This is a genomic window from Streptomyces sp. NPDC026522, assembly GCF_055567555.1.
In genome coordinates, this window is sequence record NZ_JBVHQF010000002.1 from 164,331 (window position 1) to 221,426 (window position 57,096).

The 57,096-nt window shown below is 73.3% G+C and carries 47 protein-coding genes (1 of these 47 cut by a window edge); 32 read left to right on the plus strand and 15 right to left on the minus strand.

All coding sequences use genetic code 11. The features are described from left to right. Positions 1-261: 261 nt before the first annotated feature. The 6 genes from ACZ4M3_RS05295 to ACZ4M3_RS05320 all read left to right on the plus strand — a co-directional run bounded on the left by ACZ4M3_RS05295 (position 262) and on the right by ACZ4M3_RS05320 (position 12,426). Positions 262-2,262, plus strand: coding sequence for a serine/threonine-protein kinase (locus ACZ4M3_RS05295; protein ID WP_467730300.1), 2,001 nt, complete (start codon positions 262-264; stop codon positions 2,260-2,262). A 118-nt stretch (positions 2,263-2,380) separates the two neighbouring features. Further along, positions 2,381-5,254 carry a hypothetical protein gene (locus tag ACZ4M3_RS05300; RefSeq protein ID WP_467730301.1) on the plus strand — a complete coding sequence of 958 codons (2,874 nt, stop codon included), beginning with the start codon at positions 2,381-2,383 and terminating at the stop codon, positions 5,252-5,254. Positions 5,255-5,378: 124 nt separating this feature from the next. Next, the gene (locus tag ACZ4M3_RS05305) at positions 5,379-7,031 is read left to right on the plus strand and encodes a serine/threonine-protein kinase (RefSeq protein WP_467730302.1); all 1,653 of its coding nucleotides are present in this window, start codon (positions 5,379-5,381) and stop codon (positions 7,029-7,031) included. Between the two features lie 103 nt (positions 7,032-7,134). Further along, entirely contained in the window at positions 7,135-8,766 is a 1,632-nt protein-coding gene (locus tag ACZ4M3_RS05310; RefSeq protein WP_467730303.1) for a succinic semialdehyde dehydrogenase, read from the plus strand. Between the two features lie 24 nt (positions 8,767-8,790). Next, positions 8,791-10,572: a GMC oxidoreductase gene (locus ACZ4M3_RS05315; RefSeq protein ID WP_467730304.1), complete on the plus strand. Its 1,782-nt coding sequence runs from the start codon at positions 8,791-8,793 to the stop codon at positions 10,570-10,572. Between the two features lie 189 nt (positions 10,573-10,761). After that, positions 10,762-12,426, plus strand: a complete 1,665-nt coding sequence (locus ACZ4M3_RS05320) for a peptidase (RefSeq protein ID WP_467730305.1) — start codon at positions 10,762-10,764, stop codon at positions 12,424-12,426. Positions 12,427-12,704: 278 nt separating this feature from the next. Here the strand turns inward: ACZ4M3_RS05320 and ACZ4M3_RS05325 are convergent, their stop codons facing one another. From ACZ4M3_RS05325 to ACZ4M3_RS05335, 3 genes are all read right to left on the minus strand, one after another. After that, complete coding sequence (locus ACZ4M3_RS05325) at positions 12,705-12,968, minus strand: chorismate mutase (RefSeq protein WP_467730306.1); 264 nt, start codon at positions 12,966-12,968, stop codon at positions 12,705-12,707. 180 nt (positions 12,969-13,148) lie between these two features. Next, complete coding sequence (locus tag ACZ4M3_RS05330) at positions 13,149-13,415, minus strand: DUF7848 domain-containing protein (protein ID WP_467730307.1); 267 nt, start codon at positions 13,413-13,415, stop codon at positions 13,149-13,151. 8 nt (positions 13,416-13,423) lie between these two features. Continuing rightward, a complete protein-coding gene (locus ACZ4M3_RS05335; protein ID WP_467730308.1) occupies positions 13,424-13,618 on the minus strand; it encodes a hypothetical protein in 195 nt (64 codons plus the stop codon). Positions 13,619-13,790: 172 nt separating this feature from the next. Here ACZ4M3_RS05335 and ACZ4M3_RS05340 point away from each other — a divergent pair, with 172 nt between their 5' ends. The 6 genes from ACZ4M3_RS05340 to ACZ4M3_RS05365 all read left to right on the plus strand — a co-directional run bounded on the left by ACZ4M3_RS05340 (position 13,791) and on the right by ACZ4M3_RS05365 (position 19,957). Then, a complete protein-coding gene (locus tag ACZ4M3_RS05340) occupies positions 13,791-14,537 on the plus strand; it encodes a DUF6879 family protein (RefSeq protein ID WP_467730309.1) in 747 nt (248 codons plus the stop codon). 25 nt (positions 14,538-14,562) lie between these two features. After that, positions 14,563-15,405 carry a helix-turn-helix domain-containing protein gene (locus tag ACZ4M3_RS05345; RefSeq protein ID WP_467730310.1) on the plus strand — a complete coding sequence of 281 codons (843 nt, stop codon included), beginning with the start codon at positions 14,563-14,565 and terminating at the stop codon, positions 15,403-15,405. A 118-nt stretch (positions 15,406-15,523) separates the two neighbouring features. After that, positions 15,524-17,116: a glutamine-hydrolyzing GMP synthase gene (gene guaA, locus ACZ4M3_RS05350; RefSeq protein ID WP_467730311.1), complete on the plus strand. Its 1,593-nt coding sequence runs from the start codon at positions 15,524-15,526 to the stop codon at positions 17,114-17,116. Between the two features lie 128 nt (positions 17,117-17,244). Continuing rightward, a complete protein-coding gene (locus ACZ4M3_RS05355) occupies positions 17,245-18,060 on the plus strand; it encodes a class II aldolase/adducin family protein (protein WP_467730312.1) in 816 nt (271 codons plus the stop codon). Positions 18,061-18,148: 88 nt separating this feature from the next. After that, a complete protein-coding gene (locus ACZ4M3_RS05360; RefSeq protein WP_467730313.1) occupies positions 18,149-19,420 on the plus strand; it encodes a hypothetical protein in 1,272 nt (423 codons plus the stop codon). A gap of 18 nt (positions 19,421-19,438) precedes the next feature. Further along, on the plus strand, positions 19,439-19,957 hold the full coding sequence (locus ACZ4M3_RS05365; RefSeq protein WP_467730314.1) for a DoxX family protein: 519 nt from the start codon (positions 19,439-19,441) through the stop codon (positions 19,955-19,957). On the opposite strand, the gene ACZ4M3_RS05370 is transcribed toward ACZ4M3_RS05365, so the two are convergent. After that, the gene (locus ACZ4M3_RS05370) at positions 19,903-20,127 is read right to left on the minus strand and encodes a hypothetical protein (RefSeq protein ID WP_467730315.1); all 225 of its coding nucleotides are present in this window, start codon (positions 20,125-20,127) and stop codon (positions 19,903-19,905) included. The genes ACZ4M3_RS05365 and ACZ4M3_RS05370 overlap by 55 nt on opposite strands. Next, a complete protein-coding gene (locus ACZ4M3_RS05375; RefSeq protein WP_467730316.1) occupies positions 20,114-21,430 on the minus strand; it encodes a PspC domain-containing protein in 1,317 nt (438 codons plus the stop codon). The genes ACZ4M3_RS05370 and ACZ4M3_RS05375 overlap by 14 nt, the downstream gene beginning before the upstream one ends. Before the next feature lie 131 nt (positions 21,431-21,561). Between ACZ4M3_RS05375 and ACZ4M3_RS05380 the strand changes: the two genes are divergently transcribed. From ACZ4M3_RS05380 to ACZ4M3_RS05390, 3 genes are all read left to right on the plus strand, one after another. Continuing rightward, positions 21,562-22,851: an ATP-binding protein gene (locus ACZ4M3_RS05380; RefSeq protein WP_467730317.1), complete on the plus strand. Its 1,290-nt coding sequence runs from the start codon at positions 21,562-21,564 to the stop codon at positions 22,849-22,851. Further along, positions 22,848-23,537: a LuxR C-terminal-related transcriptional regulator gene (locus ACZ4M3_RS05385; protein ID WP_453352859.1), complete on the plus strand. Its 690-nt coding sequence runs from the start codon at positions 22,848-22,850 to the stop codon at positions 23,535-23,537. The genes ACZ4M3_RS05380 and ACZ4M3_RS05385 overlap by 4 nt, the downstream gene beginning before the upstream one ends. Positions 23,538-23,623: 86 nt before the next feature. Beyond that, positions 23,624-24,727 (plus strand): alpha/beta hydrolase, encoded by a 1,104-nt coding sequence (locus ACZ4M3_RS05390; RefSeq protein ID WP_467730318.1) that lies wholly within the window; start codon positions 23,624-23,626, stop codon positions 24,725-24,727. Positions 24,728-24,751: 24 nt separating this feature from the next. On the opposite strand, the gene ACZ4M3_RS05395 is transcribed toward ACZ4M3_RS05390, so the two are convergent. The 3 genes from ACZ4M3_RS05395 to ACZ4M3_RS05405 form a co-directional block, all read right to left on the minus strand. Beyond that, entirely contained in the window at positions 24,752-25,786 is a 1,035-nt protein-coding gene (locus ACZ4M3_RS05395; RefSeq protein WP_467730319.1) for a C40 family peptidase, read from the minus strand. Positions 25,787-25,884: 98 nt separating this feature from the next. Next, positions 25,885-26,238, minus strand: coding sequence for a hypothetical protein (locus ACZ4M3_RS05400; protein WP_467730320.1), 354 nt, complete (start codon positions 26,236-26,238; stop codon positions 25,885-25,887). Positions 26,239-26,321: 83 nt separating this feature from the next. Further along, positions 26,322-27,212 carry an alpha/beta fold hydrolase gene (locus ACZ4M3_RS05405; RefSeq protein ID WP_467730321.1) on the minus strand — a complete coding sequence of 297 codons (891 nt, stop codon included), beginning with the start codon at positions 27,210-27,212 and terminating at the stop codon, positions 26,322-26,324. A gap of 122 nt (positions 27,213-27,334) precedes the next feature. Between ACZ4M3_RS05405 and ACZ4M3_RS05410 the strand changes: the two genes are divergently transcribed. Next, positions 27,335-27,634 (plus strand): ArsR/SmtB family transcription factor, encoded by a 300-nt coding sequence (locus tag ACZ4M3_RS05410; RefSeq protein WP_467730322.1) that lies wholly within the window; start codon positions 27,335-27,337, stop codon positions 27,632-27,634. A gap of 91 nt (positions 27,635-27,725) precedes the next feature. Then, positions 27,726-30,218, plus strand: coding sequence for a DNA helicase PcrA (pcrA, locus tag ACZ4M3_RS05415; protein WP_467730323.1), 2,493 nt, complete (start codon positions 27,726-27,728; stop codon positions 30,216-30,218). Positions 30,219-30,258: 40 nt separating this feature from the next. On the opposite strand, the gene ACZ4M3_RS05420 is transcribed toward pcrA, so the two are convergent. Together ACZ4M3_RS05420 and ACZ4M3_RS05425 are read right to left on the minus strand one after the other, a co-directional pair. Further along, positions 30,259-32,019: a M23 family metallopeptidase gene (locus ACZ4M3_RS05420; protein ID WP_467730802.1), complete on the minus strand. Its 1,761-nt coding sequence runs from the start codon at positions 32,017-32,019 to the stop codon at positions 30,259-30,261. A gap of 124 nt (positions 32,020-32,143) precedes the next feature. Continuing rightward, positions 32,144-32,971: an esterase/lipase family protein gene (locus tag ACZ4M3_RS05425; RefSeq protein WP_467730324.1), complete on the minus strand. Its 828-nt coding sequence runs from the start codon at positions 32,969-32,971 to the stop codon at positions 32,144-32,146. 243 nt (positions 32,972-33,214) lie between these two features. Between ACZ4M3_RS05425 and ACZ4M3_RS05430 the strand changes: the two genes are divergently transcribed. Continuing rightward, complete coding sequence (locus ACZ4M3_RS05430) at positions 33,215-33,619, plus strand: cobalamin B12-binding domain-containing protein (protein ID WP_453352868.1); 405 nt, start codon at positions 33,215-33,217, stop codon at positions 33,617-33,619. Positions 33,620-33,684: 65 nt separating this feature from the next. Here ACZ4M3_RS05430 and ACZ4M3_RS05435 read toward each other — a convergent pair whose 3' ends face one another. Together ACZ4M3_RS05435 and ACZ4M3_RS05440 are read right to left on the minus strand one after the other, a co-directional pair. Beyond that, positions 33,685-35,298 (minus strand): DUF5691 domain-containing protein, encoded by a 1,614-nt coding sequence (locus ACZ4M3_RS05435; RefSeq protein WP_467730325.1) that lies wholly within the window; start codon positions 35,296-35,298, stop codon positions 33,685-33,687. Positions 35,299-35,574: 276 nt separating this feature from the next. Then, positions 35,575-36,912, minus strand: coding sequence for an SWIM zinc finger family protein (locus ACZ4M3_RS05440; RefSeq protein ID WP_467730326.1), 1,338 nt, complete (start codon positions 36,910-36,912; stop codon positions 35,575-35,577). 134 nt (positions 36,913-37,046) lie between these two features. Here ACZ4M3_RS05440 and ACZ4M3_RS05445 point away from each other — a divergent pair, with 134 nt between their 5' ends. The 5 genes from ACZ4M3_RS05445 (at position 37,047) to sucD (ending at position 44,077) form a co-directional block, all read left to right on the plus strand. Further along, a complete protein-coding gene (locus ACZ4M3_RS05445; RefSeq protein ID WP_467730327.1) occupies positions 37,047-38,153 on the plus strand; it encodes an ATP-binding protein in 1,107 nt (368 codons plus the stop codon). Beyond that, positions 38,150-40,435, plus strand: a complete 2,286-nt coding sequence (locus tag ACZ4M3_RS05450; protein ID WP_467730328.1) for a DUF5682 family protein — start codon at positions 38,150-38,152, stop codon at positions 40,433-40,435. Before ACZ4M3_RS05445 ends, ACZ4M3_RS05450 begins: the two co-directional genes overlap by 4 nt. Before the next feature lie 106 nt (positions 40,436-40,541). Next, complete coding sequence (locus tag ACZ4M3_RS05455; protein ID WP_467730329.1) at positions 40,542-41,711, plus strand: vWA domain-containing protein; 1,170 nt, start codon at positions 40,542-40,544, stop codon at positions 41,709-41,711. Between the two features lie 275 nt (positions 41,712-41,986). Continuing rightward, positions 41,987-43,165 (plus strand): ADP-forming succinate--CoA ligase subunit beta, encoded by a 1,179-nt coding sequence (sucC, locus tag ACZ4M3_RS05460; protein WP_190183066.1) that lies wholly within the window; start codon positions 41,987-41,989, stop codon positions 43,163-43,165. Positions 43,166-43,186: 21 nt separating this feature from the next. After that, positions 43,187-44,077, plus strand: coding sequence for a succinate--CoA ligase subunit alpha (gene sucD, locus ACZ4M3_RS05465; protein ID WP_136213293.1), 891 nt, complete (start codon positions 43,187-43,189; stop codon positions 44,075-44,077). Between the two features lie 84 nt (positions 44,078-44,161). Here sucD and ACZ4M3_RS05470 read toward each other — a convergent pair whose 3' ends face one another. Next, positions 44,162-45,610: a helix-turn-helix domain-containing protein gene (locus ACZ4M3_RS05470; RefSeq protein WP_467730330.1), complete on the minus strand. Its 1,449-nt coding sequence runs from the start codon at positions 45,608-45,610 to the stop codon at positions 44,162-44,164. A 119-nt stretch (positions 45,611-45,729) separates the two neighbouring features. Between ACZ4M3_RS05470 and ACZ4M3_RS05475 the strand changes: the two genes are divergently transcribed. After that, positions 45,730-47,256, plus strand: a complete 1,527-nt coding sequence (locus tag ACZ4M3_RS05475) for a cell division protein PerM (RefSeq protein ID WP_467730331.1) — start codon at positions 45,730-45,732, stop codon at positions 47,254-47,256. A gap of 229 nt (positions 47,257-47,485) precedes the next feature. On the opposite strand, the gene ACZ4M3_RS05480 is transcribed toward ACZ4M3_RS05475, so the two are convergent. Then, a complete protein-coding gene (locus ACZ4M3_RS05480; protein ID WP_467730332.1) occupies positions 47,486-48,028 on the minus strand; it encodes a hypothetical protein in 543 nt (180 codons plus the stop codon). A 253-nt stretch (positions 48,029-48,281) separates the two neighbouring features. Between ACZ4M3_RS05480 and purN the strand changes: the two genes are divergently transcribed. Next, on the plus strand, positions 48,282-48,905 hold the full coding sequence (purN, locus tag ACZ4M3_RS05485) for a phosphoribosylglycinamide formyltransferase (RefSeq protein WP_467730333.1): 624 nt from the start codon (positions 48,282-48,284) through the stop codon (positions 48,903-48,905). Next, positions 48,902-50,497, plus strand: coding sequence for a bifunctional phosphoribosylaminoimidazolecarboxamide formyltransferase/IMP cyclohydrolase (gene purH / locus ACZ4M3_RS05490; RefSeq protein ID WP_467730334.1), 1,596 nt, complete (start codon positions 48,902-48,904; stop codon positions 50,495-50,497). Before purN ends, purH begins: the two co-directional genes overlap by 4 nt. A 117-nt stretch (positions 50,498-50,614) precedes the next feature. Here the strand turns inward: purH and ACZ4M3_RS05495 are convergent, their stop codons facing one another. Further along, the gene (locus ACZ4M3_RS05495; RefSeq protein ID WP_467730335.1) at positions 50,615-51,361 is read right to left on the minus strand and encodes an RDD family protein; all 747 of its coding nucleotides are present in this window, start codon (positions 51,359-51,361) and stop codon (positions 50,615-50,617) included. A 271-nt stretch (positions 51,362-51,632) separates the two neighbouring features. Between ACZ4M3_RS05495 and ACZ4M3_RS05500 the strand changes: the two genes are divergently transcribed. From ACZ4M3_RS05500 to ACZ4M3_RS05525, 6 genes are all read left to right on the plus strand, one after another. Further along, positions 51,633-52,493: a bifunctional methylenetetrahydrofolate dehydrogenase/methenyltetrahydrofolate cyclohydrolase gene (locus tag ACZ4M3_RS05500; RefSeq protein ID WP_453357371.1), complete on the plus strand. Its 861-nt coding sequence runs from the start codon at positions 51,633-51,635 to the stop codon at positions 52,491-52,493. Further along, entirely contained in the window at positions 52,453-52,926 is a 474-nt protein-coding gene (locus ACZ4M3_RS05505; RefSeq protein ID WP_467730336.1) for a DUF3017 domain-containing protein, read from the plus strand. Before ACZ4M3_RS05500 ends, ACZ4M3_RS05505 begins: the two co-directional genes overlap by 41 nt. Positions 52,927-53,156: 230 nt before the next feature. Continuing rightward, entirely contained in the window at positions 53,157-54,146 is a 990-nt protein-coding gene (locus ACZ4M3_RS05510; protein WP_467730337.1) for a malate dehydrogenase, read from the plus strand. Between the two features lie 152 nt (positions 54,147-54,298). After that, positions 54,299-56,029: a hypothetical protein gene (locus ACZ4M3_RS05515; protein ID WP_467730338.1), complete on the plus strand. Its 1,731-nt coding sequence runs from the start codon at positions 54,299-54,301 to the stop codon at positions 56,027-56,029. Continuing rightward, positions 56,019-56,414 (plus strand): hypothetical protein, encoded by a 396-nt coding sequence (locus tag ACZ4M3_RS05520; protein WP_467730339.1) that lies wholly within the window; start codon positions 56,019-56,021, stop codon positions 56,412-56,414. Before ACZ4M3_RS05515 ends, ACZ4M3_RS05520 begins: the two co-directional genes overlap by 11 nt. Before the next feature lie 3 nt (positions 56,415-56,417). Continuing rightward, on the plus strand, positions 56,418-57,096 hold the 5' portion of the coding sequence (locus tag ACZ4M3_RS05525) for a hypothetical protein (protein ID WP_467730340.1). It continues 296 nt past the right edge of the window; the window shows 679 of its 975 coding nt (coding positions 1-679); its start codon is at positions 56,418-56,420; its stop codon lies beyond the right edge, outside the window.

Here is a 57,096-nt window from a genome sequence, read left to right on the forward strand (position 1 = left end):
CGGGCCGGTGCGAAGGCTGTTGACGGTGGTTCGGCCGGCCCCGCGGCCGGCGGTGACGGCACGCCGCGCGATGCCGAGCCGGTGGCTGCGAAGGCGAAGGGTGCGCCAGCTTCGGCTGACGAGGCCGCCGCTGCCGAGCCGAAGGGCGCGAAGGCGGACTTGCGCAAGGCGGCGCCTGGGCGGGCCGGTGCGAAGGCTGTTGACGGTGGTTCGGCCGGCCCCGCGGCCGGCGGTGACGGCACGCCGCGCGATGCCGAGCCGGTGGCTGCGAAGGCAGACGGCCGGCCCGCGGACGCCAAGTCCGCAGCCGCGAAGCCGGCCGACGCCAAGACCCGTGGGGCCGAGACCGCGGATGGGGACGCGGCGGACCGGGGGCGGTTGCTGGCCGGGCGGTACCGGCTGGGGGCCGTGCTCGGCAAGGGCGGCATGGGCACCGTCTGGCGCGCCGGGGACGAGGTCCTCGGCCGGACGGTCGCCGTCAAGGAACTCCGCTTCGGCAACGGGGTCGACGAGGACGAGAAGCGCCGGCTCATCACCCGCACTCTCCGCGAGGCCAAGGCCATCGCACGCATCCGCAGCGGCGGCGCCGTCACCGTCTACGACGTCGTCGACGAGGACGCCCGCCCGTGGATCGTCATGGAGCTCATCGAGGGGCCTTCGCTCGCGGAGTACATCCGCGAGCACGGCGCCCTGACCCCCCGTCGGGCGGCCGAGGTCGGTCTCGCCGTGCTCGACGTACTGAGCGCCGCGCACCGCCAGGGCATCCTGCACCGCGACGTGAAGCCGTCCAACGTCCTCATAGCCGACAGCGGCCGGGTCGTCCTCACCGACTTCGGCATCGCCCAGGTCGAGGGCGACCCCTCCATCACCTCCACCGGCATGCTCGTCGGCGCCCCCTCCTACATCTCCCCGGAGCGCGCACGCGGCTACAAGCCCGGCCCGCCCGCCGACATGTGGTCGCTCGGCGGGCTGCTGTACGCCTGCGTCGAGGGAGTGCCCCCGTACGACAAGGGCTCCGCGCTCGCCACCCTCACCGCCGTGATGACCGAGCAGGTGGACCCGCCGAAGAACGCCGGGCCGCTGACCGAGGTGATCTACGGACTGCTGGCCAAGGACCCCGCCCAGCGGCTCGACGAGGCGCGGGCGCGGGCCATGCTCACCGCCGTCATCAACGCCCCCGAACCCGAGCCCGCCCCGGAGGTGTTGCCCCCGGCGGTGGAGCAGACCCGGGCCATATCCCTGGCCGACGCCCAGGCGGCGGCGGACAAGGCCGACGCCGAGAAGGCGGAGAAGGCGGCCCGAGCGGCGGAGGTCGCCGCGGCGAAGGCGGAGAAGAAGGAACGCGAGCGGCGCGAGAAGGAGCAGCGCGAGCGCGCCCGCGCCGCGCTGAAGTCCGCCCGCAAGGCCGCCGCGGCGGCAGCCGCCGCCTCGGCCGCCGAGGCCCCGCCGGCCCGGCCCGCGAAGGCCGTGGCTCCGCTCACCGACGTGATGGCGCGCCGCACCATAGTCCTGGCGATAGCCGGGGTGGTGGTCGCGCTGGCACTGGTCGGCTCCCTGATCGCCTACGCGTTCAGCGGGGACGACACGGACTCCCGCAAGAACGAGGGCAAGGGCGGCCCGCAGCCGTCCGCGTCCCGGCCCCCCAGCCCCCGCCCGTCCACGGGAGGTTCGACGGCCTCCACCCCCACCCCGACCCCGAGCGCGTCCCCGGGCGGCGCGGCCAACGGCGCGGGAGCGAGCCCCGGTCAAGGCCAGGGGCAGACGCAGGGGCAGGGAGCCACCCCCGGCTCCCCGGGCGGCACCTTTCCGGCGGGCTACGCGCAGGTGACGGACGTCCGGTTCCACTTCTCCATGGCCATGCCCGCCGGTTTCCACCAGACGGGCACGGCGGGCGACAACTCCGGCGCCATATACAGCCGCGACGGCGGGTTCCCGCGCATCCAGGTCGACTTCACCCAAAGCCCGGGCAAGGACGCCCGCGCCGCCTGGGCCGAGCTGGCCCCGGCCGTCGCGTCCAGCAGCAGCGGCTACCACCTGCTCCGGCTGGACACCGTCGACTACCGCGGCTACCCGACCGTCGCCGACTGGGAGTTCGAGCGCGAGCAGCAGGGCACCAAGGTCCGGGTGCTCAACCGGGGTTTCCGGGCCGACGCCAAACACGGCTACGCCATCATGATCAGCTGCGCCGCCGACCAGTGGGACGCCCCGGAGTGCGCCCAGCTGCGCGACACCGCGTTCCAGACCTTCCAGATCCTGGGCTGACCCCCCGGGGGTCCCCCGACTGGGGCGGGGGACTCGTCAGGCCCGGGACGCGGGCGCCCCGGGCGACGTATCGTGTCCGCGGGGACCAAAGGGGCCCGGCGCACTCGGGGGAGGCGGAGTGGAGGACTACGCGGGGCGGATCCTGGCGGACCGCTACCGTCTGCCGCTGCCGCCGTCGGACGAGTACGAGCTCGTCGAGACGCGGGCCTTCGACACGCGCAGCGGACAGGAAGTCCTCGTTCGGCAGGTGCCGTTGCCGGAGGTCGTGGACGCGGAGCTGCTGGACGGGTCGCGCGGGCCGGTGGCCGGGCGGCGCTGGGCCGGGGAACTCCCTGCGGTGCGCCGGGCGATCGCCGCGGCGCAGGCGGCGGCTTCGGTGCCGGACCATCCGCGGCTGGACCAGGTCTTCGACGTGTTCGCGGAGGACGGGTCGCTGTGGATAGTGAGCGAACTGGTCCCGGCGAGACCGCTGGCCGCGCTGATCGCCGATGAGCCGCTGAGCCCGTACCGGGCGGCGGAGGTGGCCTCCGACGTGCTGACCGCGTTGCGGGTGCTGCACGCCCACGGCTGGACGCACCGGAACATCACGGTCCGGACCGTGTTGATATGCGAGGACGGGCGGGTCGTCCTGACGGGTCTGGCGGCGGGCGCCGCCGAGGAGGCCCTGTGCGGGTACGACCCGGTGCCTGATGGTTCCGACGGCGGTGGCGGCGGGGCGGGGTGGGACACCCCCGCCCCCGGGGCCCGCGCGGACGAGCGGTACGCCCCCGGTCCCGGGGCAGAGCCGTTCCCGCCTGCGGCTGAGGCGGGGACGTACGGTTCTGGTCCCCGGGCGGAGGCGTTCGAGCGGGCCTCCGAGACGGGTTCGCGCGCTCCCGGTCCGGGCGCGGAGGCGTTCCCGCCTGCGGCCGAGGTGGAGCCGTACGCCTCCGGTCCGGGGGAGGAGGCCTTCGGAGCCGGCTCCGGGGTGGAGCCGTATGCCTCCGGCGGGGGTCCCACCTTCGAGGCGGGACCGTACGCTTCCGGTTCGGCCGGGGAGGCGTTCCCGCCTGCGGCCGAGGTGGAGCCGTACGCCTCCGGTCCGGGGGCGGAGGCCTTCGGAGCCGGCTCCGGGGTGGAGCCGTGTGCCTCCGGCGGGGGTCCCGCCTTCGAGGCGGGACCGTACGCTTCCGGTTCGGCCGGGGAGGCGTTCCCGCCTGCGGCCGAGGTGGAGCCGTACGCCTCCGGTCCGGGGGCAGAGGGCTTCGGGGCGGGCTCCGAGGCGGGGACGCACGCTTCCAATCCCGGGGCGGAGGTGCATGCCTCCGGTTCCGGCGCGCAGCCGTACGTGCCCGTGTACGCGCCGCTCGTCGCGCCCGGGTACGACACCGGGCCCCGGTACTCCGACCACGTTCGGCCCGACGCGCGCCCGGAGCCCGGGGCGCAGGACGACGGGCCCGACCGGCAGGCCGCCGCCCGCGCCGGGGCCATCGCCGCCTACCGGGCCGGGGCGCGGGCCGCGGCCGCCGGCCTGCCGGAGCCCCGGCCCGGGGGTTCGAACCTGCCGCAGGGGTACGAGTACCCCTACGGGGGCCCGGACACCGCCGGGCCCGCGCCCTGGCACGGCGCCACCCCGCGCCGCCGTCCGGACTCCGGGCCCGAGCAGCCGGCGGAGCCCCAGCCGGGGCCCGCCGAGCTGTCCCCGGGCCGGCCCGCACTGCCCGCCCAACTCGCCCTGCCCCAGGGCTACCGCCAGGCCGAAGCCCCCGGTCCCGCACCGGAGCCCGCGCCCGAGCCCGCACCCGTCCCCGCCCCCGGCCGCACCGGCGGCCCGCGCACCGGCCTCGACGCCGAGCGCGCGCGGCAGACCCGGATGGCCGTCGTCGGGGCCGTCACCGAGCGGTGGGCGCCCGAACAGGCCGGCCCCGTCCACGGCCACTGGCAGCTGGCCCCGCCCGTCGGCCCCGCCACCGACCTGTGGGCGCTCGGCGCGCTGCTGTACCGCGCCGTCCAGGGCCACGCCCCGTACCCCGAGGACAGCGTCGCCGAGCTGGTCGAGATGGTGTGCGCGGAGCCGCCCGCCTTCGCCGAGGAGTGCGGCCCGCTGCGCCCGGTCGTGGAGTCGCTGCTGCGCCAGGACCCGACCGAGCGGCCCGACTTCGAGGAGCTCCGCGGCTGGCTGCGGTCCCTGATCCGCTCCGCGCCCGAGCCGGACGCCGGTTTCGGGATGCTGCCGATGCCGGAGCCGGACCCGGCGCGGCTGCCCGTCGTGCGCAGGCGCGGTGAGGTGCACGGCCGCCACCGCAGCGCGGACACCGCCCGGGCCCCGCGTTCCCTGGGCCGGACCCTGCTGGTCGGCATCCTCGCCGTACTCGCCGCGGCGGTGGCGTACGCGGTGCTGTTCATGCCCCGGTCCGCCGACCCGGGGACGGCGAAGCCCCCGCAGTCCGCCCCGGGCGCGCCCACGACGCCCGCGCCGGGCCGGACACCGCCCACGGCGAGCGCCGGGACGCCCTCCGGGAGCCCCGAGTCCAAGCCCGCCCCGCAGACCAACGCCCCGGCGCCGCCCGGGTACACGACGCAGCAGGACCCCGAGCACTTCGAGATCGCCGTCCCCGAGGGCTGGGAGCGGCGCGGCATCAACGAGGCGGGCCAGGTCCGGTACACCGACGGTCAGTTCACGCTGACCGTCGTACCGGGCCGGGACAAGGTCGAGGGCAGCCCCGACCCTGCGACGTACCAGAAGGACAAGGAGCCGGAACTGTCCCCGTACCGCTCCTCCACCTGGGCGAGCGGCGGCGACGTGCGGACCACCAAGGTCGGCAACCAGCTGCGGGCCACCGGCCGGTACACGTGGATCGACTCCGCCGGACGGTCCGTCGTCGCGCGCAATTTCGTCGTCGCGCTCGGCGGCAGCTACCACGTGGTGCTCGTGACGGGTCCGCAGGACGAAGAGGGCAAGGTGACCGAGGTCTTCGACAAGGCCACGGCCAGTTACCGAACCGGGGGTTGACCGGCTGCTGACGGTCGGTCAGTGCGCCGATTCCGTCACAGTGCGGTCTCACCGGCCCCGCGCGGTGGGAGCATCGCCCGGGGCTCCGTAATCTGACCCGGAGTGCACAGAGTGGCGGGGTTTCGTGGAACAGCAGACAGGCGCGGGCGCGGTGCTCGCGAGCCGGTACCGGCTCGTCGAGCCGATCGGCAGCGGCGGCATGGGCAAGGTGTGGCGCGCGCACGACGAGTTGCTGCACCGGACGGTGGCCGTCAAGGAACTGACGGCGGGTCTGTACGTCGCGCAGGCGGACCGGGACGTCCTGCACGCCCGGACGCAGAAGGAGGCCCGGGCCGCCGCCCGGATCCAGCACCCCGCCGTGGTCACCGTCCACGACGTACTGGAGCACGACGACCGGCCCTGGATCGTCATGGAGTACATCGACGGCCCCTCGCTCGCCGAGGCGGCCAAGGCGGCCGGCCGGATCGAGCCGCGCGAGGCGGCCCGGATCGGTCTGCACGTGCTGGGTGCGCTGCGCGCGGCGCACGCGGTCGGCGTCCTGCACCGGGACGTGAAGCCGGGCAACGTGCTGCTCGCCAAGGACGGCCGGGTCCTGCTCACCGACTTCGGGATCGCGGCGATCGAGGGGGACACCTCGATCACCCGCACCGGCGAACTGGTCGGCTCCATCGACTACCTGGCCCCCGAGCGGGTCACGGGAGGGGCGCCCGACCCGGCCTCCGACCTGTGGTCGCTGGGCGCCACCCTGTACACCGCCGTCGAGGCCCGCTCGCCCTTCCGCCGGACGTCGCCGATCTCCAGCCTCCAGGCCGTGGTCAACGACGAGCCGCCCGCGCTGCGCCAGTCCGGCGCGCTGGGTCCCGTCATCACCGCCCTGCTGCGCAAGGACCCCGCCGAGCGGCCGTCGGCGCAGGAGGCCGAGCGGATGCTGCTGGAGGCGATGGAGGGCCGGGCGCCGAAGGCGGCGCAGGCGTACGTACCCACGCGCGCGGTGACGCCCGGTGAACTCGCCCCCGCGCGGGAGGCGCAGGCGGAGCGGGCGCCCGAGCCGCGGACGGCCCACCTCGCCGAGCAGCAGCAGCAGCAGCCGCCGCAGCCGCCGACGCGGCCCGGGCCGGAGCCGCTGCCCGGCAGCCCGGCGCCGGGCCGGATCCGGCGGGCCGCGATCGTCGCCCTGGTGGCGGCGCTGATCGGCGGCGGCGGGGTCTTCGGCGTGCTCAAGTACACGCAGGACAACAGCGACGGGGGCGGCGGCTCCGACAAGAACGCGAGCGCCCCCGACGGGCAGCAGGGCGACGGCGACAACGATGCCGTCGCCCCGCCGGCCGGCTGGAAGAAGGTCGTCGACCCGGCCGGGTTCTCGCTGTTCGTCCCGAACGACTGGGTGCGCCGGATGGACGGCGACCAGATCGACTACACGCCGGACGGCGGGAAGCACTTCATCCGGATCGCCGTCGACAAGAGCCCGGACTGGCCGAACCCGTACACGCACCTGCTCGACCTGGAGAAGCAGCTGCGCGAGCGGACCGACTACAAGCGCCACGACCTGCACGGGAACACCTTCCGGGGCACCACCCGGGCGGCCCTGTGGGACTTCAGCTGGACCGAGAAGGGTGCCCAGGCCGGACCGCGCCGGGCCGTCGAGCAGATGTACGTGACGCCGGACGAGGTCGAGTACGCGGTGTACATGTCTGGGCCGGCCGCAGACTGGGCGACGACCCGCCAGCAGTTCGACACGGTGCTCAGCGGCTGGCAGCCCGCCCCCAAGGCGGGCTGAACCGGCGCCGGCCGGTCATCCTGCCAGCAGACACTGGCGGAAATGGCAAAATCCGGTTACCCACGGGTACCCAAAGGCCCCGGGGCGGCATACGCTCACCGCCATGACGGACTCGCAGGCCCCCGCCGCCCCCCTCCGCTCCGCTCCGCAGCCCACCAACCCGGTAGCCGCCGCCCCGGCCGGCGCCCGTACCGCGGCCGACGTGGTGACCCCCGACCTGGTCGCCCGGCTGACCCGCGGAGTGATCGGCTCGGGCCGCACCGCCAACCACACGCCCTTCACCGGGGCCGAGCTGGCGGACCTGCCCGAGGCCACCCCCGAGGACGTGGCCACCGCCTTCGGGCGTGCCCGGGCGGCCCAGAGCGCCTGGGCCGCCGTTCCCGTACGGCGGCGCGCGGCCGTCCTGCTCCGCTTCCACGACCTCGTCCTGGAGCGGCAGGCCGAGGTGCTCGACCTGATCCAGCTGGAGACCGGCAAGGCCCGCCTGCACGCCCACGAAGAGGTCCAGGCCGTCGCCGTCGGCGCCCGCCACTACGGCCGCAAGGCCGCGTCCTACCTGCGGCCCAAGGGCCACACCGGGGCGATGCCCACCCTGACCAAGGTCACCGAGCTGCGCCAGCCGCGCGGCGTCGTCGGCCAGATCGCCCCGTGGAACTACCCGCTCGAACTGTCTGTCGGCGACGCGCTGCCCGCCTTCGTGGCGGGCAACGCGGTCGTCATGAAGCCCGACACGGAGACCGCGCTCACCGCTCTGTGGGCCCGTGACCTGCTGATCGAGGCGGGGCTGCCCGCCGAGGTGTTCCAGATCGTGCTGGGCGAGGGTCCCGTCATCGGCCCCGAGGTGGTCCGGCACGCCGACTACGTCTCCTTCACCGGCTCCACCCGTACCGGCCGCGAGGTCGCCCAGGGCGCGGCCGCCCGCCTGGTCGGTGTCAGCCTGGAGCTCGGCGGCAAGAACGCGATGCTCGTCCTGCACGACGCCGACGTGGAGAAGGCCGCCGCGGGCGCCGTCCGCGCCTGCTTCTCCTCCGCGGGCCAGCTGTGCATCTCCATCGAGCGGCTCTACGTCCACGCCTCGGTCGCGGACGCGTTCGTCGAGCGCTTCGCCGCCCGCACCAAGGCGATGCGGCTCGGCAACTCCCTCGCGTACGGCGCCGACATGGGCTCGCTCGTCGGCGAACGGCAGCTGGAGACCGTACGGCGGCACGTGGACGAGGCCGTCGCCAAGGGCGCCACCCTGGTCGCGGGCGGCGTCGCCCGCCCCGACATCGGCCCGCTCTTCTACGAGCCGACCATCCTCGACGGCGTCGACGCCCCTATGGCGGTGTGCGGGGAGGAGACCTTCGGCCCGGTCGTCTCGATCTACCGGTTCACCGACGAGGACGAGGCCGTCGCGCTGGCCAACGCGACCCCGTACGGGCTCAACTCCAGCGTCTGGACCAAGGACGCCCGCCGCGGCCACGCCGTCGCCGCCCGCCTGCGCACCGGCACCGTCAACATCAACGAGGGCTACGCCCCCGCCTACGGCAGCGCCCAGTCGCCGATGGGCGGCATGAAGGATTCCGGCCTCGGCCGCCGGCACGGCTCCGAGGGCATCCTCAAGTACACCGAGGCGCAGACCGTCGCCCACCAGCGGCTGCTGCCGATGGCGCCCTCGCTGGGCATGGACGACGAGAAGTACGCCGAGTTCATGACCCGCAGCCTCAAGATCATGAAGGCCCTCCGCCTGCGCTAGCACGACCGACTGGGAGGCACGGCAGTGTCGTACGACTACGACGTCATCGTCATCGGATCGGGCTTCGGGGGGTCGGTCTCGGCACTGCGGCTCACCGAGAAGGGGTACCGGGTCGGCGTCCTGGAGGCAGGACGCCGCTTCACCCGCGAGAGCCTGCCCCGCACCAGCTGGGACCTGCGCAACTACCTGTGGGCCCCGGCCCTCGGGCTGTACGGGATCCAGCGCATCCACCTGCTCGGCAACGTCATGGTGCTCGCGGGCGCCGGGGTGGGCGGCGGCTCCCTCAACTACGCCAACACCCTCTACGTGCCGCCCACCGCCTTCTTCGAAGACCGGCAGTGGGCGTCGATCACCGACTGGCGCGAGGAACTCGCCCCGTACTACGACCAGGCCAAGCGGATGCTCGGCGTACGGCTCAACCCGACGATGACCCCCTCGGACGTCCACCTCAAGGCGGTCGCCGAGAAGATGGGCGTCGGGGACTCCTTCCACATGGCCCCGGTCGGCGTCTTCTTCGGCGACGGCGACGACGCCGGCGGGCACGCCAGGGTCCGGCCGGGCGAGGAGGTGCCCGACCCGTACTTCGGCGGCGCGGGGCCCGCCCGCACGGCCTGCACCGAATGCGGCGAGTGCATGACCGGCTGCCGGCACGGGGCGAAGAACACCCTCACCGAGAACTACCTCCACCTCGCGGAACGCGCGGGCGCCGTCATCCACCCCATGACCACCGTCACCGCGCTCTCCGAACACCCCGACGGCGGCCACCGCGTACGCACGGTGCCCACCGACAACCGGCGCCGGGGCCGGGCCAAGGTGCTGCGCGCCCGGTACGTGGTCGTCGCGGCGGGCACGTACGGCACCCAGACCCTGCTGCACGCGATGAAGGACCGCGGTGAACTGCCCGGCATCTCCGACCGGCTCGGCGACCTGACCCGGACCAACTCCGAGGGCCTGGTCGGCGCCCAGACCGACGACCGCCGCTACCGCAGGCGCCACGGCGGGGCCGTCCGGGCCGACTTCACCAAGGGCGTCGCCATCACCTCGTCGGTGCACCCCAACGCGGACACCCACATCGAGCCCGTCCGCTACGGCAAGGGCTCCAACGCCATGGGGTTCATGACCATCCTCCAGGTGCCGCACCACAAGCACCGGGTACGGGCCTGGTTCACCCGGACCGCCACCCACCCCGTACAGCTGCTGCGTTCGCTGTCCAACCGCCGCTGGTCGGAGCGGACCATCATCGGCCTGGTCATGCAGTCCCTGGACAACTCCCTGACCACGTACCGCAAGCCCGGCGGCCTGGGCAAGGGCCTGCTGACGGCCCGCCAGGGCCACGGCGCCCCCAACCCGGTACAGATCGCGGAAGCCACCGAAGCCGCGACCCTGCTGGCCGAGGAGATCAACGGCTTCCCCGGCAGCAACGTCGGCGAACTGATGGGCACCCCGCTGACCGCCCACTTCCTCGGCGGCTGCCCGATCGGCGCGTCCCGCGAGGAAGGCGTCGTGGACCCCTACCACCGGCTGTACGGGCACCCGGGCATCTCGGTGGTCGACGGCGCCGCGGTCTGCGCGAACCTCGGCGTCAATCCGTCGCTGACGATCACTGCGCAGGCGGAGCGGGCGATGTCGTACTGGCCCAACAAGGGCGAGCCGGACCCGCGCCCCGCGCAGGGCGCCGGATACGTCCGGCTGGCCGCCGTGGAACCGGTCGCCCCGGCCGTTCCGAAAGAGGCGTTCGGCGCGCTGCGGCTGCCGTTCCTGGCGGTGCCGGAGATTCCCCCGAGGCAAACGGAATCCGGACGCTGACCGCACCCGGCACCGGGTACGACAACGGCGGGCACCGCGCTCCCCCTCCGAGCGCGGTGCCCGCCGTACACACATGAGTGACCGGCGGCCGCCGTAGAAGGTTGTAGCGGAATCCCCGCGACCGGGCTGTGGCGTCCATCACACAGCGGCGCGGGCAACTGCGCCTCGCGTTCGGGGGTCAAGGGGGGCATGAGAAAGCGCATCTCCTTGCTGGCCGCGTGCGGCCTGGTGGCCCTGGGCACGGCCGCCGTCCCCGCGAACGCCGCGGATCCCGTCTTTCCGCTCGTCGGCCCCTCCGCCCTGGACCTCCCGCTGCCCGTCGGCGGCGGGAGCGCCAGGGAGCAGCGGCTGAGCATCAGCCTGGACCACCCCGCCACCGGGACGCCTTTCGCCGGCCTGTTCACCGTCGACCTGCGCAAGGTCGCCGGGGTCGCCACGGTGCGGGAGCACGCGAGTGACCCGATGCACCAGTGCATCGAGAGGGAAGGTGAACTGGTCTGCGCCTACCGCGGCCTGCCGGTCAGCCTCGAACTGGACGTCGCCGCCGCCAAGGGGGCCGCGAACGGGGCGACGGGCGAGATCACGGTGACGGGCAAGGTACCCGGAGCCAGCGTCACCCCCGTCACCACCAAGGTCAGCGTCGGTGGCCCCGACCTGGTGATGCGGGAGATGAAGCTCAAGAAGGAGCTCAAGCCGGGCGAGAGCCAGGCCATGCCGCTGGTGTTCGCCAACGAGGGCACGCAGGCGGCGAAGGGCGTGGTCCTGGAGCTGGGCACCACGCGCGGCATGGAGCTCGTGGAGACGTACGACAACTGCCGCTCCCGTACCGCGGGCGACCTGGCCACCGTGCTCTGCACCGTCGAGGGCGACTTCGTCCCCGGCGCGTCCTACGAGCTGGCCGGCGACAGCCCGCTGCACGTCAAAGCCACCGCGCACGCCTACGACGACACCCTGGTCTACGGCATCCACCCGGCCGGCGACGAGCCGAAGGCCGCGTCGTGGAGCAGCAAGGCGGCGACCGGCCGGAAGCTGACCGCGACCCCCGTGAAGGGCACCCCGGCCGCGCCCGCGCTGCGCGCCGCGGACCTGAACCCGGGGGACAACCGCCGCGAGTTCACCTTCCGCACCGAGAACACCGCCGACTTCGCGACGAACCCGGTGTCCCTCAAGGGCAAGGCGGGCGACACCCTGAAGACGGCGTTCGTGTTCGAGAACAAGGGCCCGGCCTGGATCCGTGCCGCGCGCCCGGCGGACTCGCTGGCCCGCACGGTCGTCGTGGTCCCCGAGGGCGCGAAGGTCACCCGCAAGCCGGAGGAGTGCCTGGCCGTGGACGCGGACGGCACCAAGCGCGCCGAGCAGCTCGGCGCGCCGCGCTACGAGTGCGCGCTCGGAAACCGGGTGGGCGAGAGCGAGAAGGTGGTCTACCCCTTCGACCTGAAGCTGGAGAAGGTGGTGGAGGACGCGAAGGGCTCCGTCACCGTCGGCGACTGGGGCACGGCCGCCCCGCGGCCGCACGCGTTCGACCCGAAAGCGGCGGACAACACCGCCACCGTCGTCATCAACGCCAAGGACGGTTCGGGCACCGGCCCGACCCCGGGCCCGTCGACGAGCGGCAGCCCGTCCCCGTCCCCGTCGCCGTCCACGTCCGCGAGCGCGAGCGCGTCGGCGAGCGCCTCGCCCACGGTCAAGGTGTCCGGCGCCGGTACGGGAACCACCGCGCAGGGCGGCAACCTGGCCTCCACCGGCAGCACGGCCGGGCCGCTCGCGGTCGGCGCCGCGGCGCTGGTCGCGGCGGGCGGCGCGCTGTACGTGGCCGTCCGCCGGCGGGGTGCGCCCGGCCGGCGCGGCCAGTAGCGCGGGACGGGAACGGCCGGCCCGGGGCGTCCCCCCGGCCGGCCGTCCCTTAGGGGTGACCGGGCTGCTGTCCCCTGCCGTCCGGTCACGCGCGGGAGCGAGGTCCCACGACGCACACCCGTCGGGCGGTACGTCTCACGCTCCCGTGGAGCCACGCGTGGTGGTGCCGACCCGCGCCTGGCTGGCGCGGACACCGGCATCAACGAGGGCTTGCGGGGCCGGTCACGCTCCGGACGGGTGACGAACAGCCGCCCGTCGGCGCCGGTGTCGCCGCGGCCTCAGACGCGACCGCGGCACAGCTCCAGCAGGGTCATGGCGAGCGAAGTACCGGACTTGCCGAGAGCATCGCTCCAATGTGAGAGCACCTCCATCTCGCGCGACAGGTGCACCCGGCGGCCGCCGGAGCCGATCCGGGCCTCCTGGATGACCGTCGAGACGGCCATCCGCTCCTGGATCAGGCCGATGATCCGGTCGTCGATCGCGTCGATGCGCGCGCGGGAGTCGGCGATCAGCTGCTCGGGGGTGGTGGTGATCGTGGTCATGGCGGTTCTCCTGTGGTTCGTGCCGACAGGAGCGGAAACGCAGAGCGCCCCGGTCCTGTCGGACCGGGGCGCTCTGGGAAGTCAGCGGCTCAAGCGAGCATCACGATGACCCATGGCGACCGGACCGGCCGGTGCCATAGGTAAAGAGGAAGCTCAGCTGCTTGCGCATGGAAGGGATTATTACCATCCCTCCCCTTCCCGGCCAACCCCGCCCGGATCGTGAGACGGCCGGGCGGTCGTGCGGGTGACGCGCGCGTGGTCGGTGAACACCCGGCGGAACAGGTCGTGGCCGGTCAGCCCGGTGTGCCGCAGGGCCCAGTCCTGCGCGGCTTCCTGCGCGTCCTGCGGCCCGGAGTCGGCCCCGCAGCGGGGGGCCGTGCAGAACGCCTCGTAGGTGATCCCGCCCTCGGGCGCGTGCCGGATGGTGTGCGCGACGTACCCGTACACCGGCCGCCTCAGCACCCGTCCCGCCCGCGGTGGGCGACGATCTCCACGTTGCAGTCCGACACCGCCGAGCGGTCGCCGTTCCGGTGCGCCTCCGACCGCTGCCTGGCGAGCGCGGCGCACACATCGCACCCGGCTGCGGGTCTGGGCGCGCCGGCGGGCAGGGAGAGGTGGACCGGGGGACTCATGGTGGTCTGCGTTGCCATGAAATGGACGGTAGGGATGGCGACTTGAGGTGGTGAGGCCGTGTTCTCGTTTGTGCTCACCCACGGCGCGAATGTTCTCGGATGTTCCCTCATGGTCTTGGGTATGACCTACCGCGGCGTCCGGGATCCGTGGATGCTGGGCGTGGAAGTTCCCGACGGAAGGGGCGAGTTCATGGCACGGCGACTGCGTTTCAACGGCACGGGTTCGGTCGGCGGCGGTTGTCCCGCCGTGCATCAGGATCTGGACAGCGGGGAAATCGTCGTTCAGGGAAGGCCACTCACGGACCCGGAGGACATCGAGCAGCTCCAGCATCTCGGTGAGGGTGAGGTCCCGGTCGTGGTCCCGAGGGAGCTGCTGGTGGACTTCGGCCCCAAGGAGGCGGAGCGGGTTCCGCACATCATCGACCTCGAAGCCTTCGGTCGGCTCTTCGAGAACTTCGAGCACACGGCCTGGCGGTTGGAGACCAGGCGGCGCTTCGCGTCCGACGAGGCTGCCGAGACCTATGACCAGTTCGTGGCCGGTGAGCCCGTGCAATGGGACTACGACGACGCATGGTCCCGTACCGTCCGGGGGCAGACGGATCAGGGCAAACGCTTCGAGCGGGTGCGGATCGTCGACAACCCGCCGTCTGTGGGGCAGCTCTACCTGCTCGACAACGCCAAGCGGAACTGCGCCGTGGGTGAGGACATCCGCAACCTCTGGCGGGAAGAGGCGGATCGCCTGCGGCTGCCCGCCGAAGACTTCTGGATCTTCGACTCCCGGTTCGTGGCCCTGCTCAACTTCGATGACGCTGACAACCTCGTCGACGTGGAGCTGATCACCGAGCCGGTGGCCGTCAACCGCTACGCCCAGGTCCGGGACGCGGCATGGCACTACGCGGTGCGCTACGAGGCGTTCGCGGCGGGCCTGGCCACCTAGGCGGGCCGTAAGTAGCGTGTGACCGGTGAGCACAGACTTTCAGAAGGCGCGGGCCGCGCTCGGGGCCAGGCTCCGGGACCTGCGGGTATCGGGCCCTGCGGGTCGGCTCACCGGTACACAGCTGGCGGAGCTGCTCGGCTGGACGCACTCCAAGGTCTACAAGCCGGAGAACGGGCGGCAGACCGCGACGGCCGACGACCTGCGGGCCTGGGCGGAAGCGACCGGCAGCCCGGACGCCACCGATGAACTGCACGCGCGGCTGAAGGGCTTCGAATCCCACATCCGCTCCTGGCGCCGCCAACTGGCCTCCGGACACCGAGCGGTGCAGGACGCCATCACCGCCGAGCACGCCCGCACCACCACCTTGCGCATCTGGGAGAACTGCATCGTCGCGGGCATGCTCCAGACGGCCGACTACGCCCGGGCCGTCTTCACCCGGCACGCCGAACTCATGCAGTCGCCGCGCGACACGGAGGCCGCGGTGCGGGCGCGGGTACGCCGCCAGGAAGCGCTGTACGACTCCGGCAAACGGCACCACATCATGATGTGGGAAGGGGCGCTGCACGCCCTCGTCTGTCCCCCCGCGGTCCTCGCGGCGCAGCTCGACAGGCTGCTGAGCGTCATCGGCCTCGACACGGTCGAGCTGGGCATCGTTCCGTTCTCGAACCCTTTGAAGATCCACCCGGGCAACGGTTTCTGGATCTACGACGAGCGGTTAGTGATCGTGGAGGACTGGCACGCCGAGCTGTGGCTCGACGACGCAGACAGCGTCGCGACGTACGACCGCGTCTGGAACACGCTCCGCGAGTCCGCCGTCTACGGCGCCGACGCGCAGCGGGTGATCGGGGACGCGCGGCGCGCGCTGTAACTGGTGCGTCGCGGTGCGTCACGGGCCGCGGTCCTCGGACGGTACGACGAAGCAGGGGGTGCCGTCGCCGTTAGAATCGACAAAACAGCCACCTTTTCTCCGCCGGAAGGCCGCCCCCGTGCCAGAAGCACCCTCCGCCGCCCACGACAGCGCCCCGGACACGGTTCTCGTCGTCGACTTCGGCGCCCAGTACGCCCAGCTCATCGCCCGCCGCGTCCGCGAGGCACGGGTCTACAGCGAGATCGTGCCCAGCACCATGCCCGTGGCCGAGATGCTGGCCAAGGACCCCAAGGCGATCATCCTCTCCGGCGGCCCGTCCTCCGTCTACGAAGAAGGCGCCCCGCAGCTCGACCGCGCGATCTTCGAGGCCGGGGTCCCCGTCTTCGGCATGTGCTACGGCTTCCAGCTGATGGCGACCACCCTCGGCGGCCAGGTCGACAACACCGGCGCCCGCGAGTACGGCCGTACCCCGCTCGCCGTCTCCAAGGCCGGCTCCACCCTCTTCGAGGGCACCCCGGAGAACCAGTCGGTGTGGATGTCGCACGGCGACGCCTGCTCCGCCGCCCCGGAGGGCTTCTCCGTCACCGCCTCGACCGACGTCGTGCCCGTCGCCGCGTTCGAGAACGACGAGAAGAAGCTGTACGGCGTGCAGTACCACCCCGAGGTCATGCACTCCACGCACGGCCAGCAGGTCCTGGAGCACTTCCTCTACCGCGGCGCCGGCCTCAAGCCCACCTGGACCACCGGCAACATCGTCGAGGAGCAGGTCGCGGCCATCCGCGAGCAGGTCGGCGACAAGCGCGCCATCTGCGGCCTCTCCGGCGGCGTGGACTCCGCCGTCGCCGCAGCCCTCGTACAGAAGGCCATCGGCTCCCAGCTGACCTGCGTGTACGTCGACCACGGCCTGATGCGCAAGGGCGAGACCGAGCAGGTCGAGAAGGACTTCGTCAACGCGACCGGCGTCCAGCTCAAGGTCGTCGACGCGCAGGAGCGCTTCCTGAACGCGCTCGCCGGCGTCTCCGACCCGGAGACCAAGCGGAAGATCATCGGCCGCGAGTTCATCCGCGTCTTCGAGCAGGCCCAGGCCGAGATCATCGCCGAGGCCGAGGGCGGCCCGGCCGTGGCCTTCCTGGTCCAGGGCACCCTGTACCCGGACGTGGTCGAGTCCGGCGGCGGCACCGGCACCGCCAACATCAAGTCCCACCACAACGTGGGCGGCCTCCCCGACGACATCGAGTTCGAGCTCGTCGAGCCGCTGCGCCAGCTGTTCAAGGACGAGGTCCGGATGGTCGGCCAGGAACTCGGCCTGCCGGACGAGATCGTCCACCGCCAGCCCTTCCCCGGCCCCGGCCTCGGCATCCGCATCGTCGGCGAGGTCACCAAGGAGCGCCTGGACCTGCTGCGCGAGGCCGACGCCATCGCCCGCGAGGAGCTCACCGCGGCCGGCCTGGACCGGGAGATCTGGCAGTGCCCGGTCGTCCTGCTCGCCGACGTGCGCAGCGTGGGCGTCCAGGGCGACGGCCGCACCTACGGCCACCCGATCGTGCTGCGCCCCGTCTCCTCCGAGGACGCGATGACCGCGGACTGGACGCGCATGCCGTACGAGGTGCTCGCCCGGATCTCGACCCGCATCACCAACGAGGTGCCGGACGTGAACCGCGTGGTCCTGGACTGCACCAGCAAGCCGCCGGGCACCATCGAGTGGGAGTGATCCCCGCCCCTACCCGCTGACGAAGCCGCCGTTCCCACCCGGGAGCGGCGGCTTCGCCGTGCGTATGGCCTCTTCGGGCGCCCGCCGGTACCTTGCGCCGCGACCGGAGCCGCGACGAAGGAGGGGCCATGGCCGAGCGACCCGCACCCGTGCCCCCGGGGCGGCTGGGCTTCGAGCTGCCGCCCGGGCACACCGACCCGGCGCGCGAGCGCGCCCACCGCAAGGAACGGCTCGCCGGCGCGCTGCGGCTCTTCGCGCGGCTCGGCTTCGAGGACGGGGTCGGCGGGCACATCACCGCCCGCGACCCCGAGTTCGAGGACTGCTACTGGGTGAACCCCTTCGGCCGGGCCTTCGCCGCCCTGACCCCCGCCGATCTGCTGCTGGCCGACGGGGACGGCCAGGTGCTCCAAGGGGCCCGGCGGGTCAACCAGCTGGCCTTCGCCGCGCACGCCGCCGTGCACCGGGCCCGCCCCGACGTGGTGGCGGTGGTCCGCGCGCAGGCCCCGTACGGCAGGGCGCTCGCCGCGCTCGGCGAGCTGCTGGCGCCCGTCACCCGGGAGGCCTGCGTCTTCTTCGAGGACCACGCGCTGCTGGACGAGTACGCCGAGCCGCAGGACCCCGTGCGGATCGCCCGGGCGCTCGGCCCGTACAAGGCGCTGATCCTGCGCAACGACGGGCTGCTGACGGTCGGCGGCTCCGTGGACGCGGCCGCCTGGTGGTTCATCGCCGCCGAGCGGGCGGCGCGGGTGCAGCTGACCGCGCGGGCGGCCGGCAAGCCGGTGCCGGTCGACCGCCGGGCCGCGGTGGCGACGCGGGAGCGCTTCGGGACGGATCTGGCCGCCTGGGTGAGCTACCAGCCGCTGTGGCAGACGGTGGCGGACGGGCCCCGCGCGCGGGCCGCCGAGGACGGCCGGCCGGGTGACGTCAACATCATGAACGGTTAATCACCTGCTCTGACATCGTGCGCAATCCGGAGCACTGCCGCAGTGGTGCACAATTCGCTGGCATCGCACCGGAGTTCAGAGAGGCGGCATGCACGTGGCTGTCCAAGAGATCCCCCGAAGTACCCACGGCGGCACCTGCACCTGCGACGACTGCCCGCACGGCGCCCGGGAGGGCCACCGCCGCGCGGTCGCCGCGTTCCTGGAGAAGCGGGAGGAGTTCGCCGCCGGACAGGGCCTGCCCGCCGCCGTCGCCCGCTCCGCCGGGGCGTCGCGGCAGTGGGTCTCCGACGAGCTGACGCTGTCCGCGCGCACCGTCGCCGACCGGGGCCGGGAGGCCGGCCACTCCTGGCTGTACCTGCTCTCCCGGCGGGCCGTCCTCACCCTGTGGATCGCCGCCGGAGTGCTGCTGCTGGTCCAGATCGGCACCGCGCTCGGCACCGGCTGGTCCACCGCCCGCACCGCCGGCCTGCTGGCGGCGCTGGTGCTGGCCGGGCTGCTGACCGTCGCCGCCCGGGCCCAGTCGCTGCGCGGCGGCCTGCTGGCCCCGCTGGTCGGCGAGGACAACCGGCTGTCCACCTCCAAGGCCGTGCCGGTCGCCTGGCTGGTACTGACCGCCTTCGCCGCGCTGCTGCCCGCCCTGCGGCTGGCCGCCTCCGCGCCCGGACCGGAACGCGCGGCCCTGTACGAGGGGCTGGCGCTCGCGCGGGCGCTGCCGCTGCTGGCGGTGCTCGCACTGACCTCCGGGGTGGCGGTGCTGGTGCGCCGGGTGGTCTCCGTACGGATCATGGGCCAGCGGCTGCAGAAGCTGCCCGCGGACCACCCCAGCGGCGCCGACCTGCTCACCGACGACGCCGGGCGGGGCAGCTTCCCCGACGCCCAGTACGTCCTGGTCTCCACGGTGGTGCTGGCGTACGCGGCGGTGTCCCTGGCCCGCTTCCCGGACCGGCTGCCGCGGCTCCCGTGGGCGCTGACCCTGCTGGTGGCGCTGTCGGCGGCGGTGTACCTCGGGGCGAAGTACGCGGAGGGCAGCCGCCCGCTGGTGCTGTCGGTGGTGCGCAGACGGGAGCCCGGGGACCTGGACGCGGCCGTCCGCCCCGGCGACGACATCGAGGTCCGGGGCGTCGGGTTCGTGCCGCCCGGGGCGCAGACGCCGGAGATGCTGGCCCGGCTGGTGGTGCGGATCGGGGCGGTACACGTCCACGTGCCGCTGGTGCCGGTGACGGGCGGCTTCACCAACCCGTCGGACACTGTGCTGACCGTGCCCGTGCCGGCGGAAGTGGAACCGGGCCGGGTCGAGATCCAGGTCGTCACGGCCGCTGGGGTGGAATCCAACCGCTGTGCCATCGACGTGGCCGAATGATGGGGGTAGACATGGGGCGTGACCCGAACTGATGTCTCCGCGGCCGCCGTCCCTCCCGAGGCCGGCTCCGGCCTGCGGGACCGCGCCGCCCGGTACGCGCTCCTCCCACTGCGGATCTTCCTCGGCGTGACCTTCGTCTACGCGGGTCTGGACAAACTCACCGACTCCGCGTTCCTGTCCGCCTCCGGCCCCGGTTCCATCGGCGAGCTGATGCACGGCGTACGGGACACCTCGGCCGTGCCCGCCCTGGTCGACCTGGCCCTCAGGGCCCCCGTCGGCTTCGCCGTGGCCCTCGCCATCGGTGAACTGCTCGTCGGCCTCGGCGTCCTCGCGGGCCTGCTGACCCGCCTCGCGGCCACCGGCGGCGCACTGATCTCGCTCAGCCTGTGGCTCACGGTCTCCTGGGCGGTCTCCCCGTACTACTACGGGAACGACCTGGCCTACCTGATGGCCTGGCTGCCGCTGGTGCTCGCCGGAGCGCCCTATCTGTCGCTGGACGCGCTGCTGCGCTCGCGCCGGTCGCGGCGCACCGCGTAGGTCACCAGCCCGGCCAGGGCCGCGAGGACGAAGCCGCCGATCGTCATCGGGACGACGGCGTACCAGGGCGCGTCGGCCTCGCCGGTCGCGTCGAGCAGGTAGAGCACGCCCCCCGCGAGCAGGACCAGGCCCGCGATCAGCCGTCCCGGCTGGAACTCATGACGCTGCACGGGCCACCTCCACCTGTCCCACACCCGCGTCCAGGTGCAGCTCGATCGTCCCGCCGGCCTCGGTGCCGGCGGCCGGGGGCAGGGTCGCCTGCCGGGTTTCGCCGCCGCTCTTGATCCGCACGTCCCGGCTCCCCTCGCCGGGCAGCTGGATGTCGCCCACCCGGATCGAGACGTCGGTCCTCGCGGTGACCTCGCGGGGCACGACCACTTTCAGCCGGCCCGCTTCGATCGACGCCCGGACGGTCAGCGTGCTGCCCTTCGGCACGTCCAGGCGGCTCAGGTCCAAGGTGGCGAGCCCGGTCCCCGAGGAGTACAGCGGCCGTACGTCGGCCACCGCGGCCGGCCGCCACCGCACGTCGTGCCAGTCCGTACCGATGTCGCGGGGCAGTACGGCCGCCCCCGCCAGCAGCCCGGCGGTGATCAGCGACAGCAGGATGGTGCCGAAGCCGGTACGGCCCTTGACGGAGCTGACCGCGAGGCCCAGCCCGAAGACGGCCAGCGCCGCCGCCAGCCCGACCTGGAGGGCGTGCGAGAGGGTGCTGCCCTGCCACACCGCCGCACAGGCGCCGCCGCCCGCCAGCAACGCGAGGACGAACACCCTGCCGCCGATCCCGCTGCCCGAGCGCACCGCCCGGGCGGCGGGCGCCGGAGCCGCCGGGGTGGCCGGGCCGCCCGCGGCGGCGCTGTCGTCCGGCCCCCACAGGTAGCCCGTCGAGCCCACCGGGCCGGTCGTGCCGTCCTTGACCAGCGGATCCCGCCACCACGACGGGCTGCCCGGCACCGGCGGCGCCTGCGTCTCGGGCGGCGGCACCGGCCGGTGCGCCGCACCCCGCTGGGCCTCGGGCGAAGCCGGCTCCGGCGGGGCCGCGGCGCGGTGGCGCCGGGACCAGTACGCGGCCCCGCCGAGCGCCAGGACGACCAGGACGGAGAAGATCCCCAGGCCGCCGTTGTCCAGCATCGACAGGAACAGCGCGCAGCCCACCAGCGCCGCGAACAGCGCCGCCAGCGTCGCCCCCTCCACCCGGCCCGTGAGCAGCCTCTTCGCCTCGGAGTCCTCCTCGCCGTCCAGCGGGAGCAGCAGCCAGGCGAACCCGTAGAAGATCAGACCGACGCCTCCGGTGACCGCGAGGACACCGAGCACGATGCGGAAGACCACCGGATCCAGGTCGAAATACCGGCCGAGACCGCCGCACACGCCCGCGAGGACCTTGTCGCGCTTGCTGCGGCGCAGCGCAGGGCGCCCGTCCGGGGCGGGGGCCCCGGCGTCGGCGTCCTTCGGTGGGGAGTCGTGCACTTCGGTCATGGGTCCATGGTGACGGGCCGCCCGGGCCGGGGGAATCCGGCCCGACCCTGGGACAACCCTGATATCCCCCGGGTTGAACTGGGGGAACGCCCTGATGACCCCGGCCCGCCCGGCATGTGACCATCGGTGGCATGCCCGTAGCCGCCGCCCCCCGGATCCCGAACGCGCCGAAGGACCCCGAGGACACCCCGCACCGCAAGCTCTACCGCAGCGCCGACGGGCGGATGCTCGGGGGAGTCGCGCGCGGACTCGCCGGGCACCTCGGGCTGCCCGTGATCTGGGTCCGGCTCGTGTTCCTCGCGATGTTCATGTGGGGGGACGGCCTCGGCGTGCTGCTGTACGCCGCGTTCTGGGTCTTCGTACCGCTCGGCGTGGGCGGCCGCACCGGCCACCGCTCCTACTTCGAGACCCTGGCGGACGGCACCCGACGGCTGCGCAAGCCGGACAAGGGGCAGCTCACCGCCCTGGTCGCGCTGTGCGTCGGCGCCGCCATCTACTTCTCCCAGCTCCGGGTCGGCGGCTCCAACGGCCGCTACGTATGGCCGACGCTGCTGGTCGGCGCCGGAGTCGTCCTGGTGTGGCGGCAGGCCGACAACGCGCGCCGCGCGCACTGGAGCGCCGCCGCGGGACGCCAGAAGCGCCTGCTCCAGGTCGGCCGGGCGCTCGCCGGCGTCGTACTGGTCGGCGTAGGCCTGACCGTCTTCATCGTGGTGCGGGGCTCCGCCGCCCAGCTGGGCAACGTACTCACCGCCACCCTCGCCGTCCTCGTCGGCGTCGCCCTGCTCGCCGGGCCCTGGCTGATCCGGATGACCCAGGACCTCTCCGAGGAACGCCTGATGCGCATCCGGGCCCAGGAACGGGCCGAAGTGGCCGCCCACGTCCACGACTCGGTGCTGCACACCCTCACCCTGATCCAGCGCAACGCCGAGGACGTCGGCGAGGTGCGCCGCCTCGCGCGCGCCCAGGAGCGCGAGCTGCGCAACTGGCTGTACAAGCCCGAGGGCACCGGCAAGGACGAGGCCGAGGAACCCGCCACCCTCGCGGAGGCCGTGAAGCAGACCGCCGCCCACGTGGAGGACCACCACGGAGTGCCCATCGAGGTCGTCGTCGTCGGCGACTGCCCCCTCGACGAGAAGCTGGCCGCCCAGATCCAGGCCGCGCGCGAGGCGATGGTCAACGCCGCCAAGTACGGTGGCGACGGCGGACCCGTACAGGTCTACGCGGAAGTCGAGGGCCGCACGGTGTTCGTGTCGGTACGGGACCGGGGCCCGGGCTTCGACGTCGACGCGGTACCGGACGACCGCATGGGCGTACGAGAATCGATCATCGGCCGGATGCGGCGCAACGGCGGGACCGCACGGCTGCGGTCCGCGCCCGGCGGCGGCACGGAAGTCGAGCTGGAGATGGAGAGGGCGGCATGACCGAGGACAGCGGGGCGCAGGAGACCAGGAACGTCCGGGTGGTGCTCGTCGACGACCACCGGATGTTCCGCACCGGCGTACAGGCCGAGATCGGCGACACCGCCCGGACCGGCGTCGAGGTCGTCGGCGAGGCGGCCGACGTGGACCAGGCCGTCACCGTCATCACCGCCACCCGGCCCGAGGTGGTGCTCCTGGACGTGCACCTGCCCGGCGGCGGCGGTGTGGAGGTGCTGCGGCGCTGCGCCCCGCTGATGGCGGCGGCCGAGAACCCGGTGCGGTTCCTGGCGCTGTCGGTGTCGGACGCGGCCGAGGACGTCATCGGGGTCATCCGCGGCGGTGCCCGCGGCTACGTCACCAAGACCATCACCGGCACCGACCTGGTCGACTCCGTCTTCCGGGTGCAGGACGGGGACGCGGTCTTCTCGCCCCGCCTGGCGGGCTTCGTGCTCGACGCGTTCGCCTCGACGGACGCGCCGCCGGTGGACGAGGACCTGGACCGGCTCACCCAGCGCGAGCGCGAGGTGCTGCGGCTGATCGCGCGCGGTTACGCGTACAAGGAGATCGCCAAGCAGCTGTTCATCTCCGTCAAGACGGTCGAGTCGCACGTCTCCGCCGTGCTGCGCAAGCTCCAGCTCTCCAACCGGCACGAACTGACCCGCTGGGCGACGGCCCGCCGCCTGGTGTGAGGGGCTGCGCGCCGGGCCGGCTGTGATCCACGACGCACCGGGGAACGGGAACCCCGGTGCGGGTGCCGGGCCTCTTGGCAGACGTGATGAGCTTGACCGGCACCCCCCTGTTCGCCACGGCGATCGCCCTGACCGTGCTCGCCGTACTGCTGCCGCTGCTGCTGTGGGGCAGGGCGCGCGGGCCGGTCGTCGTACGCGTCGCCACGCGCTGCCTGATGGTGGCCTTCGCTCAGGTCACGGCCGTCGCGCTGGTGTTCGTCGCGGTGAACCGGCAGGAGACCTTCTACGCCTCCTGGGGCGATCTGCTCGGCACCGGCAGCTACGTCACCGCCGCCCCCGACCTCGGGCCGGACGGGCTCGGCGGGAAGAAGACCGAGGCCGAGCCGAAGGTGCACCAGGACTTCCAGCCGGTCGAGGGACTCGGTGGCCGCGTCAAGAAGACCGAACTCGACGGCAAGGTCTCGGGCGTCAAGGGCGACGTGATGGTGTGGCTGCCGCCCCAGTACGACGAACCGGCCTACAAGGACAAGAAGTTCCCCGTGGTCGAGCTGATCCCGGGCATACCCGGAACCGGCAAGTCCTGGTTCCAGGGCGTGAAGGCGCACGAGGTGCTGGAACCGCTGATGAAGAGCGGCAAGGTGCAGCCGTTCGTCCTGGTCTCGCCGCGCGCCATGCTGCTCGGCAACGCCGACACCGGCTGCGCGAACATCCCCGGCAAGGTCAACGCCGACAGCTGGTTCAGCGTCGACGTCCGCAAGATGGTCACCGACAACTTCCGGGTTTCGGCGGAGGCCCGCACCTGGGGGGTGGCCGGGTACTCGGCCGGCGCGTACTGCGCCGCCAAGCTGGCGATGGTCCACCCCGACCGGTACAGCGCGGCCGTCTCCCTGTCCGGCTACAACGACCCGGGCCAGGAGCCCTCGTCGCTGGTCGCCAAGGACCCGGAGCTGCGCCGCACGCACAACCTCAAGAACGTGCTGACGGCGGCGCCCGTGCCGCCCGCGGTCTCGCTGTGGATGTCGGGGGCCGAGCAGGACGGCTACCTGTCCGGCATGGACCTCAAGGCGATCGCGAAGAGCCCGACCGCGGTGCACGCGGAGAAGGTGACCGGGGGCCACAACCTCGACTCGTGGTCCAAGCAGCTCCCGCAGACCTTCGACTGGCTGAGCAAGACGGTCAAGGCGCCGTAGCGCCCCAGGCGGGGCGGGGCGGCCTCACGCGGGGCGGGCCGCGCCGGCCCAGGGCATCGAGTCGATCGGGGCGATGCGGACCGGCGCCCCGGGGTGCGGGGCGTGGATCATCTTCCCGTCGCCGATGTAGAGCCCCACGTGCGTCACCCCGGAGTAGAAGAACACCAGGTCGCCGGGGGCCAGCCGGTCGCGGGAGACGCGCTGTCCGGCGTTGATCTGGGTGTAGGTGGTGCGGGGCAGCGAGACCCCGGCCGCGCCCCAGGCAGCCTGGGTGAGGCCGGAGCAGTCGAAGCCCCCCGGTCCGGTGGCGCCCCACACGTACGGCTTGCCGAGCGCCCCGTACGCGAACGCCACCGCGCGGGCGGCGCGGCTGCCGTCCCCGACCGGGGCGGACAGCGTGGTCTGCGGGCCGGCGGGCGCGGACTGCGCCTCGTACGCCGCCCGTTCCTCGGCGGTGAGCCTGTTCAGCAGCTGCCGGGCGGCGTTCAGCTTGCCCTCGACGGTGGCCTTGGCGGCGGCGAGTTCGTCCTGCCGCGCGCGCAGGTCCGCGAGCCGCGCGGCCGCCTCGTCCCGCAGCCGGCCGGACTCGTCGAGCCCGCGGCGTACGGCGGCCACCTGGGCGGCGGTGCGGTCGCCGGCCCGGGTCAGCAGCGCGGCCCGGTCCAGGTACTCCTGCGGGTTGCCGGACATCGCCAGCTGGACGGTGGGCCCCAGGCCCCCGCTGCGGTACTGGCCCGCCGCGAGCGCTCCGAGCGCGCTGCGGGCCGCGCCCAGGCGGTCGGCCTTGCGGGCGGCCTCGTCGCGCAGGCCGGACAGCGCGCGCTCGGCCTCGTCGGCCTTCTCCTTCGCCCCGTTGTACTGCTCGGTGGCCGCTTCGGCGTCCTGGTAGAGCCGGTCGACCTCGGCCTTGACCTGGGTGGGGGTCTGACGGGGGTCGGCCTGCGAGGTGCCTTCGAAGGCGGTGGCGGTGGCAGCGCCCGCGAGGGCGAGGGTGGTGGCGGCGGTCCGTACGGGGCCGCCGGAGAGCGGGCGCTGCCTGGGCTTTCGATGACTCGCCACGGGGGCCTCACGTCCTTCCGTTGGTCTTGGGGGAGGACGCTAAACCTGGAGGTAACGGGGAGATGAGGAGATGCTCCGAACTGACCGTTGTTGAACGGTCAGTGCCAGAGGACGGCGATAAAGATATTGGCCATGGTCAGGCCGCCGACCGCGCCGAACAGCGCCTTGTCCACCTGCTCCTCGTCGCGCTTGACGTAGACGAGCGCCAGGACGACGAAGAGGACCGCGAGCTTCACGCCGATCTTGATGTTGTTGACGGTGCCGCCGTCCATCTCGCGGAAGCCCACCAGCAGCACGCCGGTGACCAGCATCGTCAGCGCGCCGTGCAGCATCGCGGGGACGAACCGGGCGGTGCCCGCGCCCATCGCCTTCATCTGGGTGAGGAAGCCGCCGAGGAGCGAGGCTATGCCGATGATGTGCAGGCCGAGGAAAACGCTGATCAGTACGTCCATGGCGTCGAGCGTACGGGGCGGCCGGCGGCGCCCCGTGGCCAGGTCGGGCGCCGAGCAGACGCCGGCCTCGCGCCGGCCTCGCGTCAGCCGAGGAAGCGGAGCAGCTCCTCGGTGACGGCCTCCGGCTGTTCCTCGGGGAGGTAGTGGCCGCTGCTGTCGACGCGGACCACCCGGGTGTCGGTGCCCAGCGGCGGCACCGCGCCCGTCAGCAGTTCGTAGTTGCTGAACTCACCGCCCAGCGCGAGCAGCAGGGCGGTCACCGGGGCGTAGCCGGCGAGGTCCTCGATGTCCTGGGGGAAGGCGCGGTACCAGTCGTTGGACGCCCGGACCGCCTCGGGGGAGTCGTAGGCGCGGGCGTAGACCGCGCGGGAGTGGGCGTCGATGGCGGCGGGGTCGGCGGCGGCGTGCGTGAAGAGCCACTCCAGGAGGTGGTGGTAGCGGCCGGCGAGCAGCTGCTCGGGGAGGCCCTGCACCTGGTTGAAGGCGAACCACCACTTGTGGATCCGGCCCGGCCGGGGGAGGAGGGTGCCCTCGTACCACTGCGGGTCGGGGTGCGAGACGTCGAGCAGGGCGACCCGGTCGGTGGCCTCGGGGTGGTTGGCGGCGTGGGCGTAGGCGACCATCGCCCCGATGTCGTGGCCCACGAGGTGGGCGCGCCCGATCCCGAGGTGGGAGAGGAGGGCGCGGACGTCGGCGGCCAGCGTCTTCTTGTCGTAGCCGCCCTCGGGCTTGGCGGAGCCGCCCATGCCGCGCAGGTCCACCGCGATGACCCGGTGCGTGCGGGCGAGGGCGGGCATCACCTTGTGCCACTGCCACCAGGTCTGCGGCCAGCCGCCGAGGAGTACGAGCGGGCGGCCGGCGCCGCCGTCGACGTAGTGCAGCCGGGTGCCGTTGACGTCGGCGTGGTGGCTGGTGAAGCCGCCGTCGAGGGAGGCGGCGAGCGCGGCGTCGTCCAGGGGTGCGGTGGTGGTCATGGGGGAGTCCTCCGGTCGGGGCGAGATCGTACGAATATTTCGTACGGTTGTCATGCCGGAAACCGTACGGGATCTTCGTACGGTGGCGCAACGTCCATACGGGATTTGCGTACAGTGGGGGCATGGCCGCAGCCGAGCTCACCCACCCCGACGCCGACGCCCTCGACCTCGCCGAGGTGCTCGCGGCGCTCGGCCACCCCGCGCGGCTGGAGATCGTCCGCAAGCTCGCCTCGGGCGCGGAAGCCTTCTGCGGGGAGGTCGTCCCCGACCTGCCCCGCTCCTCCGTCACGCACCACCTGCGGACCCTGCGCGAGAGCGGCGTGATCTGCCAGCGCCCCGAGGGCCGCAGGCAGTACCTCGCGCTGCGCCGCGACGACCTCGAACGGCGCTTCCCCGGGCTGCTGGAACTGGTCCTGCGCTGAGGCGGCCCGCCTCCCCCGGGGCGCAGCCGGGTCTGTGAGATTTCCCGGGACGGGACCGGCTGTCGGTCCCGCCCCCTAGACTCGGAAAGCGATGAGCAGCCTCTTTGACGACAGTTTCCTGGCGGACCTCTCCCCCTCCGACGAGGTCCCCCCGCCGCCCGAGGACCACGCCGCCCCGGAGCCGGGCGCGGACGACCTCTTCGGGGGCCGGTTCGACGTGCCCATGACCGGGGACGCCTACTACCGCAACGGGGCGCCCAAGCCCGTCATCGACCCGGCGGCGCTCCTGGAGGGGCTCAACGCGGAACAGCGCGCCGCCGTGGTGCACGCGGGCTCCCCGCTGCTCATCGTGGCCGGCGCCGGCTCCGGCAAGACCCGGGTGCTGACCCACCGCATCGGGCACCTGCTGGGCGCGCGCGGCGTCCACCCCGGCCAGATCCTGGCGATCACCTTCACCAACAAGGCCGCCGGCGAGATGAAGGAGCGCGTCGAAGGCCTCGTCGGCCCGCGCGCGAACGCCATGTGGGTCTCCACCTTCCACAGCGCGTGCGTACGGATCCTGCGCCGCGAGTCGAAGCGGCTCGGGTTCACCTCCTCGTTCTCGATCTACGACGCGGCCGACTCGAAGCGCCTGATGGCGCTCGTCTGCCGGGACCTGGACCTCGACCCGAAGAAGTTCCCGCCGAAGGCCTTCAACGCCAAGATCTCGAACCTGAAGAACGAGCTCATCGACGAAGAGGCATTCGCGGACCAGGCGGTCGACGGTTTCGAGAAGACCCTCGCCCAGGCGTACGCCATGTACCAGGGCCGGCTGCGCGAGGCCAACGCGCTGGACTTCGACGACATCATCATGACCACCGTCCACCTGCTCCAGGCGTTCCCGGACGTCGCCGAGCACTACCGGCGCCGCTTCCGGCACGTGCTGGTGGACGAGTACCAGGACACCAACCACGCCCAGTACACGCTGGTGCGCGAGCTGGTCGGCACCGGATACCCGGACCTGCCGCCCGCCGAGCTGTGCGTCGTCGGCGACGCCGACCAGTCGATCTACGCGTTCCGCGGCGCGACCATCCGCAACATCCTCCAGTTCGAGGAGGACTACCCGAACGCGACGACGATCCTGCTGGAGCAGAACTACCGCTCCACCCAGACGATCCTCTCCGCCGCCAACGCGGTCATCGAGCGCAACGAGAACCGCCGCGCCAAGAACCTGTGGACCGAGGCCGGTACCGGCGCCGTGATCACCGGCTACGTCGCGGACACCGAGCACGACGAGGCCCAGTTCGTCGCCGACGAGATCGACCGGCTGACGGACGCGGGCGACGCCAAGGCGGGCGACGTCGCGATCTTCTACCGGACCAACGCGCAGTCCCGTGTGTTCGAGGAGATCTTCATCCGCGTCGGCCTCCCCTACAAGGTCGTCGGTGGCGTCCGCTTCTACGAGCGCAAGGAGGTCCGCGACGTCCTCGCGTACCTGCGCGTCCTGGCGAACCCCGAGGACAACGTCCCGCTCCGACGCATCCTCAACGTCCCCAAGCGCGGCATCGGCGAGCGGGCGGAGGCGATGATCGACGCCCTCGCGATGCGCGAGAAGATCACCTTCCCGCAGGCGCTGCGCCGGGTGGACGAGGCCTTCGGCATGGCCGCCCGTTCCACCAACGCCGTCAAGCGGTTCAACGCGCTGATGGAGGAACTGCGCACGATCGTCGAATCCGGGGCGGGCCCCGCCGTGGTGCTGGAAGCGGTGCTGGAGCGCACGGGCTACCTCGCCGAACTGCAGGCGTCGACCGACCCGCAGGACGAGACGCGGATCGAGAACCTCCAGGAACTCGCCGCGGTGGCACTCGAATTCGAGCAGGCCCGGGCCGACGAGGCAGACGCACCGTCGGCCGGTGCGTCGACGGGCGGCACCCTGGCGGAGTTCCTGGAACAGGTCGCGCTCGTCGCCGACTCCGACCAGATCCCCGACGAGGACACCGAGGGCACCGGGGTCATCACGCTGATGACCCTGCACACGGCGAAGGGCCTGGAGTTCCCCGTGGTCTTCCTGACCGGCATGGAGGACGGGGTCTTCCCGCACATGCGCGCGCTCGGCCAGACCAAGGAACTGGAGGAGGAGCGGCGCCTCGCGTACGTCGGCATCACCCGCGCTCGCGAGCGGCTCTACCTGACCCGCTCGTCGATGCGCAGCGCGTGGGGCACCCCCTCGTACAACCCGCCGTCACGCTTCCTGGAGGAGATCCCGGCGGAGTACCTGCAGTGGAAGCGGACGGGCGCCTCCCAGAAGCCGGCCGGTCCCATGCGCGGTTCGGGCGGCGGCAAGGCATCGTTCGGGACCTCGCCCGAGGCGTTCCTGTCCTCGTCGCGCACCAAGTCGGGCCCCTCCGGCTTCGCCACGCGCCGGGCCGCCGAGAAGCCGGTCGTCGCCCTGACCGTCGGCGACCGGGTCACGCACGACCAGTTCGGCCTGGGCACCGTCATGGAGGTCCGCGGGGCGGGCGCGGACGCGCAGGCCACCATCGACTTCGGGGACGACAAGCCGAAGCGGCTGCTCCTGCGCTACGCGCCGGTGCAGAAGCTGTAGCCGAGCGCCCGCGGCACGGCCCGGCGTAGGGCCGGAAGGCCTACGTCGGGTCGAGGCCGTGGTTGCGCAGCCACGCCTGCGGGTCGATCGGGGAACCGGCTCCGGGGCGGACCTCGAAGTGCAGGTGCGGGCCGGTGGAGTTGCCGGAGTTGCCGGAGTAGGCGATGACGTCACCGGCCTTGACCTTGCCGGAGCGGATCTTGGTGCTGCTGAGGTGGCAGTACCAGGTCTCGGTGCCGTCGGGGGAGGTCACTATGGCCATGTTGCCGTAGGCGCTGTTCCACTGCGTGCGCACGGTGCCGTCGGTGGCGGCCATGACCGGGGTGCCGTAGGAGACCGGGAAGTCGATGCCGGTGTGCACGGACATCCACATGCCGCCGGCCTGTCCGAACCCGGCGCTCAGGCCGTGCTGGGAGACGGGGAGGGCGAACTTGGGGCGGGCGGCCTCCTTGGCCGCGGCCTCCTCGGCCCGCTTCTTCTTCTCCTCTTCCTGACGCTGCTTCAGGTCCAGGCGTTCCTGCGTGCGGCTCGCGCGGTCCGCGAAGTCGCCGGCGTCCGCGCTGAGGGCGGTGAGCTGGGTGTCGAGCTTGTTGTTCGCCGCGACGGGCTTCACCGAGGCCGGGTCGGCCGCGGCCATCGTGGTGGTGTCCTGGGCGGGCTTGTCGGTGCCGGTGAGCCCGCCGACCGAGGCGGCGGCGACGCCCGCGACCCCCATGACGCAGGCGGACGGCACGGCGACGGTCAGGAGGGCGGAACGCTTCGCCGGGGTACGGCGCCGGCTGTTGCCGACGGCGGCAGCGGCCTTGGCGTTGCCCGCCTTGGCGCCGGTCGTCTTGGAGTTGCTCGATTTGGAGCCGCTCGTCTTGCTGCCGGCCCGGCGCGAGGCGCGCGGCTCGGCCGTCGTCGGACCGGGCGTGACCGGCATCGTCTGGGTGGCCATCGCGTGCACGGTGGCCGGGGGCTGCGGCTCGTCGTCGGCGGAGAGGGTCTCGAAGACGGCGGTCTCGGCGGCGTGGAGGTCGGCGGCGTGGAGGTCGGCGGTGTGGCCGTCGGTGGCGTGGCTGTCCGGGGCCTGCGCGGGGTCGTCCATCGGCATGACCGTCGGGATGACGCTGGTCGCCTCGTAGCCGTAGGACCCGTAGCCGTTGTGCGCGGTGCCGTGGTGCTGCGTGCCGTCGTGCTGCGTGCCGTCGTGTGCGGCGGGGTCGTAGGAGCCGTTGCCGTGGCCGGTGTTCCAGGCGGTGGCGTCGTACGCGCCGGTGTCCTGTTGCCCGTACGCGGGGAACGTGTTCCACTGCGCGGTCTGTTCGGCCGCCTGCTCCGCGCCCGACGGGTCGTAGCCGAAGGAAGTCGGCTGGTATGCGGCGGTGTTCGCGTCGGCCCAGGCGCTCGCGTCCCACTGGCCCGTGGTGTCCTCGGGCACCCCCTGGCTGGGCACGGAGGAGAGGTAACTCTCCTGTCCCGTCCAGGCGGTGGTGTCGTAGCTGCCGGTCGACTGGTACGAGCCGTAGGCCTCGTACCCGGTGGAATCAGCGTAGTTGTAGCCGTGGCCCTGCGTTTCGTAGGAAACGTAGGCCGGGTCACCAGCGAAAGTGGTGGTGGAGAGGCCGTCGTACCCGTTTTCGGGGTACTGGCCCGACGAGGGGCGGTCGTTCACCAACTTCTCTTTCGCCTCGGCAGTGGGGGCCTGGGTGGCCGGGGAACGAGAGGTTCCCCGGAGGAGAGCAGTGGCGCGACTGTACCCGGCGGTTACTGGAGACGACAATCTTCGGCGGGTTTCGGCATCAGGGGAACCGGGCATTCGGCTGTCTTTCGGTCGCATGAAGACCGAGCCTTGGCCCTGAGTTCGAAATCCGTTCGACTGTGGGCCGTTCGGTGTTTCCCCTACCTCGGATGCCTCGGATGCCTCGGATGTCTCAGATACCTCAGATGGCGATGCGGCGCACTTCGGTTCCGTCGGCGCTGGAGGAAGAACGGGCCTGAGGTCCGTCCAGGGCGTGCCGGATCGCGCTGATCACGGTGGGGTGGACCGGGAGCGCCAAGTGGCCGATACCGGTGACCAGCACGTTCTCGGCGGTCAGGTCGGGGTGGTCGAGGCGGGCCGTCCCCGGGGGCGTCATCAGCGCGTCGAACTCGCTCCAGAACGCCACGCAGCGGGTCCGGCAGCCCGGAGCCGGGGCGTCCAGTTCCGCCATGACCTCGGAGCCCGGCCGCATCTGCCTGACCAGCGGGTGGGCGTCCATGAAGGGTGCCACGGTGGTGCCGGAGTGCGGGGTGCCGAGCGTGACCAGGGTGCGTACGCGGGCGTCGCCGCCGAGCCGCTGGATGTAGTACCGGGCCACCAGCCCGCCGAGGCTGTGTCCGACCAGGTCGATCCGCTCCTGGCCGCTGCGCTCGCACAGCTCCTCCACGCGGCGCGCCAGATGCCCGGCGGTGGCGCGCAGGTCGCGGGTGAACGGAGAGTAGTTGTACGACTCCACCCGCCGCAGGCCGCCTGCGGCCAGCGCGCGGCGCAGCAGGACGAAGACCGAGCGGTTGTCGGTGAAGCCGTGCAGCAGCAGCACCGGGGGCCGCTGGTCGGCAGCCTCGCCGGCCGGGTCGGCGGCGAGCCGTTCGGCGAGCACCCCAGTGGGGTACAGGACCAGGTGCCCGGTCAGTACCACCGCCTCCAGGACGGCTGCCCGAAGGGCCGCCGCCGACTGGGAGACGGAGAGCGGTAAGGGTGTGGATATCGGCGTGATCGACAGCCCCATGGCGGCCTCCGGGCCTCTTGGGAATGCGGCCGTACAGCCGACGTGCCCCGCCTCCGTGCCGTGCGGCTGTCGGCACGGTGGCGGGACGACTCGGTGCGGCTCCCCCGTGAGTCACTGGCGGGGGCGCTGAACCAGTGGCGGTGGTTCCACGCTCCCACGTGTGATTTCCCCCTCCTGCTTGACCGCGAAACGGGCTGGTGCGCGATGCTGTACTTAACGTTCGTTCACTCGGGAGGCAGTGCGATGGGTGTGACCGGTCCGATCCGTGTGGTGGTGGCCAAGCCGGGTCTCGACGGCCACGACCGCGGGGCCAAGGTGATCGCGCGGGCGCTGCGGGACGCGGGCATGGAGGTCATCTACACCGGCCTGCACCAGACCCCCGAGCAGATCGTGGACACCGCGATCCAGGAGGACGCGGACGCGATCGGCCTCTCCATCCTCTCGGGTGCCCACAACACGCTGTTCGTGCGGGTGCTGGAGCTGCTGAAGGAACGGGACGCGGAGGACATCAAGGTCTTCGGCGGCGGCATCATCCCGGAGGACGACATCGCCCCGCTGAAGGAGAAGGGCGTGGCGGAGATCTTCACCCCGGGCGCCACTACGACGTCGATCGTGGACTGGGTCAACGCGAACGTCCGCCAGTCCTGACCGGTCCTGACCGGTCCTGACCAGGGCGGGGCCGCCGGCCCGGTCCCGGCGGGGCGGACCCCGGCTCAGTCGGCCGGGGCCAGTTCCGCGAGCATGGCCGCGCGCAGGTGCAGGGTGGAGGCCAGCCGCTGGAAGGCCTCCTCCCAGTAGGCCGCCGCGCCCGCCGACGGCTCGGCGGGGGCCGCCGGGGCCCTGGTCAGGGCTTCCAGGTGGGCGGCGTCCGCAGGGTCGAGGCAGCGCTCCGCCAGGCCCATCACCCCGCTGAAGCTCCACGGGTAGCCGCCCGCCCGCCGGGCCGCGTCCAGTGCGTCCACCACCGCCCGGCCCAGCGCCCCCGCCCACGGCACCACACACACCCCGAGCAGCTGGAACGCCTCCGACAGCCCGTGCGCCCGGACGAACTCCGCCACCCACTCGGCCCGCTCCCCGTCCGGCAGCACCGACAGCAGCTTCGCCCGTTCCGCCAGTGACGCCGTGCCCGGGCCGGCCGCCGGCGGGGCGGACGCCGAGCCGAGCAGCGCCTTCGACCACTGCGCGTCACGCTGGCGCACCGCCGCCCGGCACCACGCCGCGTGCAGTTCCTCCGCCCAGCCGTCACCGACCGGCAGGGCCACTATCTCCGCCGGGGTGAGCCCCCCGAACCGCTCCCGCCAGCGGGACAGCGGAGCCGCCTCCACGAGCTGGCCCAGCCACCAGGCCCGCTCCCCGCGTCCCGCGGGCGGCCGCTTGACCACGCCGTCCCGCAGCATCCCGGCATCGCACTCCGCCGGCGGGTCGATCCCCTCCGGACCCACGCAGGCCAGCGCCCGCTGCGCCATTCGCCCCGCCAGCGCCGAACCCGTCAGCGCCGACAGCAGCTCGGCCGCCGTCGCCCGGACGTTGCGGCTGCGGTCGCCCAGGGCCGCCTCCAGGAACGGCTCGTCCCGGTCGGACAGCCCCACCCGCAGCGAGTCCAGGAACATCAGCCGGTCCTCGGCCCGTTCGGCGGACCAGGTGGTGGCCAGCAGCCGGATCGCGGCGGCCGGGTCGTGCGCCCGTACGGCGCCCAGCAGCGCCACCCGTTCGGCGAACAGGCCCTCCTGCCAGAGCTGTTCGACCCCCTCGTGGTCCTCGGGACGGGGCAGCTCCAGCGCGCCGCCCGCCCCGCCGCGCAGCGCGAACCGCCAGTCCGGGTTCAGCCGGGCCAGCCACAGCCCGCGGCTCCCGGCCAGGGCCAGCGCGTGCGGCCGCAGGTCGGTGCGGGCCTTGGCGGCGTCCAGCAGCGCCGGGACCAGCGCCACCGGAGCGCGGTAGCCGTGCCGGACCGCGGCGGCCAGCCACTGCGGCAGCAGCTCCGTCAGATCCGGGGCGGCCCCCCGCCGGCCGCCGGAGCCGCCCGCACCGCCGCGGCCCGCGAGCAGCTGCGCGAGCCGCCGCCGGGCCGCTTCCGGCGGCTGGGGGCGCGGATCGCCCGGCGCCGGCGCGGGACGCTCCCGCGCCCGGGCCGGCCGCAGCCCGGCCCGGCGCCGCAGCGTCTGTACGGCCGCCTCGCCCAACAGGGCCTCAGGCGAGCCGCCCCGGCGCCGCTCGGTGCCGAGCAGCGCCGCGGCGACCAGCCCGTCCCAGTCGGCGTACGCCTCCCGGCCCTCGTCTCCCGCGTGCGCCGTCCCTCCGGCGCGCGCCGCCCCAGCCGTCTCCATCGGACCCCTCCCTCGTCGTGTCCCGTGCCGTGATTGCCGTGCTTGCCGTGCCGTGCTCCGGTCCCGCCCCCTCCGCGGGACCGGAGCAGTATGGTGAAATGTCGGCTCAAACAGTGCGTCAGCTGGCGTGGTTGTCGTTCATCAAAGCCCCCCGGCTTTCTCGGTACCGCACGACGGCGCCCCCGCGCCGCCGGTCCCTCCCCAGCGCCGGCGCTCCCCCGCGCCGATCGCCTCTTGCTGTTCCGCCGCCGCCTCCCGGCGCGGCGGCCCCGCCCGTCAGACCAGAGCCACCGGTTCCGGTGCGTCCGGCTGCCAGGCCGTCAGGGGGGTGAACCCCCGGTGGCCGACCTCCCCGAACACCGTCACCGGACCCCCGCCCGACAGCGCGGCGAGCTGCCACAGCCCCGACCGGGATCCGCTCCCCGGCCCGGCGAGCGGCACCGGCAGCGCCGACGCCCCCTCCAGGTCCGCCAGTTGCCAGCCCAGCTCACCCGGTACGGGAACCACCGGACCCAGCACCACCGGCCAAGACTCCAGCCAGGGGTCCTCCCGCAGCGCGGCCCCGTACGCCTCCAGAGCCGCCTGCGGACTCACCCCGGCCGGCACCCGGCCGCCCGGCACCGCGGCCGAGTACCGTTCCCCGAGGTCCGCCCGCAGTCCCGCCGAACCGGGCCGGAAGCGGGCTTCCGCCTCCAGTACCAGTCCGACCGGCAGCGCCAGCCCCGGAGGCCGCCCGGGCGGCCCGAAGTCCAGCACCAGGGCCGGCCGCCCGCTCGCCAGCCCGCGCAGCCATATCCGGCGGGTGGTGAGCCGGCCGTCCGGGGACGCCGAGTCGTACTGGGCCAGCACGAGCCAGTGGTCCCGTACGGCTGCGCCCTCCGCCGAAGACGGAAGTCCCACCCGGGTCCGGACCGTCGCGGCCAGCTGCTCCGGCAGTCCGGACACCCCCAGCCAGGCCCGGTCGAGCAGGTGCAGCAGCGCGAACTCCTCAAGCATCCGGGCGGGCCAGTCGGAGCCGCAACCGGGTATTGTCCCCAACTCCCGCACCCTGGAGGCCAGTCCCGGCGCCTGGGCGTCGACCATCCGGGCCGCCGTCTCCTCCCACGGCCCGTACCCCGCCTGCTCCTGGCCGGCCAGTCCGCCGCGCAGCAGGTCCACGAGCCGCTGCTCCAGCTCGCCGACCCCCGCCCCGATCCGGGCCGCCCGCCGCTCGGCCCGCTTCCTGGCCGCCTCCTCGTCCACCGGCTTCGCCGCCGCCGGCCGGGCCGTCTTCGCCGCCCGCTCCGCCAGCCACTCCCCGGCCCACTCCGGCGCCCGTCCCTGATCCCCCACCCCCTCCGTCGCCCAGAGCAGCAGCAGCCCCAGCGCGTGCTTGCACGGGAACTTCCGGCTCGGGCAGGAGCACTTGTACGCCGGGCCCGTCAGGTCCACGACCGTCCGGTACGGCGTCCTGCCGCTGCCCTTGCACAGACCCCACACCGCACCGGAAGCGGAACCTCCGGTCTGGGACCACGGTCCCGCCCCACCCAGCTTGCCCCCCGCCTTCCGCGACGCATCGTCAGGAGCCAGAGCCAGTACCTGTTCCGCTGTCCAGCGGACCCCCTGCTCAGTCATGTGTCCCACCGTAGAGACCCCCACTGACAATCGCTCTGACCTGCAACGACGCCTCGAACAAGGGGCGTTGTCAGTGGTGTGGTGCACCGTGGTTCCAGCAGTCGGGAGCGGCTGCCGAGCATTGGAGGGGGACCATGAGCACGCCCGGAACCGAACACCGCGCAGAAGCACTGCGACCGCACGCCGAGGACGCCTTCGCGGAGGAACTGAAAGCCCTGGCGGCCGCCGACGACCGGCCCCGCCCGACCCGCTGGAAGCTCTCCCCTTGGGCCGTCGCCACGTACCTGCTCGGCGGCACCCTGGACGACGGGACCGTGATCACACCCAAGTACGTCGGCCCGCGCCGCATCGTCGAAGTGGCCGTCACCACGCTGGCCACCGACCGCGCGCTGCTGCTGCTCGGAGTCCCCGGCACCGCCAAGACCTGGGTGTCCGAACACCTGGCCGCCGCCGTCAGCGGGGACTCCACCCTGCTCGTCCAGGGCACCGCCGGCACCCCGGAGGAAGCCATCCGCTACGGCTGGAACTACGCCCGCCTCCTGGCCCACGGCCCGAGCCGCGAAGCCCTCGTCCCCAGCCCCGTCATGCGGGCCATGGCCGACGGCATGACCGCCCGGGTCGAGGAACTCACCCGCATCCCGGCCGACGTCCAGGACACCCTCATCACCGTCCTGTCCGAGAAGACGCTCCCCATACCGGAGCTCGGGCAGGAGGTGCAGGCCGTGCGCGGCTTCAACCTCATCGCCACCGCCAACGACCGCGACCGCGGGGTCAACGAGCTCTCCAGCGCGCTGCGCCGCCGCTTCAACACCGTGGTGCTGCCCCTGCCCGCCACCGCCGACGCCGAGGTCGACATCGTCGCCCGCCGCGTCGACCAGATGGGCCGCGCCCTGGACCTGCCGGCGGCGCCCGAGGGCCTGGAGGAGATCCGCCGCGTCGTCACCGTCTTCCGCGAGCTGCGCGACGGGGTCACCGGCGACGGTCGCACCAAGGTCAAGTCGCCCAGCGGCACCCTGTCCACCGCCGAGGCCATCTCCGTGGTCACCGGCGGCCTGGCGCTGGCCGCCCACTTCGGGGACGGCGTCCTGCGCCCCTCCGACGTGGCCGCCGGAATCCTCGGCGCCGTCGTCCGCGACCCGGCCGCCGACCGGGTGGTCTGGCAGGAGTACCTCGAAGCCGTCGTCCGCGAGCGGGACGGCTGGAAGGACTTCTACCGCGCCTGCCGGGAGGTGACGGCATGACCCGGCGGACCGAGGGCCCCCTCCTGCTGGGGGTCCGGCACCACGGTCCGGGCTCCGCCCGGGCCGTGCGGGCCGCGCTGGACGAAGCGCAGCCGTCGGCGGTGCTCATCGAAGGGCCGCCGGAAGGGGACGCGCTGCTGCCGCTCGCCGCCGACCCGCAGATGCGGCCGCCCGTCGCCCTGCTCGCCCACGCGGCGGACGATCCGGGCCGGGCCGCGTTCTGGCCGCTGGCCGGGTTCTCCCCGGAGTGGGCCGCCATCCGCTGGGCCCTGCAGCGGGACGTACCCGTCCGGTTCATCGACCTCCCCGCCGCCCACTCGCTGGCCGCGGCGCAGGACCAGGAGGAGGACGCCGACTCCGTACGGATCGACCCCCTCGCGGTGCTGGCCGAGAGCGCCGGGTACGACGACCCCGAGCGATGGTGGGAGGACGTCGTCGAGCACCGGGACGCCGGACGGGAAGACCCCCTGGCGGCGTTCGAGGCCCTCGGCGAGGCCATGGGCGCGCTGCGCGAGGCGTACGGGGCTGGCGGCGGGCGCGACTTGGTGCGGGAGGCGTACATGCGCCAGCGGATGCGGGCCGCGCGCCGGGAGTTCGGCGACGGCTACGCAGTGGTCTGCGGGGCCTGGCACGTCCCGGCCCTGCGCGCCCCGGCCACGGCCACCGCCGACAGGGCACTGCTCAGCGGACTGCCCAAGATCAAGGTCGAGACCACCTGGGTGCCCTGGACCCACCGCCGGCTCGCCCGGGCCGGGGGATACGGGGCCGGCATCAGCTCGCCCGGCTGGTACGCGCACCTCTTCACCGCCCGGGACCGGCCCGTCGAGCGCTGGCTGACGAAGGTCGCGGGCCTGCTCCGGGAAGAGGACCGGCAGGTCTCCTCCGCCCACGTCATCGAGGCGGTCCGGCTGGCGCAGACCCTCGCCGCAGTCCGGGGCCGGCCGGTGCCCGGCCTGACCGAGACCCTGGAGGCGGCCCGGGCGGTCATGTGCGACGGCTCCGACATACCGCTCGCCCTCATCGAGGACCGTCTGGTGGTCGGGGACGTACTGGGCGAAGTCCCCGACGCGGCGCCCGTCGTACCGCTCCAGCGCGACCTCACCCGCAGTCAGCGCACCCTGCGCCTCAAAGCGGAGGCGCAGGACCGCGAGCTGGAACTGGACCTGCGCAAGGACACCGACGCCGGCAAGTCGCTGCTCCTGCACCGGCTGCGGCTGCTCGGCATCGACTGGGGGACACCCACCGCCTCCCGCGGCAGCACCGGCACCTTCCGGGAGACCTGGCGGCTGCGCTGGGAGCCCGAGCTGTCGGTACGGGTCGCGGAGGCGGGCATCTGGGGCACGACCGTCCTGGGGGCGGCCACCGCCCGGGCCGAAGCGCTCGCGGCGGACGCGGCCGAACTGGCCGAAGTCACCGCCCTGGCCGAACGGTGCCTGCTGGCCGGGCTGTCCGAGGCACTGCCCGCCGTGCTGCGGGCCCTCGCGGACCGGGCCGCGCTCGACACCGATGTGGCACGCCTCGCCAAGGCGTTGCCCGCGCTGGCCCGCGCGCTGCGGTACGGGGACGTACGGGGCACCGACGCGCAGGCGCTCGGCACCGTCGCCGCCGGACTCGCGGAGCGGATATGCGTGGCCCTGCCGCCCGCCTGCGCGGCCGGACTGGACGCCGACGGCGCGGCGGAGCTGCGCGGGCACGTCGACGCCGTGCACGCGGCGATCGCCCTGCTGGCCGACGCCGACGAGGGGCTGCGGGAGCGCTGGTCGGCGGTGCTGCGGACGCTGGCCGGCCGGGACACCGTGCCCGGGCTGATCCGGGGCCGGGCCGCGCGGCTGCTCCTGGACGACGGCCGGCTCCCGCCCGAGGAGACGGCGCGGCTGATGGGCCTCGCGCTCTCCCCGGCGACCGCCCCGGCCGACGCGGCGGGCTGGATCGAGGGATTCGCCGGAGGCGGCGCGGGCGGCGGCACCCTGCTGGTCCACGACGAGCGGCTGCTCGGCCTGATCGACACCTGGCTGGTGTCGGTTCCGGCGGCCGCCTTCGTCGACGTACTGCCCCTGCTGCGGCGGACGTTCGGGGCGTACGAGCCGGGAGTGAAGCGGGCCCTGGGCGAACTGGTCCGGCGCGGACCGTCCGGCCGGGCGCGCACTGCGGGCCCCGGCTCGGCTCCCGAGGGCTTCGCCCCGGAGCTGGACCCCGTCCGCGCGGACGCGGTGGTGGACCTGGTCCGCCTGCTGCTCGCCGGGGCGGAGGGAGCGCGGGGCGCGGCGGCGGGCGCGCGCTGACGCCCGGGCGCCGCGGGACGAGGCAGACGCCGCCGACGAGAGCGGGCGGGCCGGGAAGCGGGATCAGCAAGGCGGGATCAGGAACAGGGACGAGGGGGACGGACAGATGGAGACCAGTACGGGACGGCCGGCGGACGCGGGGGAGCGACTGCGGCGGTGGCGGATGGTGCTCGGCGGTGGCGAGGGCGAGGGCACCGGCTGCGCCCTCTCCGGGCGGGACGCGCAGATGGACGCTGCGCTCACGGCGCTGTACGGCCGGAGCGCGGGCGCCGGTTCGCGCAAGCGGCAGGGGGAGCGGTCGGCCGGGCTCGGCGGGTCCGCGCCGCAGGTGGCCCGCTGGCTCGGGGACATCAGGACGTACTTCCCCAGTTCCGTGGTGCAGGTGATGCAGCGCGACGCCATCGAACGGCTCGGCCTGTCCTCCCTGCTGCTGGAGCCGGAGATGCTGGAGGCACTGGAGCCCGACGTCCACCTCGTCGGCACCCTGCTCTCGCTCAACAAGGCCATGCCCGAGACGACCCGCGAGACCGCCCGCGCGGTGGTGGCCAAGGTCGTCGAACAGTTGGAGAAGCGCCTCGCCGCCCGGACCCGCGCCACCCTCACCGGCGCCCTCGACCGCTCCGCCCGCACCAGCCGCCCCCGCCACCGGGACATCGACTGGGACCGGACGATCCGCGCCAACCTCAAGAACTACCTGCCCGAGTACCGCACCGTCGTCCCGGAGCGGCTGATCGGGTACGGCCGGGCGGCGCAGTCCGTGAAGAAGGAGGTCATCCTCTGCATCGACCAGTCGGGTTCGATGGCGGCGTCCGTCGTCTACGCCTCGGTCTTCGGGGCGGTGCTCGCCTCGATGCGGACGATCGCCACCCGGCTGGTGGTGTTCGACACGGCGGTCGTGGACCTCACGGACCAGCTCGACGACCCGGTCGACGTGCTCTTCGGCACCCAGCTCGGCGGCGGCACCGACATCAACCGGGCCCTCGGCTACTGCCAGTCGAAGATCACCCGGCCGGCCGACACCGTCGTCGTCCTGATCAGTGATCTCTACGAGGGCGGCATACGCGACGGGATGCTCAAGCGGGTCGCGGCGATGAAGGCCGCCGGAGTGGAGTTCGTGACCCTGCTCGCCCTGTCGGACGAAGGCGCGCCCGCCTACGACCGCGAGCACGCGGCGGCCCTGGCAGCGCTCGGCACGCCCGCCTTCGCCTGCACTCCCGACCTCTTCCCCGACGTGATGGCCGCCGCCCTGGAGAAGCGGCCGCTGCCCGTGCCGTGAGCGTCCGCCGCCCCCGGCCGGCGGTCGGCGGATCGTACGAACGCGCAGCTCAACCATGAGGGGATCTGTGACAGGTATCACCGCTCAGGTGCGACCTGTGATTTAGGGACGCACGTCCCGCGGGGATAACCTGCGAGACGGACATGCCGCGTCCACGGTCACCGTGTGCGCCTTCCTTGTGACAGCGCCGTCACGTTGCCCTCCGCGGCACGCCCACGCAGATAGCAGACAACCGCGAATCACTGCGAATCTTTGAAGACAAGGGACGGACGCGCGTGGACCTGTTCGAGTACCAGGCGAGGGACCTCTTCGCCAAGCACGGTGTACCGGTGCTGGCCGGTGAAGTGATCGACACGCCTGAGGCGGCTCGCGAGGCCACCGAGCGGCTGGGCGGCAAGTCGGTCGTCAAGGCGCAGGTGAAGGTCGGCGGCCGCGGCAAGGCCGGCGGCGTCAAGCTCGCCGCCACCCCGGACGAGGCAGTCGCCCGGGCGACGGACATCCTCGGCATGGACATCAAGGGCCACACGGTCCACAAGGTGATGATCGCCGAGACCGCTCCCGAGATCCTCGAGGAGTACTACGTCTCGTACCTCCTCGACCGCACCAACCGCACCTTCCTGGCCATGGCCTCGGTGCAGGGCGGCATGGACATCGAGGAGGTCGCGGAGAAGACCCCCGAGGCCCTCGCGAAGGTCCCGGTCAACGCCAACGAGGGCGTCACCATCGAGAAGGCCCGCGAGATCGTCGCGCAGGCGAAGTTCCCGGCCGAGGTCGCCGAGAAGGTCGCCGAGGTCCTCGTGACCCTGTGGCAGACCTTCATCGCCGAGGACGCGCTCCTCGTCGAGGTCAATCCGCTCGCGAAGGTCGCCAACGGCGACGTCATCGCGCTCGACGGCAAGGTCTCGCTCGACGAGAACGCCGAGTTCCGCCAGCCGGGCCACGAGGAGTTCGTGGACCACGCGGCCGCGAACCCGCTGGAGGCCGCCGCCAAGGCGAAGAACCTCAACTACGTCAAGCTCGACGGTGAGGTCGGCATCATCGGCAACGGCGCGGGTCTCGTCATGAGCACCCTTGACGTCGTCGCCTACGCCGGCGAGAACCATGGCGGCGTCAAGCCCGCCAACTTCCTGGACATCGGCGGTGGCGCCTCCGCCGCCGTCATGGCCAACGGTCTCGAGATCATCCTCGGCGACCCGGACGTCAAGTCCGTCTTCGTCAACGTCTTCGGTGGCATCACCGCCTGTGACGAGGTCGCCAACGGCATCGTCCAGGCGCTGGCCCTGCTGGAGGAGAAGGGCGAGGCGGTCACCAAGCCGCTCGTCGTCCGTCTCGACGGCAACAACGCCGAGCTGGGTCGCAAGATCCTCTCGGACGCCAACCACCCGCTGGTGCAGCGCGTGGACACCATGGACGGCGCGGCCGACAAGGCCGCCGAGCTCGCGGCTGCGAAGTAAGGGCAGAGGTCACAGACTCACATGGCTATCTTCCTCAACAAGGACAGCAAGGTCATCGTCCAGGGCATGACCGGTGCCACGGGCATGAAGCACACCAAGCTGATGCTGGCTGACGGCACCAACATCGTCGGCGGCGTGAACCCGCGCAAGGCCGGCACCACCGTCGACTTCGACGGCACCGAGGTCCCGGTCTTCGGCTCGGTCGCCGAGGCGATGGAGAAGACGGGCGCCAACGTCTCCGTCCTCTTCGTCCCGCCGGCCTTCGCCAAGGCCGCCGTCGTCGAGGCCATCGACGCCGAGATCCCGCTGGCCGTCGTCATCACCGAGGGCATCGCGGTGCACGACTCCGCCGCCTTCTGGGCGTACGCGACCGCCAAGGGCAACAAGACCCGCATCATCGGCCCGAACTGCCCGGGCCTGATCACCCCCGGCCAGTCCAACGCCGGCATCATCCCGGGCGACATCACCAAGCCCGGCCGGATCGGTCTCGTGTCGAAGTCCGGCACGCTGACCTACCAGATGATGTACGAGCTCCGTGACATCGGCTTCTCCTCCGCCGTCGGCATCGGTGGCGACCCGGTCATCGGCACCACGCACATCGACGCCCTCGCGGCGTTCGAGGCGGACCCCGAGACCGACCTCATCGTCATGATCGGCGAGATCGGCGGCGACGCCGAGGAGCGTGCGGCGGACTTCATCGCGAAGAACGTCACCAAGCCGGTCGTCGGTTACGTCGCGGGCTTCACCGCCCCCGAGGGCAAGACCATGGGCCACGCCGGCGCCATCGTCTCCGGTTCTTCTGGCACCGCACAGGCCAAGAAGGAGGCCCTTGAGGCCGCGGGCGTGAAGGTCGGCAAGACGCCGACCGAGACGGCCAAGCTGGCGCGCGAGATCCTGAACGCCGCTCAGTAAGCAGCAGCCGTACGTGCGTACGGGCGTGGCCCGCACCCTCCGGGGTGCGGGCCACGCCCGTTTCCGGGTCCGTCGGGTGCCGCGCTACTCGACCTTCGGCGCGAGGCGGGCCGGACCGGCCGCCGGGTCGGAGCGGAGCCGGTCGTGCAGCTCCTTGCTCTGCTGGGTGAACCGCTGGGGCCCGCTGAGCGGGGGGACCCCGGAGACGCTCGTACCGGGTGCGATCGCGGGGATGTACTGGGTCGGCGCCGTGGTCGCCGTGTACGCAGTCGCGACCGCGATCACCGCCGTCAGGCCGAGCGCCGCCCGGCTCAGCGCCCGGGAGCGGCGCTCGCAGGAGGTGCGCACGGAGGCCGCCGGGCGCGGTTCGAGGGAGACGGCGGGGCGGACCGAGCCCATGCGTTCGCGCAGCCGGGCGGACCGCTGCGCGGGCGGCAGGCCGGCCAGCTCGGGCAGCCGGGCGGTGAGCTCGGCGTGCGCGTTCAGCAGGCGCAGACCCGTGGTCGGGGTCGACGCCTCGATCTCCGCGGCCGTGTCGGGGAGATCGAGGCCGACGCCGTCGTAGAGCAGGACGGCCCGGCGGTACGCGGTGGGCAGTGCGAGCAGCGCGTCCATCGTGATCCGGTCGGCGGGTTCGGCCGGGGCCTTGTCGGGGTGGCGGAAGGCCCGGCGGAACCGGTGCCAGGGGGAGAGGGCGTACTCGTACGAGACCGCGCGCACCCACCCCACCGGGTCCGGGTCGGTGGCGACCTCGGGCCAGCGGGCCCACGCCTGGAGGAACGCCTTGTCGACGGCCTCCAGGGCGAGGGAGCGGCGGCCGGTGAGCAGGTACGCCTGGCGGACGAGGGCCGGGGCGGCGTAGGTGTACAGGGCGTCGAAGGCCCGAGCGGGGGTCAGGGGGCCGGGATCGACGGGGGGTTCGGGCTCGGCGGTGGCCTCGGCTGCCGGCTCGGCTTCGGCTTCGGCCTCGGCCTCGACGGTCGGCGTGTCGGGTTCGGGCGCGGGGCCGGTCCGGGTCTCGGGTGCGGGCTGCGGCTGCGGCTGCGGCTGCGGCTGCGGCTGCGGCTGCGGCTCGGGCCCGGGTTCCGGGGGGAGGGCGGGGTCGGCGGGGGTCCGGGGCTCGTGGCGCGGGGAGTTGGCCGGGGGCTTCGCGGCCCGCTTCGCCGCCACCTTGGGCCGCTTGCGGGAGCCGGCCGGCCGGGCGGGGGCCGGGGAGACCCGTACGGCGCCGGGTCCGGCGGCCTTCGCGGGCTCGGACTCGGACTCGGATTCGAGCTCTGACTCGGGCTCGGGCCCGGCGGCGGAGCCGGACGCCGCGAGACGGGTGAGGAACCGGGCGTACGCCTTGCGCTTCCGGCCGCGCGGCTGCGTCCGGCCCGACTCCCACGAGCGGACCGTGGCCGGGTTGACCCCGACGGCCGCCGCCACCTCACCGTGCGTCAGTTCCGCGGATTCGCGCAGCCTTCGGCGTTCCTGGGGGGAAGGGAGGTCGGCCTCCCCCGAGGCGGAGGTCGTTCCGACGCCTTGTGTCATGCCACTCTCCCCGCGACCCGGCAGCTCTGCGCGAAAAAGTACATAAACGTATATTGAGCGACACCACGGACATTCGCCTGTTACCCGCCCATAGCGCGTGTCGTTGGCACCATGGCGGGGTGACCCAAGTGACCGAACGCGGTACCTCGTTGCCGACGGCCCCCCGGGCCGCCGTACGGCGCCGTTCGCCGGCGGCCGCCGCGTGCGTGCTCGGCGGCGCCGTCGCCGCAGGACTGGGGCTCGGCTTCCTGGCCGTGCTCGTGATCGTGCTGTGGATCAGCTCCCCCTATCCCGACAGCGGCCCCGGCGGGGCGCTGCACCTCGCGGCCGGGCTGTGGCTGCTCGCCCACGGCACCGAACTCATCCGCTACGAGACCCTGTCGGGCGTGCCCGCGCCCGTCGGGGTGACGCCGCTGCTGCTGGTGGCGCTGCCGGTGCTGCTGATGCGGCGGGCCGCGCGGCTGGGCAGCGCCTCGGGCGACGGCCAGGGGGACGACGAGGTGCTGCCGGCCAGTGTCGTGTTCTCGGCGGTGACCTGCGGGTACCTCGGCGTCGGGGCGCTGGCGACGGTGTACGCGGCGGGCGGTCCCATGCCGGCCGATCCGCTGAGCGCGGCGTGGCACCTGCCGCTGGTGGCCGTACTGGCCGCGGCGGGCGGGGTGTGGGCGGCGCGGGGCAGGCCGCTCGGCGACCTCCCGGGCTGGGTGCCGGAGTGGATGGCGGGGGGCGTACGGAGGGCCATCGCGCGCCCCCGGTACGAGCTGGCGCTGCGCTCGGGCGTGGCCGGAGCGCTGGTGCTGCTGGGCGGCGGCGTGCTGCTGGTCGGGGCGTCGCTGGTGTGGCACGGGGCGGACGTGCGGGGCTCGTTCCTGGGGCTGACCGGGGTGTGGTCGGGCCGGTTCGCGGTGCTGCTGCTGGCGGTGACGCTGGTTCCGAACGCGATGGTGTGGGGCGCGGCGTACGGTCTGGGGCCGGGCTTCGCACTGGGCGCGGGGGCGACGGTGACACCGCTCGGCTCCGTCGGATCGCACGCGGCGCTGCCGAGGTTCCCGCTGCTGGCGGCCCTGCCGGGTGTGGGGGCGGGGACTCCGCTGACGTGGGCGGCGCTCGCCGTGCCGGTGGCGGCGGGGCTGGCGGTGGGGTGGTTCGCGGTGCGGCGGGCGCGGGAGGTCTCCTACGGCGAGACGGCGTGGACGGCGGTGCTGGGTGCGGTGGTGTGCGGGGTACTGATGGCGGGGCTCGCGGCGGTGGCGGCGGGGCCGCTGGGGACGCGGGAGCTGGTCCGGTTCGGGCCGGTGTGGTGGCAGGTGGGGGGCGCTGCGGTGGTGTGGGCGGTGGTGCTGGCGGTGCCGGTGGCCGTGGTGGTGCACGGGTGGCGGGTGCGGCCGGTGAGGGGGGCGGCGGGGATGGTGGACGCGGTGGACGCGGTGGACGCGGTGGACGCGGCGGACGAGTGGCACGACTCGGGCGTGCGGGAGTTGCGGTGGGCGGTGTTGCGGGAGGCGGCCGTGCCGATGGTGGCTGCGCCGGGGGTGGCGCCGGTGGTTGAGGCGGGGCCGGAGCCGGTGGCGGTTGCTGACCCACCGTCGGGGTTGGTTCCGGGGGTGTCCGGGGCGCGGGTGCTGTCGCGCAGGCCGACCGTCTGACGGGCCGGACCGACGGTCGCACGCCGGGTGCGGCGCCGTTGCCGGGGGCCAGCCCCCGGACCCCCGCGCCTCAATCGCCGGCGGGGCGGTGCGGCGGCGCGGGCTTTGCGGGGGCCACCCCGGATCCCCGCGCCTCAATCGCCGGCGGGGCTGGAAGGGGTGGCTGCGCGGGCTTTGCGGGGGCCACCCCGGACCCCCGCACCTCAATCGCCGGCGGGGCTGGATCGGCTCAGCGTTGGACCTTGAGGATCTGGCCCACCAGGTTGTCCGGGAGGAGGGTGTTGCATTCGAGTTCGGCCGTCTTCGTCAGGGCGTCGTCGCGGCAGACGTAGAAGTCCTTGTACGCCAGCTGCAACGCGTACGAGCTCGCCGCCAGCAGCAGGGCGAGTGACGCCGTCACCAGGCCGCTGACCGCCGCCGTGCGTTGCGGGCGGGCCGCCGGGCCGAGGGAAGCGACGCCGCCGCGGAGGGCGCTGACGCCCCAGTACAGCGCGAGCGCGCCCAGCAGGAGGCCGACCGAGGGGATCCCGAAGATGCCGAAGAAGAACCCCCACATGCCCGCGAGCAGCGCGTAGCGGGCCCGGCGCTGGAGCGGGTCCGTCGGGTCCCAGCGGGCCGGGCCCTCGGGGGACGGGTCCTTGCCGTCCGGACCGGGGCCGGCGGGGCCGCGGTCGCCGCCGCGCGGCTGCCACGGCTGGTCGGGCTTGCCCTCGGGAGGCGCCGCGAAGGGGTTGTCGTCGGTCGAGGAGTCGGGCTGACGGCGGTCCGGCATCGAGTGCGTTACTTCCCCTGTGTCGTGGACGTGGCATGGGCGTGGCGTTGGCGTGGACACGTTGCGTCGCGCGGTTCGCGGCTTCCACGCCGCACGCTACCCCCAGGCCGTCCCCCCGTCCCTCGGGGGCGGTCCCGTGTGCCGGTATCGTTGCAGGCGGTCCGCCGCTTCGTATGGTTCCCCGTATATCGGGGACCCGGAGTTTCGTATGACCGTACAAGTGCAAGCGATGCCCCCCAAGAAAGGGCCGCCCATGGCCGCCTCTCGCCTGGTCGTGCTGGTTTCCGGCTCCGGCACCAACCTCCAGGCCCTGCTCGACGCCATCGACGCCCACCCCGAGGGTCCCGAGGGCTTCGGCGCCCGGGTCGTCGCGGTCGGCGCCGACCGCGACGGCATCGTCGGCCTGGAGCGCGCCGAGAAGGCCGGGATCCCCACCTTCGTGTGCCCGGTCAAGGCGTACGACACCCGCGCCGAGTGGGACGCCGCGCTCACCGAAGCCACCGCCGCCCACGAGCCGGACCTGGTGGTCTCCGCCGGGTTCATGAAGATCGTCGGGCCGGAGTTCCTGGCTCGCTTCGGCGGCCGGTTCATCAACACCCACCCCGCCCTGCTGCCCGCCTTCCCGGGCGCGCACGGCGTCCGCGACGCCCTCGCCTACGGGGCCAAGGTCACCGGCTGCACCGTCCACTTCGTGGACGGCGGCGTGGACACCGGCCCCATCATCGCCCAGGGTGTCGTCGAGATCCGGGACGGGGAGGACGAAGCCGCTCTCCATGAGCGCATCAAGGAAGTCGAGCGCACGCTGCTCGTCGACGTCGTGGGGCGCCTGGCCCGGCACGGCTACCGCATTGAGGGACGAAAGGTAACAATCCAGTGACCGCCGTAGAGACCGCAGACAGCAGCAACGACCCGACCACGACCCAGCGGCCGATCCGTCGTGCGCTCATCAGCGTCTACGACAAGACGGGACTGGAAGAGCTGGCCCGCGGCCTGCACGAGGCGGGCGTCGCGCTCGTCTCCACCGGCTCCACCGCTTCCAAGATCGCCGCGGCCGGCGTGCCCGTCACCAAGGTCGAGGAGCTCACCGGCTTCCCCGAGTGCCTGGACGGCCGGGTCAAGACCCTGCACCCGCGCGTACACGCCGGCATCCTCGCCGACCTGCGCCTGGACAGCCACCGCGAGCAGCTCCAGGAGCTCGGCGTCGAGCCCTTCGACCTGGTGGTCGTCAACCTGTACCCGTTCCTCGCCACCGTCCAGTCCGGTGCCACGGCCGACGAGTGCGTCGAGCAGATCGACATCGGCGGCCCCTCGATGGTCCGCGCCGCCGCCAAGAACCACCCCTCGGTCGCCGTCGTGACCAGCCCCGAGCGGTACGCCGACGTCCTCACCGCCGCCAGCGGCGGCGGCTTCGACCTGACCGCCCGCAAGCGGCTCGCCGCCGAGGCCTTCCAGCACACCGCCGCGTACGACGTGGCCGTCGCCTCCTGGTTCACCAACGCGTACGCCCCCGAGCCCGGGGCCGTCCTGCCCGAGTTCCTGGCCGGCGCCTGGGAGCGCAAGTCCACCCTCCGCTACGGCGAGAACCCCCACCAGGCCGCCGCCCTCTACACGGACGGGCAGCCGGGCGGGCTCGCCAACGCCGAACAGCTGCACGGCAAGGAGATGTCCTTCAACAACTACGTGGACACCGAGGCGGCCCGCCGCGCAGCCTACGACCACGAAGAGCCCTGTGTCGCGATCATCAAGCACGCCAACCCGTGCGGCATCGCCGTGGGCGACGACGTCGCCGCCGCCCACCGCAAGGCCCACGCCTGCGACCCGCTCTCCGCGTTCGGCGGCGTCATCGCCGTCAACCGTCCGGTGACGGTCGAGCTCGCCGAGCAGGTCGCGGAGATCTTCACCGAGGTCATCGCCGCCCCCGGCTACGAGGACGGCGCGGTCGAGGTCCTCGCCAAGAAGAAGAACATCCGCGTCCTGAAGGTGGACGGTACCCCGCACCAGCCGGGCGACCTCAAGCCGATCTCGGGCGGCGTGCTGCTCCAGCAGTCGGACGTGTTCCAGGCCGAGGGCGACGACCCGCAGAACTGGACCCTCGCCACCGGCGAGGCCCTCTCGGCCGCCGAGCTCGCCGAGCTGGCCTTCGCCTGGAAGGCCTGCCGGGCCGTGAAGTCGAACGCGATCCTGCTCGCCAAGGACGGCGCCTCGGTCGGTGTCGGCATGGGCCAGGTCAACCGGGTCGACTCGGCGAAGCTCGCGGTCGAGCGGGCCGGCGCCGAGCGCGCGCAGGGCTCGTACGCCGCCTCCGACGCCTTCTTCCCCTTCCCGGACGGGCTGGAGATCCTCACGGCGGCCGGCATCAAGGCCGTGGTCCAGCCGGGCGGTTCGGTCCGTGACGAGCTGGTCATCGAGGCCGCGAAGAAGGCCGGCGTGACGATGTACTTCACCGGTACCCGGCACTTCTTCCACTGAGCGGATCCCGCACACGGCGAAGGCCGCGCCCCCCTCTGCGGGGGCGCGGCCTTCGCCGTACTGCGGCGGATCGGGGCCGACGGGCGGTCAGAGCGCCCGCCGGCCCGTCAGGACCTGCTACTTCTTCACGACGATCGTGCCGGCGGCACGGTCGTGCCAGCCCTGCAGCTTGCCGGAGTTGTCGAAGAAGGGGGAGAGGTAGGTCAGGATCTGGCCGATGCCGCAGAGCAGCGCGCCGACCATCGGGATGATCCAGCGGATGAAGCCGCCGCCGATGCCCGGGACCTGGCCCGTGTTCTCCTTGACGACCTTCACGCCCAGCGCCATCTTGCCGACCGTCGCGCCCACGAACGCGATCATCAGCCATTCGTAGAGCAGGGTGGCGATGAAGAAGATGAGGATGAAGCCGAAGAACGTGGCGATGATGCCGCCCGCGGCCGCGGCCTGGTCGTTCACGCAGGACTGGTAGGCGGAGGACGCGTAGTCCATGCCCGTGCAGTCCTGGATGCTCTTCGACGCGCCGAAGACGCTCGCGAGACCGATCGAGCTGAGGATGGCGTACAGGACACCGATGACCAGACCGTCGATCACACGGGCGCCGAAGCGGCGGCCCATGGTGGCGACCTCGACGGTGCCGAGCCCGGCCACGTTGATGTAGCCGTTGTTCGCCTGGAGCGTGCCGGGGGCGGGGGGCATCGCACCGTACGGCGGCTGCCCCGGCTGCTGCGGGTAGCCGTAGCCGGGCTGCCCCTGCGGGGGGATGCCCTGCGGGGCCTGCTGCGGGTAGCCGTAGCCGGGCTGGCCCTGAGGAGGCTGCGGGGGCTGCTGCTGTCCGTACGGGTTGTTCGGGTCGCCGAAACTCATCTTGGGGTTGTTCCTCCGTGGAAGTGCGGGGACGCACGGCACTTTCGGAGGAAACACGGCGTGATTGCGGTCCACCCCCCGGCACTGCCCGCGGCACTCATTGCCCGTCATCGTGGTCCCGCCGCAGGGGGATTGTCCAGCCGGTTCACGCACCGGCCGGGACTTGTTGTGCAAGTGCAATGAAATGACCAAGGCGGTTTCCGGGCCGCGGGGCGGCTGCGCGGGCGCCTTGAGTGGAAGCGGGACCGCTCCATCCGGGAGGATGGGGGGTATGACCGCCCAGATTCTCGATGGCAAGGCCACCGCAGCCGCGATCAAGTCCGAACTGACCGCCCGCGTGGCGGCGCTGAAGGCCCGGGGCATCACCCCCGGCCTCGGCACCCTGCTGGTCGGAGACGATCCGGGCAGCCGCTGGTACGTCAACGGCAAGCACAAGGACTGCGCGGAGGTCGGCATCGCCTCCATCCAGCGCGAACTTCCGGCCACCGCCTCCCAGGAGGACATCGAGGCGGTCGTCCGGGAACTCAACGAGAACCCGGAGTGCACGGGCTACATCGTGCAACTCCCCCTCCCCAAGGGCATCGACACCAACCGCGTCCTGGAGCTGATGGACCCGCTCAAGGATGCCGACGGACTGCACCCCATGTCCCTCGGGCGGCTGGTGCTCAACGAGCCCGGCCCGCTGCCCTGCACCCCGTACGGGATCGTGGCCCTGCTGCGCCACCACGGCGTGGAGATCAACGGGGCGCACGTCGTCGTCCTGGGCCGCGGCGTCACCGTCGGGCGCTCCATCGGCCTGCTGCTGACCCGCAAGTCGGAGAACGCGACCGTGACCCTGTGCCACACCGGTACGCGGGACCTCTCGCGGCTGCTGCGGCAGGCGGACGTCATCGTCGCGGCCGCCGGGGTTCCGCACCTGGTCAAGCCGGAGGACGTGAAGCCGGGCGCGGCCGTGCTCGACGTCGGCGTCAGCCGCGACGAGAGCGGGAAGATCGTCGGCGACGTGCACCCGGGGGTCGCCGAGGTCGCGGGCTGGCTGTCCCCGAACCCCGGCGGTGTGGGGCCGATGACCCGAGCCCAGCTGCTCGTCAATGTCGTCGAGGCGGCGGAACGGACCACCAGTGCGGGTTGAACACACCACCGGCCCGGCCGCCGGGGGCGAGGATTCGCCGGAGCCCCCGAAGTCCCGCCGGTTCCCCTCCGTCACCCGGGACACCGCCCGCCCCGAGGGCGGTGGCCGGGCCGCGCCCGGGGACGCCCCCGCGCCCGCCCGGCAGTGGCCGATGCTCAGCGTCCTGGCCGCCACGGCGGCCGGGCTGCTGACGACGGCCACGGGCCACCCCCGGGTGGGCTGCCTGATCATCGGCATCGCGTTGATGGCGGCCGCCGTGATGCGGCGCGTACTGCCTTCGGTGGGGATGCTCGCGGTCCGCTCCCGCTTCACGGACCTGGTGACGTACGGGGTGCTGGGCGTGGCCATCACGCTGCTCGCGCTGGTGATGGAACCCAAGCCCTTGCTGCACATCCCGTTCCTGGAGACGGCGGTCCGCTTCACCGTCCGCTGAGTCGGCGGGCCGCCGGTCCCGGGCGGAACGAGGGCGCGGGCAGCCGGTCGCCTTCGAACATCCGGGTGCGTGTGCCGCGCACCACACGGGCCTGGGGGTTAGCCACCCCCGGGGTCGGATAGCCTGACCGCGGATGTCTCTTCACGTCAAGATTTAGAGGACAGCGAAGCGGCGTCCTCCAGCACATGGGGCAGGGACGCCCCACCGCCAGCTGTCTAACGGAGAAGGCCATGACCCGCACTCCCGTGAATGTCACCGTCACCGGCGCCGCCGGCCAGATCGGCTACGCGCTGCTCTTCCGCATCGCGTCCGGTCACCTCCTCGGCGCGGACGTGCCGGTCAAGCTCCGGCTCCTCGAGATCCCCCAGGGCATGAAGGCCGCTGAGGGCACCGCCATGGAGCTCGACGACTGCGCCTTCCCGCTGCTCCGCGGCATCGACATCTTCGACGACCCGAACAAGGGCTTCGAGGGTGCCAACGTCGCGCTGCTCGTCGGCGCCCGCCCGCGCACCAAGGGCATGGAGCGCGGTGACCTGCTCTCCGCCAACGGCGGCATCTTCAAGCCGCAGGGCGCCGCGATCAACGCGCACGCCGCGGACGACATCAAGGTCCTGGTCGTGGGCAACCCGGCCAACACCAACGCGCTCATCGCGCAGGCCGCCGCTCCGGACGTACCGGCCGAGCGCTTCACCGCGATGACCCGCCTGGACCACAACCGCGCGATCTCGCAGCTGGCCGCCCGGACCGGTGCCGCCGTCTCCGACATCAAGCGCCTCACCATCTGGGGCAACCACTCGGCGACCCAGTACCCGGACATCTTCCACGCGGAGATCGCCGGCAAGAACGCCGCCGAGGTCGTCAACGACGAGCAGTGGCTGGCCGACACCTTCATCCCGACCGTCGCCAAGCGCGGCGCCGCGATCATCGAGGCCCGTGGCGCGTCCTCGGCCGCCTCCGCCGCCAACGCCGCCCTCGACCACGTCCACACCTGGGTCAACGGCACCGCCGCCGGCGACTGGACCTCGATGGGTGTCCCGTCGGACGGCTCCTACGGCGTCCCCGAGGGCATCATCTCCTCGTTCCCCGTCACCACCAAGGACGGTAAGTACGAGATCGTCCAGGGCCTGGACATCAACGAGTTCTCCCGTACGCGCATCGACGCGTCCGTGGCGGAGCTGGTCGAGGAGCGCGACGCGGTGCGCGAGCTCGGCCTGATCTGATCCGAACGGATCCGACCCGAACGGATCCGATCCGACCCGAACGGATCCGTTCGAACCAGTACGAACGACGGAGCGCCCCGGCCAAACCAGGCCGGGGCGCTTTGGCGTGATTCGGCCTGTCGCCTGATGTAGGGGGAACCTAAGGTCGGGCGGTGACCGAGACCCCGATCCCCCACCAGCCGACCGGTCCGGCCGACGGGGGCGATCCACGTGCCGGGCGCCCGCCGGTACACCCCTCGCTCAGCGAGGCCGGCCGGTTCCTCTGCTCGGGCACCTACCTCGACGCCGCGTTCCGCGACCGGGTCATCGACGAGCTCTACGTGCACGAAGAGCGCATCGTCGCCCCTTCCTACGGCTACGACGCCTCCCGGGTGCTCGCCCACGCGCTGCGCGCCCGCCGCACCGAGCTCGGCTGGGCGGCCGGGGTGCTCGGCGCCTGGTTCGTCGGCTCCCTGCTCACCGGTGGCGCCCTCATGGTGCTGGTCCTGCCCTTCCTCCTGCTGAGCCTCGCCGACTGGCTGCGCCGCCGGAACACACCGCTGGTGCGGGCGCTGGCCGTGATCCTGCGCGTCTACGTCTTCGTGACGCTCGCCGTCACCCTGCTCCTCCTCGTCTTCGGCGGCTACCTCCTGATGAGCGAGCTCGGCGGCTCCGGCGGACCCGGCGCCCTGCTCCTCGCCCCGTCCTTCGGGGACACCGCCGCGGCCACCGCCGTCCTCTGGTGGGTGCCCGTCGTCTTCGCCGCCGTGGTCACCGTCGTCGGCCTCCAGCACGGCCACGTCTACCGGACCATCACCACCGACCTCAACGAGCGCCGCTACGCCGACCACGCCGGAGACCCCGCCGAAGCGGCTCCCGGCGTGCGCTTCCAGCGCGTGCGCGCCCGGATCCGGGCCGAACAGCACGCGCCGGTGGTCATGTACGACATCAACGACCCGTTCTGCGGCGCGGGCGACCCCTACCGGCCCTGGCAGCTCTCCGTCGAGCTGCGCCCGCGCGAGGATCTGGGCCCCGACCGCAAGCCGACGCCGGTCACCAACGCCCACCTCGTCTCCCGGATCGTCCCCCTGCTGGAGCGCCTGCGGGTGCCGTCGCCGCACGGCTCGGCGCAGGCCATGGCCGCCGTCGGCGACCGGATGCGCGAACTGGTCGTCGACGAATGCGTGTTCCTGCCCGCCAACGGGCTGCCGCACCGGGACGCCGCGCAGGCCATCCACGGCCAGTACGCGCAGCAGCGGGCCGCCGCCATCGAGGAGGGCGGCGAGCGCCGCCGGCACTTCCTGCGCGTGCGGGTGGGCGGCTGGGACGAGAACCTCGTCGTCACCGTCTTCGTACGGGTCCACACGCAGGGCGGCATGATGATGCTGGAGGTGGCGCCGCACGTGCTGCTCCCGGTGGACGTCGCCTTCCACAACGCGGACGCCGACGCCCAGCGCTACCGCAACAACAACGCCTTCGGCAAGGCCGTCTGGGCCCTGCGCCGGACCCCCGGCTCCATCGCGGCCTCCGTCACCACCCTGGCCCGCGGCCTGGCCAGCTGGTGGCGGATCGTGACGGGCGGCCACGGCGGCGCCCGGCCCGCGGGCCCGCGCCTGTCGGTGCGCGAACTCGCCTCCGAGGACAACGGGTCGCTGTTCCACCTCATGGACCTGGACCGGTTCCTGAAAACCGTTCAGGACCGGGTGGTCGGCGGCATTATCGTCGCCTTGCACGAAGCGGGCTGGCACACCGAGGAGTTCGCGGCGCGCGCCGTCAACGTCGCCGAAGGCGGGGTGTTCATCCAGTCGGTGAACGGCAGCGCTTTCAGCGTCGGCGGCAGCAACAACACCAATACCGGGCACCACAACAGCGGCAAGGGCAGGGGGAGCAGCGGTGGCAACTGACGGGAGCGACGCGGGCACGACGGGCCCGGCGGAGCCGTCCGTACGGCTCGGCGACGTCAACGGCAGCGCGTTCAGCATCGGCGGCAGCAACAACACCAACACCGTCCACGCCGGGGACGCGGCGGCCGGGGCCGCCACGCCGCAGGTGCTGCTCGATGCGGTACTGGAGCTGCGCGCCGCCCTCGTACGGGTACCGCGGGGCGCGGACCGGTCGGCGCTGGACGCCGAACTGGACGGGGTCGCCGAGGAGCTGGAGACGGCGCGGGAGATCCGGCCCGGACTCGCCGCCCGGCTGCGCGCGGCGCTGACACGCTGGGCGCCGCTGGTCGAGACGGTCAGCGCGGCGACCGCGCTGGGCGAGTTGCTGACCTCACTGGGAGGCTGAGCCGTGGCCCCGCAGCCGCAGGGCGCGCCCCGCTGGGACGCGCGCACGCAGCGCTGGGTCTGGGACGCCCCCGCCGACGCCCCGGACCCCGCCGCACCGCCGCAGGCCCACCCGTCGCAGACATCCGCGCCGTACGACCCGCTCGCGCCGACCGCGCCGCAGGCCTACGACCCGCTCGCGCCGCAGGCCCACGACCCGGGCCGGCCGCCGGTGCCGTCCGGGTACGAGGGGAACCTGCCGCCGCTGCCGCCGGCGTACGACCCGCAGCTGCCGCCACCGCCGCCCGTACCCTCGGGGCCCCCGCGCCCCGGGGGGCCGGGCGGGCGGTGGCTGACGCCGACCACGGCCGGCATCGCGGTGGCCGCCCTGGCGATCGGGGCGGCCGCCGTCTGGTTCGTCGAGCGGAACCCGGCGCAGCCGCCCGCGCACGCGGGGGCGACCGCGTCGAGCGGCCCGAGCAGCGGCGACGCGTCCCGTTCGCGGCCGCCGCTCAGCTCGTCACCCGCCGGGAGCCCCTCCGCCGGCACCGGCCCCACCGCGGACGGCGCCCACGAGACGGTCCGGGACCCCAGGGGGTTCACCGTCGCGGTGCCCGCGGGCTGGCTCCGGGAAGAGGCCGACAGCGGCGTCTTCTACCGCTCGCCCGACCGGACGTCCCTGCTCCAGGTCTTCCGGGTCAGCG

Coding starts and splice junctions, on each gene's coding strand:
- ACZ4M3_RS05310 (WP_467730303.1), top strand. CDS start 7,135: ATGACGGACTCGCAGGCCCCCGCCGCCCCCCTCCGCTCCGCTCCGCAG.
- ACZ4M3_RS05320 (WP_467730305.1), top strand. CDS start 10,762: ATGAGAAAGCGCATCTCCTTGCTGGCCGCGTGCGGCCTGGTGGCCCTG.
- ACZ4M3_RS05325 (WP_467730306.1), bottom strand. CDS start 12,968: ATGACCACGATCACCACCACCCCCGAGCAGCTGATCGCCGACTCCCGC.
- ACZ4M3_RS05335 (WP_467730308.1), bottom strand. CDS start 13,618: ATGGCAACGCAGACCACCATGAGTCCCCCGGTCCACCTCTCCCTGCCC.
- ACZ4M3_RS05340 (WP_467730309.1), top strand. CDS start 13,791: ATGGCACGGCGACTGCGTTTCAACGGCACGGGTTCGGTCGGCGGCGGT.
- ACZ4M3_RS05355 (WP_467730312.1), top strand. CDS start 17,245: ATGGCCGAGCGACCCGCACCCGTGCCCCCGGGGCGGCTGGGCTTCGAG.
- ACZ4M3_RS05360 (WP_467730313.1), top strand. CDS start 18,149: ATGCACGTGGCTGTCCAAGAGATCCCCCGAAGTACCCACGGCGGCACC.
- ACZ4M3_RS05375 (WP_467730316.1), bottom strand. CDS start 21,430: ATGACCGAAGTGCACGACTCCCCACCGAAGGACGCCGACGCCGGGGCC.
- ACZ4M3_RS05380 (WP_467730317.1), top strand. CDS start 21,562: ATGCCCGTAGCCGCCGCCCCCCGGATCCCGAACGCGCCGAAGGACCCC.
- ACZ4M3_RS05385 (WP_453352859.1), top strand. CDS start 22,848: ATGACCGAGGACAGCGGGGCGCAGGAGACCAGGAACGTCCGGGTGGTG.
- ACZ4M3_RS05390 (WP_467730318.1), top strand. CDS start 23,624: ATGAGCTTGACCGGCACCCCCCTGTTCGCCACGGCGATCGCCCTGACC.
- ACZ4M3_RS05400 (WP_467730320.1), bottom strand. CDS start 26,238: ATGGACGTACTGATCAGCGTTTTCCTCGGCCTGCACATCATCGGCATA.
- ACZ4M3_RS05405 (WP_467730321.1), bottom strand. CDS start 27,212: ATGACCACCACCGCACCCCTGGACGACGCCGCGCTCGCCGCCTCCCTC.
- ACZ4M3_RS05410 (WP_467730322.1), top strand. CDS start 27,335: ATGGCCGCAGCCGAGCTCACCCACCCCGACGCCGACGCCCTCGACCTC.
- pcrA (WP_467730323.1), top strand. CDS start 27,726: ATGAGCAGCCTCTTTGACGACAGTTTCCTGGCGGACCTCTCCCCCTCC.
- ACZ4M3_RS05420 (WP_467730802.1), bottom strand. CDS start 32,019: ATGCCCGGTTCCCCTGATGCCGAAACCCGCCGAAGATTGTCGTCTCCA.
- ACZ4M3_RS05425 (WP_467730324.1), bottom strand. CDS start 32,971: ATGGGGCTGTCGATCACGCCGATATCCACACCCTTACCGCTCTCCGTC.
- ACZ4M3_RS05430 (WP_453352868.1), top strand. CDS start 33,215: ATGGGTGTGACCGGTCCGATCCGTGTGGTGGTGGCCAAGCCGGGTCTC.
- ACZ4M3_RS05435 (WP_467730325.1), bottom strand. CDS start 35,298: ATGGAGACGGCTGGGGCGGCGCGCGCCGGAGGGACGGCGCACGCGGGA.
- ACZ4M3_RS05440 (WP_467730326.1), bottom strand. CDS start 36,912: ATGACTGAGCAGGGGGTCCGCTGGACAGCGGAACAGGTACTGGCTCTG.
- ACZ4M3_RS05445 (WP_467730327.1), top strand. CDS start 37,047: ATGAGCACGCCCGGAACCGAACACCGCGCAGAAGCACTGCGACCGCAC.
- ACZ4M3_RS05450 (WP_467730328.1), top strand. CDS start 38,150: ATGACCCGGCGGACCGAGGGCCCCCTCCTGCTGGGGGTCCGGCACCAC.
- ACZ4M3_RS05455 (WP_467730329.1), top strand. CDS start 40,542: ATGGAGACCAGTACGGGACGGCCGGCGGACGCGGGGGAGCGACTGCGG.
- sucD (WP_136213293.1), top strand. CDS start 43,187: ATGGCTATCTTCCTCAACAAGGACAGCAAGGTCATCGTCCAGGGCATG.
- ACZ4M3_RS05470 (WP_467730330.1), bottom strand. CDS start 45,610: ATGACACAAGGCGTCGGAACGACCTCCGCCTCGGGGGAGGCCGACCTC.
- ACZ4M3_RS05480 (WP_467730332.1), bottom strand. CDS start 48,028: ATGCCGGACCGCCGTCAGCCCGACTCCTCGACCGACGACAACCCCTTC.
- purN (WP_467730333.1), top strand. CDS start 48,282: ATGGCCGCCTCTCGCCTGGTCGTGCTGGTTTCCGGCTCCGGCACCAAC.
- ACZ4M3_RS05495 (WP_467730335.1), bottom strand. CDS start 51,361: ATGAGTTTCGGCGACCCGAACAACCCGTACGGACAGCAGCAGCCCCCG.
- ACZ4M3_RS05500 (WP_453357371.1), top strand. CDS start 51,633: ATGACCGCCCAGATTCTCGATGGCAAGGCCACCGCAGCCGCGATCAAG.
- ACZ4M3_RS05505 (WP_467730336.1), top strand. CDS start 52,453: ATGTCGTCGAGGCGGCGGAACGGACCACCAGTGCGGGTTGAACACACC.
- ACZ4M3_RS05510 (WP_467730337.1), top strand. CDS start 53,157: ATGACCCGCACTCCCGTGAATGTCACCGTCACCGGCGCCGCCGGCCAG.